The sequence below is a fragment of the Arthrobacter koreensis genome (assembly GCF_035792275.1).
GTDB lineage: Bacteria > Actinomycetota > Actinomycetes > Actinomycetales > Micrococcaceae > Arthrobacter_B > Arthrobacter_B koreensis_A.
Genome location: NZ_JAMWKK010000010.1, coordinates 55,836 through 110,795, shown reverse-complemented (window position 1 = coordinate 110,795; position 54,960 = coordinate 55,836). Strand labels below are relative to the sequence as shown.

Sequence of the window (54,960 nt, the reverse complement as noted above, 5' to 3'; positions counted from 1 at the left end):
AGATTCTCCCGGGCCCGCTCTTTTAGTCTCACTTCAGCAGCCGGGACATCCGCCGGTCTGCCAGCAGCTTGCCGCCGGTCTGGCAGGTAGGGCAGTACTGCAGCGACGAATCGGCGAAGGACACTTCGCGGACGGTATCGCCGCAGACCGGGCAGGGCTCGCCGGTGCGGGCGTGGACCCGCAGCGCCCGGCGCTTTGAATCCTTCAGCTCCGCGGCCGGACGGCCCGAAGCATTGTCGATCGCGGATTCAAGCACCGCGCGCATTGCCTCAAAGAGCCGTTCGGTTTCCTCCGGCTTGAGTTTGGACGCGTTCGCGAACGGGGACAGATGCGCGGCATGCAGGATCTCGTCGCTGTAGGCGTTGCCGATTCCGGCAATCACGGACTGGTCCCGCAGCAGGCCCTTGATCTGGCCCCGGTGTCCGGCGACCAGCGCTGCGAACGTCTCCGGATCGACGTCGAACGCTTCCGGTCCCAGCCGGGCAATGCCCGGAACCTCCGCCGGGTCCCGGACAAGGTAGACGGCCAGGGACTTCTTGGTGCCCGCTTCGGTGAGGTCGAATCCCGGCTCATCCCCGCCAGGTTCCGCCGGCGCGAACCGGACCCGCAGCGCCATCCGGCCCTTGCCGGGGCGCAGCTTTCCGGGTTTCAGGGCATCGGACCAGCGCAGCCACCCGGCCTTGGCCAGATGCATCACCAGATAGACTCCCCCGGCCGTAATGATCAGGAACTTGCCGCGGCGTTCGACGGCGGTCACGGGACCGGACTGGAGCGCGTCGAGGGGCACTTCAGCCGTCTTGAGGACGGCAAAGGAAAGAACCTCCACGTCGGAAATCTGCGCGGGCGGTCCGTCCTCCGGCAGCAGCTTGGTCCGCAGGAAATCGGCGAGTCCCTGCACTTCGGGCATCTCGGGCATGCCTACACCCTAGACGGTCTGCCAGAATGCAGAACAGACGCCAATTTCTCCTGCCCCGAAAGGCACCACATGATCGAGATCCTGAACGCAGCTGAAGTGGCGAAGGCCCGGGTTACCGGCCGGCTCGTCGCAGACATCCTGCAGGCCATGAAAAAGCGGGCAACCGTCGGCACCAACCTGCTGGAAATCGACCAGTGGACGGGCCGGATGATCAAAGATGCCGGTGCAGAGTCGTGCTACATCGACTACGCGCCGTCCTTCGGCCGCGGCCCCTTTGGGCACTACATCTGCACCGGTGTGAATGATGCCGTGCTCCACGGCCTTCCGCACGACTACGAGCTGCGGGACGGGGATCTGCTGAGCCTTGACTTGGCCGTGTCAAAGGACGGGATCGCCGCTGACTCGGCGATCAGCTTCATCGTCGGTGACAGCCGGCCGGCGGAAAGCGTCAAGCTGATCGATGCCACCGAACGGGCACTGGCAGCCGGCATTGCCGCAGCACGTCCGGGGGCGAAGATCGGTGACCTTTCCTACGCGATCGGTACGGTGCTTTCCGGCGCCGGGTACCCGGTGAACACTGAATTCGGCGGACATGGGATCGGCTCCACCATGCACCAGGACCCGCACGTTCCCAATACGGGGCGTCCGGGCCGCGGCTACGTGCTGCAGCCCGGGCTGATGCTCGCCCTGGAGCCGTGGGTGATGGCGGATACCGACCAGCTGGCCTTCGACGCCGACGGCTGGACGCTGCGCAGCGAAACCGGTGCCCTCAGCGCGCACAGTGAACACACCATCGTCATCACGGACAGCGGCGCGGAGATCCTCACCCTGCCCTCGGCGTCGTAACCCCTGGGCCCACCCACCGGATCCCACGCCGCACCGCTATCCGCCGAGAGGCCAGTTACGGCTCTTTTCAAGCACGAAACGAGCCGTAACTGGCCTCTCGACGGGTGTGGCGGGAGGGTGAGCGTCAGTCCCCGGCGTGGGCCTGCAGGAAGCTGTAGACCTCCGTCTCGTCCACGCCCGGGAACGCGCCCGGCGGCAGCGCCGCAAGCAGGTGCGAGTGGGCCCGGGCGCTCGGCCAGGCCATGCCCGACCATTCCGAGGCCAGCTCCGACGGCGGCGTGCGGCAGCAGTCCGGATCCGGGCAGCGGGACTTGGACCGCTCGGTGGTGTCCCGGCCGCGGAACCACTTCACGTGCGCGTATGGGACGCCGATGCTCAGCGAGAACAGGCCGCCGGAACTGCGTTCCGTCCGCGCGGTGCACCAGTACGTTCCGGCGGGGGTGTCGGTGTACTGGTTGTAGGCGCTGAACTTATCCGGCACCGAAAACACTTCACGCGAAGTCCAGTACCGGCAGATCGGCTGGCCTTCGATCGCGCCGGTGTGGTCGGCCGGGAACGTCACGCCGTCGTTCTCATAGGCCTTGTAGACAATGCCGCTTTCATGCACCTTCTGGAAGTGCGTGCGGATGCCCAGGTGCTCCGTGGCCAGGTTGGTGAAGCGGTGCGCCGCGGTTTCGTAGGAGACAGCGAAGGCGTCACGGATGTCCTCGACGGCGATTTCCTTGGCAGCCTTGGCCCGCTGCAGGAATTCGACGGTGGCCTTCTCCGGCAGCAGCAGCGCCGCCGCGAAGTAGTTGGTAGCCACGCGCTGGCTGAGGAACTCGCCGTAGCTGCGCGGAGTCTGGTGGTCCAGCACGTAGTGGCCCAGCGCCTGCAGCAGCACAGAACGCGGATCGTGCTCGGAACGCTGTGACTGGGTGAGGTAAATCCGCTTGTTCTTCAGGTCCGTTACGGATCGGGTGGAGTGCGGCAGGTCCGAAACGTGGTGCAGGCTAAAGCCCAGGTGCGCGGCAATGTCCGCGATGACGTGCTGGGACAGCGGGCCGTTGGTGTGCCCCACCGAGTCCAGCACCTTCTGGGCTGCCTGTTCGTACTCCGGGAAGTAGTTGTTCCGCTCGCGCATCATGGCGCGCAGTTCCCCGTTGGCACGGCGCGCTTCCTCCGGGGTGGCCACCTGCTCGTTCAGCCGGCGCTCCAGTTCACCCTGCAAACCCACCAGGGATTCGAGCACGTCCAGGGGCAAACGCGAAGAAATGCGAACCTTCGGCAGGCCCAGGGACTGGTAGAGCGGGCCGCGCTGGGCGCGTTCCAGCTCGATTTCAAGTGCCGCACGGCGGCTGGGCGGCTCGGAGCCGAGCAGCTGGTCGATGCTCACGTCCAGCGCCTTCGCCAGCGACTGCAGCAGCCCCAGTTTCGGCTCACGCTTGCCGTTTTCGATGAGTGAGAGCTGTGAGGCCACGGTCCCGACGGCGGCCCCCAGGTCATCGAGTGTCATGCCTTTGGCCTTGCGCAGGTGGCGTACCCGGCGGCCCAGGGAGATGACGTCGAGCGCGGAGTCTGCAGCGCCGTCGTCGTCCGATCTGCCGGCTGAAACGGGCCGGTTCCATGTTGCACTGGTCACAAATTCACAATAAGCGAAGAACTGCATTTCTTTCCATAGAAAACCTCTAGAAGGGGGGTTGTTTTTGCCCGAGTGTTGATTGCACAGCAAGGAAATGCCGGATTCACGCCAGACCGGCTCGCACCGCAACCAAGGAGATGTTGGGCAATGACGCAGGAACAGAGCGCGGGACAGACAGCACGCACCGCAGAGCAGCTCGCCCAGGAATGGGCCACCGATCCCCGCTGGGAAGGTATTGAGCGCGACTACACTGCCGAGGACGTCGTCAAGCTCCGTGGCCGCGTCCAGGAAGAGCACACGCTGGCACGCCGCGGCGCCGAGAAGCTGTGGGACCAGCTGCGCAACGCCGGCGACGAAGGCTACACCAATGCACTCGGCGCCCTGACCGGCAACCAGGCAGTGCAGCAGGTCAAGGCCGGCCTCAAGGCCATCTACCTCTCCGGCTGGCAGGTTGCGGCAGATGCCAACAACTCCGGCCACACCTACCCGGACCAGTCGCTCTACCCGGCCAACTCGGTTCCCACCGTTGTCCGCCGCATCAACAACGCCCTGCTCCGCGCAGACCAGATCGAGTTCGCCGAGGGCATCCAGTCCGTGGATGACTACCTGGTGCCGATCGTGGCCGACGCCGAAGCCGGTTTCGGCGGCCCGCTGAACGCTTACGAGCTGATGAAGTCCATGATCCAGGCCGGCGCCTCGGGCGTTCACTGGGAAGACCAGCTTGCCTCGGAGAAGAAGTGCGGCCACCTCGGCGGCAAGGTCCTGATCCCCACCAGCCAGCACATCCGCACCCTGAACGCTGCCCGCCTGGCAGCCGACGTCGCCGGCACGCCCACCGTGGTGATCGCCCGGACCGACGCCGAGGCCGCCACGCTCATCACGTCCGACGTCGATGAGCGGGACCAGGAATTCATCACCGGCGAGCGCACCCCGGAAGGCTTCTACAAGGTCCGCAACGGCATTGAACCCTGCATCGCCCGGGCCAAGGCCTACGCACCGTACTCCGACCTCATCTGGATGGAGACCGGTACCCCGGACCTGGAAATGGCCCGCAAGTTCTCCGAAGCTGTCCGCTCCGAGTTCCCGGACCAGATGCTGGCCTACAACTGCTCGCCGTCCTTCAACTGGAAGAAGCACCTGGACGATGACACCATCGCCAAGTTCCAGCGCGAACTCGGCGCCATGGGCTTCAAGTTCCAGTTCATCACCCTGGCCGGCTTCCACGCCCTGAACTACTCCATGTTCGACCTCGCCCACGGCTACGCCCGGTCCGGCATGAGTGCCTACGTGGAACTGCAGGAGCGGGAGTTCGGCGCCGAAGACCGCGGCTACACCGCCACCCGTCACCAGCGCGAAGTCGGCACCGGCTACTTCGACGCTATTGCCACCGCCCTGAACCCCGAGGGCAGCACCCTTGCACTGGCCGGTTCCACCGAGACCGCCCAGTTCCACTAACCAGCACCACCCCGTCTGACTCTCCCTTCCCGCCGAGAGGCCAGTTACGGCTCGTTTCAGCCCTGAAAACAGCCGCAACTGCCCTCTCGGCGGGGAGGGCGGGCGGGGAACCCAAACTTTTGAAACACGCCAAGGAGCACGCCATGAACGATCCCATCACCCTGAACGGTATTTCCCTCACCGCTTCGCCGGTCCGCCGGCAGGAGGAGATCCTCACCCCGCAGGCCCTGGACTTCGTCAAGGCGCTGCACCAGGCGACCCACACCCGCCGCCAGGAACTGCTGCAGCAGCGCCAGGCCCGCCGGCAGAAGATCTCCAACGGCGCTGACCCGTCGTTCCTGGCCGAGACCCGCCACATCCGTGAGGATAATTCATGGCGCGTGGCTCCCACCGCCCCCGGTCTGGAAGACCGCCGCGTGGAGATCACGGGCCCTGTAGACCGGAAGATGACCATCAACGCCCTGAACTCCGGTGCCAAGGTGTGGCTGGCGGACATGGAGGACTCCTCCACGCCCTCGTGGTCCAACGTGGTCAACGGCCAGCTGAACCTGCGCGACGCCCTGGACAACCGGCTGGGCTTCACCTCCCCCGAGGGCAAGGAATACAAGGTCAACGGCTCCCGCCTGACGGACCTGCCCACCATCGTGGTGCGTCCCCGCGGCTGGCACCTGCCGGAAAAGCACATGCTGGTGAACAACACCCCGATCGCCGGCGGAATCGTGGACTTTGGCCTCTACTTCTTCCACAACGCGCACCGGCTGATCGCTGAAGGCCGCGGCCCGTACTTCTACCTGCCGAAGATCGAGAACCACCTCGAGGCCCGCCTGTGGAATGACATCTTCATCCTGGCCCAGGACCTGCTCGGCATCCCGCAGGGCACCATCCGCGCCACCGTGCTGATCGAAACCATCACCGCAGCATTCGAGATGGAAGAGATCCTCTACGAGCTGCGGGACCACGCTGCCGGGCTGAACGCCGGCCGCTGGGACTACATCTTCTCGGTGATCAAGAACTTCCGCACCCGCGGCCCGCGCTTCATCCTGCCGGACCGTTCCATGGTGACCATGACCGCTCCGTTCATGCGTTCCTACACCGAGCAGCTGGTGCGGGCCTGCCACCGCCGCGGCGCCCACGCCATCGGCGGCATGGCAGCCTTCATCCCCAACCGCCGGGACAAGGCAACCAACGACGTCGCCATGGAGCGGGTGCGCGCGGACAAGACCCGCGAGGCGAACGACGGCTTCGACGGCTCCTGGGTGGCCCACCCGGACCTGGTGCCGGTGGCCATGGAGGTGTTCGACGGCGTACTCGGCGAGCGCCCCAACCAGCTGGACCGCTCCCGCGAGGACGTCATCCCGAATGACAAGGAACTGCTGAACATCGCGGCGACTCCGGGCGTGATCACCGAAGCCGGCATCCGCTCCAACATCGAGGTGGGCATCCGCTACATCGAGTCCTGGCTGCGGGGCAACGGTGCCGCTGCCATCAACAACCTGATGGAAGACGCCGCCACCGCGGAGATCTCCCGGTCCCAGGTGTGGCAGTGGATCCACTCCTCGGCCGTGACGGACGAGGGCGACGTGGTGACCCCGCACTGGGTCCAGGAACTGATGGAGGAGGAGTTCGGCAAGCTGGAACGCTTCGAGGGCGACCGCTTCGACGACGCCCTGGAGCTGTTCGAGGAAGTGGCCTGCGGCGAGCAGTTCCCCACCTTCCTGACCGTTCCGGCCTACGCCCGGTTCCTGCACGAATCCCGTGAACCGGCAGCTGCTGCCTAGTCTCTGTGCATAAAGCGGGGGCTGGACGCGAAAGCGTCCAGCCCCCGCTTTTGTGTGTGCGGCTGCACCTGTGGCAGGGGCCACGTCCCGACGCCGGTGCCTCGCGGGAGGCGTAGCATGGATGGGCCGCTGTTTGCGGCTCTCCCCCATTTCAAGGTGATCTCTGCATGTCTTCCTTCGGCCAGGCGCTGGCCCGCGGACTGAACGTCCGGCACATCCGCTTCATGGCACTCGGCTCCGCGATCGGCACCGGACTGTTCTACGGTTCCGCTGCAGCCATCCAGGCGGCCGGCCCGGCAGTCCTGCTCGCGTACATCATCGGCGGCGCAGCGGTCTTCCTGGTGATGCGGGCACTGGGTGAGATGGCTGTGCGCCATCCGGTCTCCGGTTCCTTCGGCCAGTACGCCAGCCGCTACCTCGGTCCGTTCGCCGGGTTCATCACCGGCTGGACGTTCGCCTTCGAGATGGCCATCGTGGCGATTGCCGACGTCACGGCCTTCGGCATCTACATGGGCTTCTGGTTCCCGGACGTGCCGCGCTGGATCTGGATCCTCGCCGTCGTGCTCCTGATCGCCGCATTGAACCTGATGCGAGTGAAGGTGTTCGGGGAGACCGAGTTCTGGCTCTCCATCATTAAGGTGGCAGCAATCATTGCCATGATTGCCGGCGGCGCCGCGATTATCGTGTTCGGCTTTGGCCTTGAGGATGCAGCAAATCCCGGCCTGGACACCCTGCTGGGCTCCGGCGGCTTCTTCGCCAACGGGTTCTGGGGTCTGCTGGCCTCCTTCGCCGTGGTGATGTTTGCCTTCGGCGGCATTGAAACCATCGGCATCACGGCCGGCGAAGCCGAGAACCCGAAGAAAGCCATCCCCGCCGCGGTGAACACCGTGCCGGTGCGCATCCTGCTCTTCTACGTGGGCGCCCTGGCAGTGCTCATGATGATCTTCCCGTGGGAGCAGATCGACGGTGAAACCAGCCCGTTCGTGCAGATCTTCGATTCCCTGGGCATCCCGGCCGCAGCGCATATCCTGAACGCCGTCGTCATAACGGCCGCGCTCTCCGCCATCAATTCAGACACGTTCGGCGCCGGCCGCATGATGTTCGCCCTCGCGCAGCAGGGCCACGCACCGGCAGGATTCGCCCGGATTTCCCGGCGCGGCGTGCCGTGGATGACCGTGGCCGTTATGGCCGGAGTCCTCCTGGTGGGCGTAGTGCTCAACGCGGTGCTGCCCGAGTCCCTGTTCCTGCTCATCGCATCGATCGCCACGTTCGCCACCGTGTGGGTGTGGCTGATGATCCTGCTCTCCCACATCGCGATGAAACGCGAGATCAAGCGCAAGGGCCTGGCGGCGTCGGAATTCGGTGTGCCGTTCTGGCCGCTGGCTTCCTACGCGGCGCTGGCCTTCATGGTCTTCATCGTCGTACTGCTGGGCATCATGCCGGACACCCGCGTCGCACTGATCGTGGGTGTGGTGTGGATCGGGTTCCTCTTTGTGGCCTACCGGATCTGGGTCCGCGGTGCGGGCCGGGAGCGCGCGGTGCTGGCGGATGAAACCGGCACCCTTGAAAGCACGACGGCGGACGCCGGCGTGCGCAGCTAGCCTTCGCCCCAGCACAGGCAGAACGGATGCCCGGCCGGATCCGCGTAGACCTGGAATCCGGTTGGCGCCGCGGTGTCCTCGGACGGCTGCAGCAGCTCGGCGCCCAGCGACAGCGCTTCGGCATGCGCGGAGGCCAGATCTTCGACGTGGAGGTCCAGGTGCATCTGCTGCGGCTGGCCGTCCGGCCACTGCGGGCGGATATGGTCCGGTGCCAGCTGAATGGCGAGGACCTTCTCCCCGTCCACCTGGATGCTGTGCCAGTCCTCGTCCTGTTCAACGGCCGTTCCCCCGAGCATCGACGCCCAGAAGGTGCTTTCAACATTGAGGTCCGGAGCATCGATGACGAGGGTCTGCCTGGAAATTTTCATGCTGGGATCATGCCACAGGAACCGGCGAGGCGGAACGGTCCACCGGCGCCCGGCGGGGAATAGAAATCCCCGCCGGGGTTGTTGCCCAGAATGTGTTGGTAGAAATCTGGTCCGATATCGGATGCCCCTGGTGTTTCATTGGCAAGCGGCGATTTGAAGCTGCGCTGTCCCGTTTCGAGCATGCCCCGGAGGTGGAGGTCCGCTGGCGCAGCTACCAGCTGGATCCGAGCCTGCCCGAACGGTTCGAAGGCTCCGAGGTGGAGTACCTCAGCAAGGTCAAAGGCATGGACCCGGCCCAGGTGTCCGGCATGCTGGAGCACGTCACGGCCCAGGCCGCGGGCGTCGGCCTGAATTACCGCTTCGATCAGCTGGTCGTGGCCAATACCTTCACCGCGCACCGCCTAATCCATCTGGCCCGTGACCTGGGCGGTGCCGAAACAGCAGCCGCCGTGAAGGAAGCACTTCTCGCAGCCCACTTCGAGCAGGGGCAGGACATTTCGAGCCACGACGTACTGGTGAAGATCGGTGCCGACGCCGGCCTGGAGCCGGAGACAGTGCGGGAAGCCCTCGCCGGCACCAAGTACACCGACTCAGTTAATGCAGATACTGCCGAAGCCCGCGCCCTGGGCCTGAGCGGTGTGCCGTTCTTCGTGCTGGACCGCAAGTATGGGATCTCCGGCGCGCAGCCCGAGGAGGTGTTCACCCAGGCACTGACACCGGCCTGGCAGGACGGCCAGCGTCCGCTCCAGCCGGTAGTGCCGGAAGGCGGAGCCTGCGCCGTTGACGGCAGCGGCTGCTAGCCGCCGGCCTCAGGTTCGGGTGCGTTGCTCTTCCACGGGCAGCTGATCGGCCCGGGTGCAGCGGCCTCTGCTTTCTCCACGGGAACCAGGTCGCTGTAGCCGGAGCCGATCACCACATCCACTGAGGCGTCATCCCGGTCGTCCTGGATGTACTGGGTGTCCGGGATCTGCTGCTGCAGCGTGAACGCACCCGATTCGCCGTCGGGCCCGGAGAGGATGATCGCCGTCATGCCTTCCCGGTTCACCGTACTGTTGCCCACCACACCGATGGCGAATCCGCGGGATTTCAGGGCCTCGGCCACTTCACCGGCGAGCCCGGGCTGGGCCGTGGTGTTGTACACGTTCACCGTCACCGTTTCCGGAGACTGGTAGAGGTACGGACCGGCGGGACAGCCTGCCTCCACGGCCGGACGTGCTTCCGGTCGGGGGAGATTAATCCAGCCTGCGCTGATGCCCTGCGCTACCACTGCTGCCAGGACCAGCAGCCCAGCCAGCACGCCCAGCACCACTCCGTGGAGCCGGCGTTTGCGTTTTGCGCGCAGCTCAGCCGCGGCGTCGTCGTCCTGGAAGACGGAACCAAGGTCCTGTTCCGTCACGATCCGGTGGCCGTGCCACTCGGTGGGGTCGCCGTCGGCTTCCCTGCGCTGCCCTCGAGGGGGCTCGTTAGTCATCGATCACCAGCACGCGCGCGTGCAGGATGGTCCGCTGGTGCAAAGCTGTCCTGACTGCCCGGTGCAGTCCGTCTTCCAGGTACATGGTGCCCCTCCATTGCACTACGTGCGGGAAAAGGTCTCCAAAGAAGGTTGAATCCTCAGCCAGGAGAGCGCCGAGATCCAGGGTGGCCTTGGTGGTCACCAGTTCGTCCAGCCGGACCTGCCGGGGAGGTACCGCTGCCCAGTCCTTGGGGGTTACGTATCCGTGGTCGGGGTAGGGGCGCACATCGCCAACAGCTTTGAAGATCACTAAACCAGACTAGAGAAGTTCGGCACCCAAGGAAACAGGACGCCCCGGCAGCAGCCGCAGGATTACGCCGATCCGGGCCTGTGTGCGGCGTCCGGGCAGGTCACGGGATACTAAAGGCATGACTTCTCCACGTTTTGGCCTCCTGCTCGACGTCGACGGCCCGGTCGCTTCGCCGCTGACCCGCACCGTCTCCCCCGCCGTCATCGGGCACCTGGTTTCCCTGGCCTCCGCGGGATGGCCGGTGGTCTTCAACACCGGACGCTCTGATGAGTTCATCCGCACCCAGGTCATGGAACCGATGATCGCCGCCGGACTCCCGACGGACGTGCCGGTCCACGCCGTCTGCGAAAAGGGCGGCGTCTGGTTCTCCTTCAATGGAACCGGTCCCGGCGAGGTGAGCGTGGATGCGGAACTGGCCCTGCCGGCGTCGTACGCCTCTGCCGTGCGGAACCTGGTGGCGGAGAAGTACACCGGACACATGTTCTTCGACGAGACCAAGCGTGCCATGGTGTCCGTGGAGCAGAACGTGGACGTCGCCAATGCCGATTACCTGGCCGAGCAGAAAGAGTTCGACGCCGATGCACTCGAACTGATGTCCCGGTTCGACATGGGTGTGTGCCGCCTGGACCACCATGCCCCGGACTCCGATGACTCGGTGGACTACCGGATTGACCCAACCATCATCTCCACGGACATTGAAGCCCTGGGTGTTGGCAAGGACCTCGGCGCCCGGCGCGCGCTGTCGCTGCTCGAAGGGGCCGGAACACCGGTGCCGCAGACGTGGCGGACGGTCGGTGACTCCCGGACCGACTACGCCATGGCCGACGAGCTGCACGCCCTGGGCTTCGAAGTCGCGCACGTCGACGTACGGCCCGCGGACGGTGTGCCGGAGAAGCCGTATCCCGTGCTGACGGCCGGGGAACGAATCCACGACGACGCCGGTGAAGCGTTCCTGCGCCGCTGGACCGAGATGGCGGCCGGGAAAGCCGCGGACGACTCGGCCGTGGTGTAGGCCGGCCACCGCGCTTTGTTACGCCGCACCCCACCAGCAACACCCTAAAACCGCAGGCCAGAGCCGAATGACGCTATGTTGCGTAACATTTGGTTCCTAGTTGACAGGCCCCGGTGCTACGTTTCCGGAATGAGCGAGAACCCCACATCGATTCCTGTCCTGGACCTCAGCACGGCCCGCAATGCGGACGGCACCTTCAACACCGAATTCATCGACAAGCTGCGTGAAGCCACCCACAAGATCGGGTTCTTCCAGCTCGTCGGCTACGGTGCAGGCGAGGAACGCGTCAAGGACCTCTTCGATGTCACCAAGCGCTTCTTCGACCTGCCGCTCGAAGACCGCCTGGAGCTTGACAACCGCAAGTCCCCGCACTTCCGCGGCTACACCCGCCTAGGCACCGAACTGACCCAGGGCCGCCCCGATGCCCGCGAGCAGGTGGACTTCGGCCCGGAGCGCGAGCCCGTCGCGGACTATCCCGCAGACCAGCCCTACTGGCTGGTGCAGGGTCCCAACCTTTTCCCGGACACCGTGCTGCCGGAACTGCGCAAGACCTCCATGGAGTGGGCCGAACTGATGAGCGAGGTCGGCGCCGAACTGCTTTCCGCGATCTCCGTTTCGCTGGAACTGCCGGAGGACCACTTCACCGAGCCGTTCGAGGGCACTCCGGCCTGGATGGCCAAGCTCATCCACTACGTGGGCGGCGTCGTGAAGGAAGCCGGCACCCAGGGTGTTGGCTCCCACGCCGACTACGGTTTCGTGACCCTGCTGCTGCAGGACGAGGTGGGCGGCCTGGAGGTCAAGCCGCACGAGTCCGACGAGTGGCTGCCGGTTGAACCGATCCCCGGCGCACTGGTTGTGAATCTGGGCGAGATGCTCGAAGTCGCGACCCAGGGCTACCTGTCCGCGACGATCCACCGTGTGCAGGCTCCGCCGCCCGGCGTCGACCGCTACGCAATTCCGTTCTTCTGGTCTCCCCGCCTGGATTCGGTCATTGACCCGGTGCAGCTGCCCCCGGCCCTGGCAGCCGAATCCCGCGGGATCTCCGATGATCCGCAGAACCCGATGCTGGCTTCCTACGGTGCCAACGTCCTGAAGGGCTGGCTCCGCGCCCACCCGCAGGTCGCTGCGATCCACCACCCGGAACTGGTTCCGGCGAAGAAGTAGCAAACGTACGACGGCGGCGGCCCGGGCAGGTGCTTACGGCACCTCCGGGCCGCCGGCGTTTAAGCTCCGGCGTTTAGGCCCGGGGCGGGCATGCCGCCCACCGTTCCTCTCCCCTGCCGAAACGGATAGGGTGAACGGACCGGCAGCGACGCCGGCCCTGAACAGGAGATCACGCATGGCGACAGTCCCGGGCCCGCTAGACCACACCTTCACCGCCCCGATTGGGGTGAAGGTCAAAGGTGACGTCTGGTCCTGTGTTGAAATGCCGGGATCCGCTGAGTTCTTCGGTACCGGAAAGACCGTGAAGGTGGCAGCCACCGTGGATGAGGAACCGATCCGCGGCGGCCTGATGCCCACAGGGCAGGGCGGTCACATGCTTTCGATCAGCGCCAAGCTGCGCAAAAAACTCGGCAAGGACATTGGGGACACCGTCACGGTCCGCCTCACCGAACGGCTCAGCTAGGCCTGCCGGCTGGAACTCTCCGGCTAGGAAATCCACTGCCCCCGGCGCAGGACGCGAACGGGGACCAGGGATTCATCCAGCACCAGAAGGTCCGCCGCAGCACCGGGAACCAGCGCCCCCAGTTCATTCCCGCGACCCAGCACTCCGGCCGGCACAGCGGCTGCGGAAGCAACCGCATCAGCCAGGTCCACCCCGGCGCCGACGGCGTTGCGCACCAGGTCTGCCATGGCGGCGGTGCCCCCGGCAATTGAACCGGTGGACACCAGGCGGGCTACCCCGTCCTGGACCAGTACCTCTGCCGGGCCCAGCCGGTACTGGCCGTCAGCCAGGCCTGCCGCTGCCATTGAATCGGTCACCAGCGCAATGTTCCCCGCTCCCAGCAGGTCGAACATGGCCGCCACGATATAGGGGTCCAGGTGCGTGTTGTCCGCGATCAGTTCAACTGCGGCATTGCCTGCCGCCGCGGCCCGCAGGCAGGAAGAGACCGCTCCGGGCGCCCGGTGGTGGATCGGATCCATCCCGTTGAACAGGTGGGTAACGGTGGGCCGGGCTCCGGCGTTTCCGGAGCCTGCGAGCAGCTGCCGCGCCCGTGCCAGGGAATCGTGCGCCTGCCCGGCAGTGCAGGCGGTGTGCCCCAGGGATGGGGTGACGCCGTTCGCGGCAAGCAGTTCCACCAGCGCGTCCGCCCCGGAAAGTTCCGGAGCATAGGTCATGGTGCGCAGGTGGCCCCGGCCGGCATGAATCAGTTCCTGCGCCAGTTCAAGGTCCGGTGCCAGCAGCCAGCGCGGGTCCTGTGCCCCGCAGCGGACCTCTGACAGGAACGGACCTTCCAGATGGATTCCGGCCACCAGTCCTTCCTCCGCCAGGCCGGCGAGCACGCCCAGCTGCCGCAGCAGGGATTCGGGCTCATCGGTGACCAGGCTGGCCATGACCGTGGTGCTCCCGGCGCGGTGCAGCCCGGAGACAGCCTTCCGGACCTCGGCGGCATCAGTCCGGGAAAAGTCGACGCCGTAGGCTCCGTGGCAGTGCAGGTCCACCAGTCCCGGAACCATCACCTGCCCTGCGGCCAGGTCCACGACGTCGTCATCCGGCGCCTGTGTCCACCCGCTTTGCGGACCGGCGTAGGCGACCACCGCGCCGTCGAGCACCACCGCTGCATCTGAAAGCAGCGTTCCGATGACTGCCGGACCCCGCAGCACCAGGCGGGGACGGTTGGCGGAGGGCGCCGGGACAGGATTCGTGGCTGTCATATGTGTGGTCCTTTGGCTAGAGGAGGGAGGCTGCTGCGGCGTCGGCCAGGACGGTGACCCTGCCGTGAAGCTGCAATACGGATGCGGGACTCTCCGGGCTCACGGGCCCCTGCAGCGCCGCGCGCAGGGCCGGGGCTTTGTCTTCTCCCCGGGCGATCAGCAGCAGCTGCCGGGCCTCACGGATGGTTCCCAGGCCCTGGGTCAGGCAGTGCGTGGGAACGCTGTCCAGCGAATCGAAGAACCGCTGGTTCGCGCGCCGGGTGTCCTCGGTGAGCCTTTCGACGCGGGTACGTGAATCCAGTGCTCCACCGGGTTCGTTGAAGGCCAGGTGGCCGTTGCGTCCGATGCCCAGGATCTGCAGGTCGATTCCGCCCGCAGCGGCGATCCGGCGTTCATAGTCGTCACAGGCAGCCTGCAGGTCCTCCCGGTGCGGGTCCGGGAGGTGCACCGTGCGCGGGTCGAGCCCGAGGGGTTCGATAATCTCCCGCCGCAGGACCTCCGCGTAGCTTTCCGGATGCCCCGGGGGCAGGCCAACATACTCATCCAGCGCGAACCAGGTTGCGCCGGTGAAGTCCCGGGCACTGGCGGCCAGCGCATCATAGAGCGGTGAAGGGGACGAACCGGTAGCGACGCCGATGACAGGGTGCCGGCGTGCGTCCAGTGCGGCGAGGACCAGTTCGGCCGCCGCCGGGCCGATGGCGTCCGGAGCCAGATTGCGTACCAGCGGAGCAGCGGGGCGGTTCATGGTCCCGGCCCTCACGCGTCACGCAGCTTCGCCAGCTGGGCACGGATACCGTCAAAGTGCCGGCGGAGCCGTTCCGATGCAAGTTCCTTGTCCCCCGCTTTGACGGCTTCCAGGATGCCGCGGTGCACGGCAGCGTTCTCCTCGAGGTTGACCAGCGGATCTCCGCCCAGTTCCAGGTGGATCTTGCGGTAGACCTGCCAGAAGACGGACATCAGGTTGGAGAGCAGCTCATTGCCCAGCGGTTCGAAGAGCTGGTAGTGGAACCGTTCATCAACTTCCGTGAAGGTGCTGCCGGCAGCGGCCGCGGCTTCCATTTCCTGGACCGTGGCCTCGATCTCGGCCAGGTGTTCGGGAGTCCAGAGGTCCATGGCCTCACCGATCAGGCCGGCCTCCAGTGCCTGCCGCACATCCACCAGCTGCAGCGCTTCCTTGCCCTCATGCCGAAGGGAGAGCCTGCCCCGGAAGGTGAGGCCGTCAGCCAAAGCGTCGAAATTCGCCGGCGCCACGAACATGCCGAAGCCGTGCCGGATCTCCACCACGCCCAGGGCCTGGAGCACCTTGAGCGCCTCGCGCAGGGTGTTGCGGCCGATGCCCAGTGCTGCCGCCAGCTCCGCTTCGGTGGGCAGCGCATCCCCGGCCTTGAGGTCGCGCTCCAGGATGAGCTCCATGATCTCCGCCTGCAGGGCCCGCGAACGGTTCTGGGCGCTGAACCGCGCCGGCGGCAGTGAAGCATGGGGCAGGCTCATAGGTCCTCCTGGGACTGCGGATAGATGGTTTACGGAATAAAACTTAGCCGATAGCACCACAGGTTATAGGATGTCCTATCTTTAGGACAGAGTTGCAAAAAGAGTGTCTCGTGGTCGCTTGACGTTCTTATGTGAGGAACCTTACAGTTCTCGGAACAAGCATCGGACATCCTACGTCCGATAAGTGACATGGATGGCGAGGCAACAGATGAACAATTCTCTTGAAACCAGCGGCCTGCTGAACGATTCAAGCCGCCGCAATTTCCTCAAGCTGGCTGGCGTCATGGGTGCCGCCGCCGCTTTCGCAGGCTCGATTTCCGCCTGCAGCCCCGGCGGAAGCCCCGCTCCGGCCGGCAGCGCTGCCGCAGCCGAGGGCACGGGCTCCATTGAAGCCGGTATCTCCTACCAGCTCTCCACCGGCTTTGACCCAATGATCTCCACCGGTGCAACACCGCAGGCAGCCAACCTGCACATCTTCGAGGGCCTCACCGAGCTGCACCCCGCCACGCGCGAACCGTACCTCGCGCTTGCTGCGGCAGAGCCCGTGAAGATTGATGACACCACCTGGGAAGTGAAGCTCCGCGACGGCGCGAAGTTCCACAACGGTGATCCGGTCACCACCGAAGACGTGGTGTTCTCCTACGAGCGGGTGCTGGACCCGGCCAACAAGTCCCTGTTCGCCGGCTTTATCCCCTTCATCGACTCGGTCAGCGCCAAGGACGATTCAACGGTCGAGTTCAAGCTCAAGTACCCCTTCCCCGGCTTTAGCCCGCGCATCTCGGTCATCAAGATCGTGCCGAAGGCCGTCGTCACCGCAGACCCCGCAGGCTTCGACCTGAAGCCCGTCGGCTCCGGCCCGTACAGCCTGGTGTCCGCCGTGAAGGAAGACCGGATCGTCTTCAAGAAGTTCGACGACTACAACGGCAAGTACCCGGCACGCGTTGCGGACATGACCTGGCTGCTGCTGGCAGACCCGGCCGCCCGCGTTGCCTCCGTCCCCTCCCGCGCCCAGGCCATCGAAGACGTTCCCTACCTGGACGTGGACCAGCTGGCCACCAAGGTGGACGTTGAATCCGTCCAGTCCTTCGGCCTGCTGTTCCTGATGTTCAACTGCGGGAAGTTTGCCGACAAGCGCGTCCGCCAGGCGCTGCACTACGCGATCGACACCGAAGCCGTCATCACCAAGGCGCTCCTTGGCAACGCCACGGCCGCCACGTCCTACTTCCAGAAGGGCCACCCCTCCTACAGCGAAGCAGCAGCCGTCTACGGCTATGACGCCGCAAAGGCCAAGTCGCTGCTGCAGGAAGCCGGAGTCCAGGACCTCACCATCACGCTGACCTCCACCGACACCGGCTGGGTCACCCGCGTGGTGCCGCTGATCAAGGAATACTGGGACGCCATCGGCGTCAGCACCACCCTCGAAATCCTGCAGTCAGCTGCCGTCTACGCCCCGGAAAAGGTGGGCGGCAAGAACTTCGATGTGCTCTGCGCCCCCGGCGATCCGTCGGTCTTCGGCAACGACGGCGACATCCTGCTCAGCTGGTTCTACCGCGGCGCCACCTGGATGGAGAACCGTGCCGGCTGGAACACCACCCCGGAATACGCGGACGTCCAGGCCAAGCTGGATGAAGCCGTGAAGCTCAGCGAAGACGAAGCCAAGGCCATCCACGCGAAGGTGGTGGACATCGTCTCCGAAGAAGCTCCGCTGTACCCGCTCTTCCACCGCAAGCTGCCCACTGCCTGGGATTCAAACGCACTGGACGGCTTCCAGCCGCTGCCCACCACCGGCGTCTCCTTCGTCGGCGTCGGGCGCAAGTAGCAGCACCCACTCGGCGGGGCGCCTCCCCGGGCGCCCCGCCTGCTTTATTCCCCCGCATTGGAGTTCTTGAGTGACAATGTTTATCCGCCTGCTTGGGCGCCGGCTTGCTGTCCTGCCGCTCATGCTGCTGGGCGTGACCGTGATGGTCTTCCTGGTCCTTTCCGTGATCCCCGCCGACCGCGCCACCGCCGTCCTGGGCGAGAACGCCAGTGAAGAGGCCAAGGAAGCCTGGCGTGAGGAACGCGGGCTGAACGACTCTCTGCTGATCCAGTTCTTCCGCTACCTCGGCGGTGTCCTCCGCCTGGACTTCGGCGTCACCAACCCGCCCGAAGAATCGGTAGCCAGCAAAATCGCCGCGGCCTTCCCGGTCACCCTGCAGCTGACCTTCCTGGGCATCCTGCTCGCCGTGGTGCTGGCGCTGACGCTCGGCATCACCGCCGCCCTGTACCGCGACCGCTGGCCGGACCAGGCCATCCGCATCTTCTCGATTGCGGCGATCGCCACCCCCTCTTTCTGGCTGGCTATTTTGCTGATCCAGTGGTTCGCCCTGCCCGAAGGTTCGATTTTCCCCACCGGCGGCCTGGACTGGGCGGAGCAGTACGGCTTCGTTGGCTGGCTCTACTCCATGGCCCTGCCCGCCCTTGCCCTTGGCATTCCGGTCTCTGCGTCCCTCATCCGCGTGGTGCGCACCTCCATGGTGGAGGAACTCGACCGCGACTATGTGCGGACCGCCATCGGCAACGGCGTCCCCTACCGGACCGTGGTGGCGCGGAACGTGCTGCGCAATGCGCTCGTCACCCCCGTCACCGTGCTGGGACTGCGCGTGGGCTACCTGCTCGGCGGCGCCGTCGTGATCGAAAAGATCTTCAGCCTCAACGGCATGGGAGACCTGATTGTGGTTGGCCTGACGACGTCGGACACCAACCTCGTTCAGGGCGCGGTCCTGACCATCGCCGTCACGTTTGTCCTGGTCAACATCGTCGTTGACCTGCTCTACCTGCTCATCAACCCCCGAATCCGGACGGTGTAACCATGCGCAACTCACTGGCCGAACGGCTCAGCAGCACCGGAGCCCGCTTCACCGCACTGACCCTCAGCTCCAAGCTCGCCCTGGGATTCCTGGCGTTCATTGTCCTGGTGGCAATCATTGGTCCGTTCTTCGCCCCCTTCGGCGAGAACGAGTCCAGTGCCCCCGTGCTCACTCCGGGCGGCGAACACCTCTTTGGCACGGACGGCTCCAGCTATGACGTGTTTTCCCGCATGCTCTACGGCGCCCGCGTTTCAATCGCGATCGGCCTCGGCGCCGTCGCCCTGGCCCTGATCTTCGGTTCGATCCTGGGCGCCATCGCGGCGACCTCCCGCAAGGCCGTCAGCGAGACGGTCATGCGCATCCTGGACATCCTGATGGCCTTCCCCGGCATCGCCCTGGCAGCTGCCCTGCTGTTCGCGCTGCGGGAGCACTCGCTGAACCTTTTCGGTTCCACCGTCCCCGTGCTGATCCTCGCGATCGCCATTGTCTACACCCCACAGCTGGCCCGGGTGGTCCGTGCCAACGTGCTGGCCCAGTACGGCGAAGACTACGTCCGCGCCGAACGCGTGATCGGCGCCGGCCGCACCTACATCCTGCTCAAGCACATTGCCCGCAACTGCGCCGCCCCCGTGCTGGTCTTCGCCACCGTAATGGTCGCCGACGCCATCATCCTGGAAGCGTCCCTGTCCTTCCTGGGTGCCGGCGTGCAGCAGCCCGCCGCCTCCTGGGGCAACGTCATGGCGGACGGGCGCAACGTGGTCTTCAGCGGCGCCTGGTGGCCGACCACCTTCGGCGGCATCACCATCCTGCTGACCGTCCTGGCCCTGAACATCCTGGCCGAGGGGCTGACCGATGCCATGGTCAACCCGCGGATCCGCACGCCGCGCAAGCAGCAGGCTCCCGCCGCCGTCAGCGCCGTGGCCACCGCTGCCCAGCCTTCCGCCCTGGATGCCGCCGGCACCTCGCTCACAGAGCACGACGGCGTTCCCGAGGAGGACCCCGCACAGTCCGTAGGTGCGAACGTACACAAACCCGGCTCGCTGGAAGCCCTGGCTGTGGAGCTGAACCGGCTTGCCGCCGTCGAGGCCTCCCGCACGGACCGGCTGCCGGCGGTCGCTGATGACGCCCCGGTCATCCTGGAAGTGAAGGACCTGTCCATCCGCTTCCCGGAGCGCTACGGCGACACCGCCATTGTGGACCGCGTCAGCTTCACCGTCCGCGAAGGCGAAACCATGGGCCTGGTGGGCGAATCCGGCTGCGGCAAGTCCATCACGTCCCTGGCGATCATGGGCCTGCTGCCCCGCACCGCGCAGCTGACCGGTTCCATCCGGTTCAACGGCAGGGAACTGCTCACCAACGATCCGAAGGAACGCGACCGGCTGTACAAGGGCCTGCGCGGCGAACAGATCGCCATGGTCTACCAGGACGCGCTCAGCTCGCTGAACCCGTCCATGCTGATCAAGGACCAGATGCTGCAGCTCACCCGCCGCGGCGGCCGCAAGAGCCCGCGCGAACTGCTGGAACTGGTGAAGCTGGATCCGGACCGCACGCTCAGGAGTTACCCGCATGAGCTCTCCGGCGGCCAGCGCCAGCGTGTGCTCATTGCCATGGCGCTCTCCCGCTCACCGAAGATCGTGGTGGCGGATGAACCGACGACGGCGCTGGACGTGACCGTGCAGAAGCAGGTTGTGGACCTGCTCAACGAACTGCGCGAGCAGCTCGGCTTCGCCATGGTGTTCGTCAGCCACGACCTGGCCCTGGTGGCCTCCCTGGCCCACCGCGTGACGGTGATGTACGCCGGACAGGTGGTCGAATCCGGCGACGTATCGGACCTGCTGCAGGACCCCCGGCACGAATACACCCGCGGCCTGCTCGGCGCGGTGCTCTCCATCGAGGCCGGCGCCGAACGCCTGCACCAGATCCAGGGCACGGTTCCCTCACCCCGCGACTTCGCTCCCGGCGACCGGTTCGCCGAGCGTTCCCTGCGGCCCGGCGCCGATCCGAACCAGGTCCTTGAATTCGTCCAAATCGGGGACAGCACGCATTACTGGGCCAGCCACGAAACCGCGCCCGCAGACCTCGTTGAATCCGGCACAAGCACAAGGCAGGAAGCATGAGCACGGAAACCAGCACCGCACCCGTCCTGGAACTGAAGGGCATCAAGGTCCACCACCGGGCACGCACCGGTTCCCTGTTCCGGCCGAACATCGTCAAGGCCGTGGACGGCGTGGACTTCACCGTCCGCCGCGGCGAAACCGTGGGCATCGTCGGCGAATCCGGCTGCGGCAAGTCGACGCTGGCCTCCGTACTGGTGGGCCTGCAGGAACCCACCGCCGGGGAAGTCCTGTTCAACGGGCAGAAGGTCAGCACGCGGACCTCCTCCTCGAAGAAGACCTTCGGCCGCGCCGTCGGCGTCGTGTTCCAGGACCCGGCCACCGCACTGAACCCGCGCATGACCATCCAGGACATCCTCACCGATCCGCTGCAGGTCCACGGCATCGGCACCCAGGCCTCACGCACGGCCCGGGTGAAGGAACTGCTTGGCCTGGTGGGGCTGCCGCAGTCGGCCGCGGAGGTCACCCCGCACCAGGTCTCCGGCGGGCAGCGCCAGCGTGTGGCCATCGCCCGGGCCCTGGCACTGGATCCGTCGATCATCGTGGCTGACGAGCCGACGTCGGCGCTGGATGTGTCGGTGCGTGCGCAGGTCCTGAACCTGCTCTCGGACCTGAAGCGGGAACTGAACCTGGGCATGGTCTTCATCTCCCATGACATCCAGACCGTCCGTTACGTCTCCGACCGGATCTGCGTCATGTACTACGGGCGGATCGTCGAAGAGGGACCGGCCGCGGCGGTCTTTGACCGGCCCACCAACGATTACACCAAGAGCCTGCTCGGAGCAGCGCCCAGCCTTTTGCACGTCTAGAACTAGAACCAAGCACTGGAGAACTACTTGTCACACGCATCCACCCCCAGCTTCCACGGCGTTATCCCGCCGGTCGTCACGCCCCGCACCGCGGACGGCGCCGTCGACACCGCGTCGCTGGAAAAGCTGACCAAATACCTGCTCGACGGCGGCGTCACCGGGCTGTTCATCCTCGGCTCCTCCGGTGAAGTCCCCTACCTGACCAACGCCGAACGGGACACCGTGATCCGCACCGTCGCCGGCGTCAACGCCGGAGAGGTGCCCATCATTGCCGGTGCCTGCGAGCAGACCACCGCCCGCACCATCGAAGAAGGACGCCGGCTGGTGGGCCTGGGCGCTGACGCCATCGTGGCGACGTCGCAGTTCTACGCCATCTCCGACATCGCCGAAACCGATACGCATTTCCGTTCCCTGCATGCTGCCCTGGACGTACCGCTGTTCGCGTACGACGTTCCGGTCCGCACCCACTTCAAGCTGCCGCTGCCGCTGCTGGTCCAGCTGGCGCAGGACGGCGTGCTCGCCGGCGTCAAGGACTCCTCCGGTGACGACGTGTCCTTCCGCCAGCTGCTGCTCGCTACCCGGGGACTTCCTGACTTCGCCGTCTTCACCGGGCACGAGGTAGTGGTGGACGGTGCCCTGCTGGGCGGCGCCGCCGGCGTCGTTCCCGGACTCGGCAACGTGGATCCCGCGGGCTACGCCGCCCTGTACGCGGCAGCCAAGGCAGGCAACTACGCCGAAGCCGCGCGGATCCAGGACCGGCTCGCCGGGCTCTTCGACATTGTCTACACGCCCACGCCCGGCCGGGTCTCCCCCGGCGCCGCGGGCCTGGGCGCATTCAAGACCGCACTGATGCTGCTGGGCGTCATTGACACCAACGTGATGTCCACGCCGATGACTGCCCTGAACGACGCCGAGACCGCTGCCATCCGCAGCATCCTCGAACGCAGCGGACTGCTCTGATCCCCATGCGGCATGTTCTCGGGATCGATCTGGGCGGCACCAAGACTGCCGGCGGGATTGTCGACGCCGGCGGGAACGTGGTGTTCTCCGCCGAGGCACCGACGCCGTCGCAGGCCGGTGCCGGCAAGGTCCTGCAGGCTGCCGCGGGCCTGGTCCGTTCCCTGCAGGCCGAGGCGGAGAGCCGCGGCCTGCAGGTGGACTCACTCGGCATCGGCTCGGCCGGCGTGATCGACTCAGCCCGCGGCGTCGTGCTCTCCGCAACGGACTCAATCCGCGGCTGGGCCGGAACGGCGCTGGCGGCGGAACTGACGGTGCGCACGGGCCTGCCCGCCACGGCACTGAACGACGTCCACGCGCACGCCCTCGGCGAAAGCTGGCTCGGCGCCGGCGCCGGGGTTCCCAGTGTCCTGTTCATGGGCATGGGTACCGGGGTGGGCGGCAGCTACGTGCTGGACGGCCAGCCGCTGGAAGGCGCTTCCTTCGCTGCCGGGCACACCGGCCACCTGGCCTCTCCGTTCGCCGTTGACGCCGGAGAGCCGCTGCCCTGCAGCTGCGGCGGAGCCGGGCACGTGGAGGCCGTCGCCTCCGGGCCGGGCATCTTCGCGCTCTACAGCCGGCTGGGCGGCAGCACTGCCACAGACACCCGCGGCGTCTACTCCCTGGCAGCCGGCGGAGATCCGGCAGCCGCCGAGGCGCTGCGCCGCGGCGCTGCCGCTGCCGGCTCCGCAATCGGCGGACTGGCCAACGTCCTTGATCCGCACATCGTGGTGGTGGGCGGCGGGCTGGCCTTCGCCGGTCCGCTCTGGTGGGAGGAAATGGAGGCCCAGGCACGCGCCGAGCTGCTCCCGCCGCTGGCCGGACTGAAAATCGTTCCCGCGCAGCTTGGTGCAACCGCCGCCATCCGCGGCGCCGCCCGCCGTGCCCTGACGCTGATCCCCGCTACCGAAGGCTCCCATGCTTAGTCTCGAAACCCTGCACTCATCCCTGATCGTCTCCTGCCAGGCCTACCCCGGCGAACCGATGCGGGATCCGCGCACCACTGCCCAGATGGCCCAGTCCGCGGTGATCGGCGGCGCGGCCGCTGTTCGGGTACAGGGGCTCGGTGACATCCAGGCCGTGCGTGCCGCCGTCGAAGTTCCGGTGATCGGGCTGTGGAAAGACGGGCACGACGGCGTTTTCATCACGCCTACACTGCATCATGCCCTGGCCTGTGCCAGCGCCGGTGCGCACATCGTGGCGCTGGACGGCACCCGCCGCGAACGTCCGGACGGGCTGTCCCTGGCGCAGACCGTCACCGGTGTCCATGATGGCTCCCCCGCGCTGGTCATGGCCGACTGCGGTTCAGCGGCCGACGCCGTGGCTGCGGCCGAGGCAGGCGCGGATATTCTTGGCACCACCCTCGCCGGGTACACCGGAGAGCGGCCAAAAACCGATGGACCGGATCTGGAGCTGATTGCTGAGATCGCTGCCCTGGATCTCGGGCTGCCCCTGATCGCCGAAGGCCGCATCCACACCCCCGCCCAGGGGCGCGCCGCACTGGACGCGGGAGCCTTCGCCGTCGTTGTGGGTACTGCCATTACGCATCCGGCGACCATCACCGGCTGGTTCGCGGACGCGCTGGCACCGTGACGACGTTCCGGGCCGTGAAGTCCTTCCGGGAGGTGGGGTCCTTCCGGGACCGCGTGGATCCGGAGCTGCTGCCGGGGCTCGCTTTTTCAGAGGAGCATCCGCCTCCGGTGTCCCTGGCCGAGCTGGCCGGCTTCCGAGCGGGTGCGGAAGCTCCCGACACCGCCGTCGTTCCCGGGGTGAAGGTTCAGGACTTTGTGACCGGCGGCGTGCCGCTCAGGGTTTTCACCCCGTCCGGCGACGGACCGCACCCGGCAATTTACTGGCTGCACGGAGGCGGGATGATCGCCGGCAGCGTGGAGCTGGACTCGGCGTACTGCGCTTCCCTGTGCGCGCGCACCGGTGCCGTGGTTGCCGCCGTCGATTACCGGCTGGCACCGGAGCATCCGTTCCCTGCGCCGCTGGATGACGCGCTGGCCGGACTGCAGTGGCTCTTTGCTTCGGCAGCGGACCTCGGCGTTGATCCGGAACGGGTGGCTGTCGCCGGGTCCAGTGCCGGCGGCGGACTGGCGGCCGGGCTCGCCCTGCTGAACCGGGACCAGGCAGGGCTGCCCCTGGCGTTCCTGTATTTGATGTACCCGATGCTGGATCCCACCCACAGCTCCGGATCCGCCCGGGAATTCAGTGGAATACCCACCTGGAACCGGGCCCACAGCAAGTTCGCCTGGGGCTGTTATCTGGGATCCGATGGTCCCGCTTCGCCGTATGCAGCGCCGGCGCTGGCTGAGGACCTGGCAGGATTGCCGCCGGCACTGCTCCAGACCGGTGAACTGGACCTGTTCCGCGACGAGGACATTTCCTTTGGAATGCGGCTGCTGCAGGCCGGCGTTCCCACGGAGCTGCATGTCTATCCCGGGGCCTATCACGGCTTCGAACTGAACTGTCCGGACTCGTCTGTGGGCGCCCGGTGCCTGCAGGACCGGGACCGCGCCCTCATCCGGGCGCTGCACGGTTCATCTGTTTCTGCTCTTACAACCCCTGCGGAAGGCACATACTCATGAGGCTTGAAGGCTGGCACATTGTCATCATCGTCGTCCTGGCGATTCTTCTTTTCGGCGCTCCGAAGCTGCCCGGGCTGGCGCGCAGCGTCGGCCAGTCGCTGCGGATCTTCAAGTCCGAGGTCCGGCAGCTCAAGGATGAGGACGCTCCGGCCAAACCGGCTACGGATCCGGTGACCGGTGCCGTGATTCCTCCGGTTCCCCCGGCGCCCGTCCCCGGGGCCTACTCCCCCACCCCCAACCATCGAGATAGCAGTTACGGCTCGTATGAGGCTCCAAAAGAGCCGTAACTGTCATCTCGATGGGCGGGAGTTCCTTCTTGGTTACTTCAGCCTGACGGCTTCACCGAGCACCCGGCCGGCAGCACTGGAAGCCCCGGTTATGTTCCAAGTTGTGTCGGGGACGAAGTACCCCCTCGCCACGTCTGCGGCAGTGACCGTGTAGCGCGGGGTAGCACAGGTGTATCCCGCCCCGGCCGGCAGGGACGAGTAGCGGCAGTTGCCCGTCCCCGGGGGCACGAACGGACTGAAGTTCCCGGCGGTTGGGGCCACCGCTGCCGTCGCCGGCCCGGTGTTGCTGACTGCGAACCGGTACGGAACCACCTCGCCCGCGGTATAGGGGTTGGCCGCAACGTCCCGTGAGGCGTCGGTGCGGCTGCCGGCGATGCTCACTCCGGCCAGGGAGCTGGCAGGAGCCTGGATACCGCTCCTGAGCGCCACCGGATACCCCAGGACTTTGTCCGTGCCCGAGGCTGCACCGGATATCGCCCAGGTGGTATCCGGGACGAAGTACCCCTGGGCTGCTTCCTCGGCGGATATGGTGTGCGCCGGGGTGGTGCAGACGTAGGAGGCCCCCGCAGCCAGGGAGAGATACCGGCAGTTGCCTGTTCCCGGAGCGGTGAACGGCGCGAAGTTCCCGGCCGTGGGGGTCACAGTAACCGCGCCGGTGTTGTTGTTCTTGACCGTAAAGCTGTAGCTGACACTTTGGCCGGCACTGTACGGGGTGGCCGCAAGGTCACGTGAGGTGTCAGTCCGGGTCCCCGCAATGCTTACCCCGGCGATGGTGGTGGTACTGGGAGCCGGGGGCGGCGTGCAGCTGTTCAGCCAACTGTCGCTGAACTTCGCGAACATGATGCCATTGCTGTAGCTCGATTCGTACAGCACGCCCACCTGACCGTCCTCCAGCCGGGTCACGGTCGAGTAGGCGGAGAATCCGGAACGGATGGTCCTCGGCACGCCCCAGGTGGCGCCGTCGTCGCAGGAAACCCGGGCGGACACGTTCTGCCTGCTGTCCGGATTATTCGCGTTGGTGAAGATCAGCTTCTTCGCGTCGGCGCTGCCCGCGGGTGCGTTCGGGAACAGCCGGGCGATTGCCGCGTTGTTAGCGGGATCAGTCAGTGCAGTGTCCAGCGTGACAGGCCCGTAGGAGGCGCCGCCGTCGTTGGAAATGGCCACCTTGCGCGCGTTGTCCGCCGCATTGTTGGAGCGCGAATTGAGCATGACCCGGCCGTCAGACAGTTCAACCGTCTTGTTTTCGTCCATCCGGGTGCCCACGTTCGCGCCTTTGACCCAGGTTGCCCCGTGGTCGTCGGAGTACACGCTGTAGGCCTGAATGGCATTGGTGCCGTCGGCCTGGCGAACGTCTCCGGCAAACTGCTGAATCAGCCTTCCCGCGTGGGGTCCATAACGCAGCTGAATGCCTTCTCCTGAGGTGGCGAACATGCTGCGCACGTCGCCGGGCTGCGGGTTGGTGGTGCTGGACCCCGGCTTCACGATGCTGGTGATGAGCCGTGGCGCACCCCAGGTCAGTCCGCCGTCGCTGGATTCGGCAACCTGCGCGCTGATGATGTTCCGGTTTGCGTCGTCGTTGCCGAAGGTGCTGCTGGCGAAGCCCGCGTTCTTTGAGTAAACGGAGAAAAGGAAGAGCTTCCCGGCCTCAGCATCGTAGACAAAGCTGGGGTCGCTGTAGCCGTACTTGCCCGCACCGTTGTTCGCGGAGTCCTGGAATCCGGCGAGGATGGTGCGTTGCGTGTCCCAAGTGGCTCCGCCGTCGGTGCTGCGGCGCATCACGATCGAATTGGGGTTGGGCGAGTCTGCGGCGTTGTTGGGGCGCCCGTCCCAGGCTGCGACAACGACTCCGTTGCCGAGGTAGCTCAAGGCCGGGATGCGGTACGCGGCGAAGGGGCTCACGAGTGTGGCTCCGAGGTTTTGCTCGCTGAAGGTTCCGGGCGGATCAGTGGGTGCCGCGGCTGCCGGTCCGGCAACCAGAACACCGGAAAGCGCGACGCCGACGGCGAGCGCGGCAGCGGCTAAACGGCTGCGCCTTCGAAGCAGGGTTGATCGGGACATTTCGGTCCTTTCGAGAGCCGGCAGTAAACCTGCCGGCGGCCGGGCCCGCTGCCGGACGGCCGCGGGACCAGTCCGCCACCGGATCTGCCCGGAATCAATCACGGCAAGAAATCCAACGTTGGACATCCTACGACTGTAGTGATGTGCCTCATAGTGAACAATGAGTCAGGTTCAAACTGGTGTGACCGGCGGGAAATTGGAGCGGACGCCTCGCTCCGGGCGGGGGTAGTTCGGGGCCGGGGCTCGGGGCACGTCGCCAGCGGGACCCGAGCGGCGCGAGCGCGGCGCAAGGTGGGCGGGGGCGCAAGGTGAGCGGGGGCGGGAACGGGCGGCGCGGCGGACAGAAGTGCAGCTCGGCCTAAAGCGGGGAGATGCCAGAGCCAGGACGCACACGGAATGGAACCTGGTCCCTTTGCAGCCTGCGTCCCAGGCCCAGCCCGCACACGCCCCAGGAATCCTTCGGGGAGCTGGCGTCGTTTAGAGGCACCCGGCTCCATCCTTTGGGGAGATAACGTCCCTTAGGCAAGCCCAAAGCAACGTTAGCTCCCCGAAGGATTTGGTAGCCGGACCCCAAGCAACGTTAGCTCCCCGAGGGATGAGCCGACCGAGCCCCATTCACCCCTGATCGAACTCCGGAGCCAGCGGGTGGAGCCTAAGTCAGCGGCGGCCCAGGAAGGCGACCAGGAAGTCCGATTCGACGTCGAACGGGCGCAGGTCCCAGGTGGAGAACTTCTGCTGAACCGTCAGGCCCACGGCTGAGGCATCTTCAAAGAACGTGCCGAAGTCGTATCCGCGCCCGGCACCGAAGCCGACGACGATCCGCCCGCCCGGCGCCAGATGGCCGGCCATGCGGGCCAGCGCATCCTGTGCGGTGCCGGGGGCGAGGAAAGCCATGACGTTTCCGGCGCTGACAATCAGGTCGAACGGCTCGGTAATGCCTTCGGCGGGGAGGTCCAGTTCGGTCAGGTCCATGGTGAACCAGGGAACGTCCGGGAAGTCCTTCTGCGCGGCGGCAATCAGTTCCGGATCAACGTCAACGCCGACGACGCTGTGTCCGCGCCGGGCGAGCTCGCCGCCGACGCGTCCGGGGCCGCAGCCGGCGTCGAGAATCCGGGCTCCGCGCGGAAGCATGGCATCCACGAGCCGGGCTTCCCCGTGCAGGTCTGCTCCCTCTTCCCGCATCTGCTCAAAGCGCTGGATGTACCAGGCTGAGTGCTCGGGGTTCTGGCGTTTCTTTACTTCCCACAGGGTCTCTTTGCGCACCCTCCCAGCCTACGCGGCTGGCAGCATGAGGACCGCCCCAGCCCGACCCGGCGGGATGTGCAGGGCCCGACCCCACCCCGGCCCAACGCGCATAGTTTCCCACCCTTCGTGACGCATGTTGCCGGAAGGGACCACCCCAGTCACATGGGTAACGAAGGATGGGATATGCAGCCGGCCCCTCCCACGGAGGTGGCGGCCCGGCTCAGACTGCGGATTCCGTCGAACCCGAACGCTTGGAATCCGCACGCCGCGGTTCCTCACGCCGTGTCCCCGCAGCCTGCGGTCCCCCGGTTGCGGGCAGGTGGGCCGAGGCGAGCAGCGCCAGCTTGCCGGCGTCGTCGGTCCCCTGCTCCGGGTGGAAGACCACCAGGGTGATCCCGTCCGCTCCGCCGACCTCCAGGCGTTCACGGTTCAGGGTCAGTTCGCCGACCTGCGGGTGGTTCAGCCGGATGGATCCACCCACCCTGCCCTTGACGTCATGCCTGGCCCAGAGCTGGACGAACCGGGGACTGGCCAGTGACAGCTCACCGGTGAGTTCGATGAACCGGGGATCGTCAATGTCCTTGCCCACCGCCTGCCGCAGGCTCCCCACCAGGCATTCGGTGACGTTTTCCCAATCCGGGTAGAGGTCCTGTTCGGCAGGGTCCAGGAACATGTCCCGCAGCTGGTTTCCGCCCACTGACAGCCGGGGAGACAGTGCGGTGGCCAGCGGATTGGCAGCCAGGATGTCGAAGTAACGTCCCTCAAGGAACGCCGGCTGGGTCATGGAGTTCAGCAGGTTGAGCGCGCTGGGCGGCGGCACTTCGGCCCGGGCCTTCCGCCGGCGCGGCCGCGGCGCCTCGCACACCAGTGCGGTGAGGTGCGCCAGGTGGTCCTGGTCCAGGCGCAGCACACGGGCCAGGGACTCCACCACCTGCAGGGAGGGGTTACGGTCGCGGCCGCGTTCCAGCCGCAGGTAATAATCGGCACTGATTCCGGCCAGCAGGGCCACTTCCTCGCGCCGCAGCCCGGGCACCCGCCGCACCCCGCCGTCGGGAATCCCTGCTTCCTGCGGAGTCACAAGCGCACGGCGGGCCCGCAGGTAGGCGCCCAGCGCGTTGGTGGTCTCAGTCATGGATTACAGTACGACGCCGCGGGGCATCTTGAGGGGGCCCTGTCACACCCCCGGCTGAAGGGGGCACTGGTTCGTCCCGGACCCGGCTCCTAGCGTCGAAGCAGGGCCCGATCCGGGGCCGCCCCGTCGAACCAGAGGATTCCCATGACCGTCACATTGATCACCGGCGCCAACCGCGGCATCGGCTTCGAAACTGCCCGCCAGCTGCTCGCCCTGGGCCACACCGTCTACATCGGCGCCCGGGATGCCGAACGCGGCGAAAAGGCAGCGGCAGAACTTGGAGCCCGCTTCGTGCAGCTGGACGTCACCGACGACGCTTCGGTCGGCCAGGCGCTGGAGACTATCGGCCGCACCGAGGGAGCCCTGGACGTGCTGATCAACAACGCCGGCGTGATGGCCACCGGCGTTCCGGACGGTCCGTCTGCGCTGCGCTCCTTCGATACCAACGCCGTCGGCATTGTCAGGGTTACCGAGGCCGCGCTGCCGTGGCTGCGCCGTTCGGCTAACCCGATGGTCGTGAACATCACCAGCAGCATGGGGTCCTTCTGGGCCGCCACCACCCCCGAGCGCCCGGAATTCCACATCACCAGCGGGCCGCTCTACGCCGCGTCCAAGTCCGCCGCGACCATGCTCACCGTGCAGTACGCCAAGGCCCATCCGGGCATCAAGTTCAACGCCCTGGAGCCGGGCTACACGGCCACGGACATGACCGCGGAAATGGAGGGCGGCCGCCCGGTTGAGGAAAGCGCCGCCGTCGTCGTGCGAATGGCCACACTGGACGTGGACGGACCCACCGGAACCTACAGCGATGAGAACGGCGTGCTGCCCTGGTAGCTAGACGCCGTTGATGCGGATCTGGTTGCCGGCCGGGTCGCGGAAGGCACAGTCGCGGATGCCGTAGGGCTGGTCGGTCGGCTCCTGGATTACTTCTGCGCCGGCCGCCTGCACCGCGTCGAACGCCGCATCCACATCCGGGGAGGAGAGGACCAGGGTGGCGAAGGTACCCTTGGCCATCATCTCGGCGATCATCCGCGTCTCTTCTTCCGTGACTGCGGGGTCTGCCGAGGGCGGATACAGCACCACGGAGACTTCCGGCTGGTCCGCCGGGCCTACGGTGATCCAGCGCATTCCCTCGTAACCGACGTCGTTCCTCACCTCGAAACCGAGGGCGTCACGGTAGAAGGCGAGGGACTCGTCGGGGTCCGTCTGGGGCAGGAAACTGTTGTGTATGTTCAGGTTCATGCCGGTAACGCTAGTTACCGGGATGCCGGCTGCGCTTCTCGATTCCTGACCGGTTTGGAGACGTTCTTCGCGATGCAGGACGGGATGCCTTTTGTAGCGTCCGCATGCTCGCGGCGGTAGGTGCTCGGCGGAACCCCGACCAGCTCGGTGAAGCGGGTGCTGAAAGTACCAAGAGAGGAACAGCCGACGGCGAAGCACACCTCGGTCACGGACAGGTCGCCGCGGCGCAGCAGGGCCATGGCTCGTTCGATCCGACGGGTCATCAAATAGGAATACGGTGCTTCACCGAAGGCCCGCCTGAATTCACGGCTCAGGTGGCCGGAGGACATATGCGCATCGCGTGCGAGCGCATCAACGTTCAGCGGCTGGGCGTACTCCCGGTCGATCCGGTCCCGCACGCGGCGGAGCACCGCCAGGTCCCGCAGCCTCTGGTCCTGGACTGTACTGCTGGGCATGGGGATACCGTAGCCCGGCGGCACAGGACCAGACTAGGGCGCTGCGCTACCTGCGTGATTCCGCCGTGCGAAGGCCCGAAGCACCCAGACCAGCGCGGCGTTCCCGGCCACCGTTCCTCCGGCTACGAGGACGGCTCCCACCGCCCACAGCCCGGAGTCGTCTGTGAGCGCCACGGTCAGAATCCAGGCGGCGGTGAACCCGACCGGGAGTGCCGCTGTTAGCAGGAAGGGACGAAGGACCCTCACCCCAAACCAGACGAGCACGATCCAGCTGAGGACGCACCCCGCCACCTGCCACACTGCGTACGGGCCGGTCTGTGACCCTGCCGCGTCTGTGCCGGCGGCGGTGTCCCAAGCGAACCAGCTCCACCACAAGCCGGCACCCAGCACCGTGAACGCGACCGCGGCACTGAGCTGGAGCATCCGGGCCATGCCGGGGCTCAGGGCGGGGCGGGCGTCTGCGGAGCCGGGGGCTGTGGAGTTCATGCCCTCCACCCTCCCATGAGGCCTGACCTGCGCAAAGGGCCAAGTGGGAGGCAGCTTGGCCTCCGTGAGCGCGAGTTGCGAGCCAGTTCTCCGGACAGTTCAGCCCGCCTGACTGCGCCCGGCCTCGGCCCGGCGCGCTCTGGCCCACTGGTACAGGCCAAACAGGCACAGGCCAACCATTGCCGCTGTTCCAAGTACGCGCCACCAGACGAGCGGTCCGCCCAGGGCTATCAGCACAGCCCAAAGCAGGAAGGAAAGGCTCAGCAGAGGATGCGGGACCCGGTCCGGGTTGGGCGGTTTTCGGGCTTTCCGCTCGCCAGCCATGACTATTCCCCCTGTAGGCGCAGTTGGGTGCAGTGCCGGGCCGGGTATGCCCCGGCTGGCGTTTGGGTAACCCTACGCTACTGCCTCAATTGCGCCCTGTGCCTGCGCAGGCCTGCGGGCCTAGCGTTGAGAACGAGCGCGGAAAAAGACCCCGCGTTCTTCGGCAAGTAAAGGAGCAGCCATGAAAGCAGCCCGCTACCACGACCGCGGCGATATCCGCGTGGATGAGCTCCCGGCGCCTGAGGTCACCCCGGGAACCGTGGGGATCGACGTCGCCTGGTGCGGTATCTGCGGCACCGACCTGCATGAGTACCTGGAAGGACCGATCTTTGCTCCTGCCCACGGGCAGAGGCACCCGATCTCCGGTGGAGGGCTCCCGGTCACGCTGGGACACGACTTCTCCGGACCTGTCTGTCGGTTACCACGCCGTAGAGCGGTCCGGAGCCAAAGCGGGGGACGTGGCATTGGTCGGTGGCGCGGGACCGATCGGCCTGCTCACCGCAGCGGTGCTCAAGGCGCAGGGGGTCACCGTTGCCATCTCCGAGCTCAGCCCGCTCCGGCGGGAGAAGGCACTGGAAGCCGGCGTCGCTGACTACGCCCTCGATCCGTCAGAGGTGGATGTCGCCGAAGAGGTACGGAAGCTGACGGACGGCAAGGGTGCAGATGTCGCCTTTGAATGCAGCAGCGTCCAGGCAGTGCTGGATACCCTCATGGACGCTCTGCGTCCCACCGGGGTGCTGGTGGTGGTGTCGATCTGGGGCAAGCGTTCGGACTTCGACATCCACAAACTGGTCATGAAGGAAATCGACATGCGGGGCACAATCGCCTACGTGAATTCCCATCCCGCCACGATTGCGCTCGTGGAGTCGGGAAAGATCGACCTTTCACCCTTCATCACGGGGAAAATCGGGCTCGAGGGACTGGTGGACGAGGGATTCGACACCCTAATCAACCGCAACGAGACTGCCGTGAAAATTCTGGTGTCCCCCTCCGGCGAGGGTCTCTAGCCCGTCACCTGCCTGGCCGGTGCGCGGACTGCGGGCCGCGCACCGGCTGCGCCCCGGTGTTCAGGCTCCGCGGTTATTCAGCGCCGTCCCACACCCGGATCAGGACCTTGCCGGTTACACCGCTTTCGACGGCGTCGTGCGCGGCAGCAGTCTCTTCCAACGGGAACCAGGTCAGCGGCAGGCCGGCAGTTTCACCGACCGGCAGGACGCCGTCGCGCAGTGCCTCGGTAATGTCCTTCACGGCTGCCTGGTGCGCGGCTTCGCCCTCGGTGTAGACCAGCACACCCTGCCAGCGGACGTTCTTCGCGAAGCTCGCGACAATGGGCGCGGTGAACTCCTCGCCGTTGTTGTTGGCGTAGTAGGCAATGCTGCCGTGGTTCGCGATCACTTCGACGTCGAGCGCGGCGTTCTGCGCCGGGGACACCTCCACGATCTGGTCGACGCCGTCGGGAGCAATCTCGCGGATCCGGTCGGCTTCGGCTGAATCGGGGTACCGCACAATGTGGTGCGCGCCGGCTGCTCGGGCCAGGTCTGCCTTGGCGTCGCTGCTGACCGTGGCGATCACGGTGGCGCCGGCCCAGGCGGCGAGCTGGATCGCGGCATGTCCCACGGCTCCTGCCCCGCCCTGCACCAGGACGATGCGTCCCTCCAGGGAACCCGGCGCCAGGCGAGCCGGGCCGAACTCATGAACGGTCAGGGCCCGGTGCGCGGTCATGGCGGGAACGCCCAGGCTGGCGGCGACGTCGAACCCTATGCCGTCAGGCAGCGGAACCGCTCGGTCGGCAGGAAGAACAGTGTATTCCTGGGCTGTTCCGGTGGGGCGGCCGTGCGCAGCGAGGAAGATCCACACCCGGTCCCCCACCGCGAGGTCTGAGACCCCCTCGCCGACGGCGTCGATGATGCCTGCACCGTCCTGGTTGGGCACCACCTCATCGAACGCAATACCGGCGCCGGCACGGGCCTTCCAGTCGGTCGGGTTCACCCCGGAAACGGTGACACGGACCCGGACTTCGCCGGGGCCGGGATCCGCGATGCTGCGCTCGGCAAGGGACAGGACTGAGGAATCTCCAGTGTCGGAGTAGACGATGGATTTCATGTGCAGGGACAAGGACACACCGGCCCGATCTATTCCCGGTCCGCGCAGATCCCCGGCTTCCGGCGCAGTTTTGCCGGAGCGCCCTGGTGTGAACTTCCCCGCTGAAGCAGGGGTAACGATCAGATTAACGGCAGTTGAACGGGTATCGTAGCGGTACTAGTCTTCTTCCAATGCCCGCCGGCGGGCATTTTGTCAAGAGTGTCCCGCCTAACGCGGCAGTCCCAGAAATAGCAGGAGTCCCCATGTCTGACCGGTTTCGTCACGTGACCCGCCGCGGCGGCGTCATCGTGGGGCATGTCCTGGTCTACCACCTGATCTGGGCCGGACTAACCATGACGGCCTCCGCGGCCGTCATCCATTACTACTGGGGCCGCATCTCTGTGGCCCAGCTGATGCTGAACCTGGTCTCGGTCGAAACGGACGGCGGCGGCGGCAGCATCGTCACCACCAGCATCCTGGCCATCGGCGTTGCGCCGATCCTGATCACTGCGGCAATCGTTGTGCTTCACCAACGCCGCCGGCGGAACCACAGGCTCCGCGCCTACACCCCGTCGCCGCGGGCAAAGTGGGTCATGCGCAGCATCGCCACTGGCCTGGTGGGCGCGGTCGTCGTCGGCGGAACCACGGCCTTCGCGACCAAGGTCAGCATGGCCGAATACATCGCGGCCGCCACGTCTCCCTACGACGTCGGCGACTACTACAAGCTTCCCGTCGTCACCGGAAGCGAGAACAAGCGCAACCTCGTAATGATTTACCTTGAGTCCGGGGAGCAGACCCTCGCGGACGACCAGCTTTTCGAGAAGGACGCGTTCCTGCCCCTCAAGGAAGCCACCCAGACAGCGGACGGCTGGCAGAGCGTTGAGAACTACCAGCAGTACAAGGGCGGCGGCTGGACCATGTCCGGCCTCGTCTCCACCCAGTGCGGCATCCCGCTGAAGGGATCCGCATTCGGCGGCAGCAGCTCCAGCGGCAACACCGGAACCGATGCCGTGGGAGACACCTACCTTGGCGGCGCCACCTGCCTGGGCGACGTCCTGGCAGAACAGGGCTACACCAGCGTGTTCCTCGGCGGAGCGAACTCCTCCTTCGCCGCCAAGGACGATTTCCTCACCACCCACGGCTACTCCGAAATCAAGGGACTGGCGGACTGGCGTGCCGCCGGCGAAGAGGAGAAGAGCTTCCGCAGCGACTGGGGCCTGAGCGATGAGCGCCTGATGGCGAACGCCCGGGACAAGGTCGACGAGCTGCACGCGCAGTACGAGGCCACCGGCAACCCGTTCAACCTGACCATGCTCACGCTGGACACCCACGAGCCGGTGCACATCTACGACTACTGCAACGTGGACACCGAGAACGTGGTCACCTCCGCGTTCGACTGCTCCATGACCCAGGTCGCCGCCTTCGTGAACCACCTGAAAGACCAGGGCTACCTGGAGGACACCGCCGTGGTGATCATGGGCGACCACCTCAAGCACATGAGCGCAGGCGACGCCTTCCACGAGCAGCTGGACCACCACCCGAACCGCACCATCTTCAACCGCATCTGGATCCCGGGCGGCAGCGACGAACAGCTGCGCGCCGGAGTGGACCAGCTGAGCATGTATCCCACGCTGCTGGAGGTGGCGGGGCTCACCGTGAAGGACCGCGAAGCGGGGCTTGGCGTTTCCGCCTTTGCACAGGAGCTTCCGCAGGATTCGGCGCAGGCCGCTGACCCGGACACGTATGCCGGGCTGCTGGAATCGCTGTCCCCGCACTTCTACGCGGAAGCCTGGGCCAGCCAGCCGCTGGCACGCTAGGGAACTGCGACGCCGGGACCTGGGACGGCGCCTCAGGCGCCGCGGGCGCGCACAGACAGGTGCCGGCCCGCCGTTTTTCCGGCACACTGGTGCGCGTGACCTCAAATCCCTGGGTGCTGCACGTGGATCTCGACCAGTTCATCGCGGCGGTCGAGGTGCTCCGGCGCCCGGAACTCGCAGGCCTGCCCGTCATCGTGGGCGGCCGGGGAGACCCCACCGAACGGGCCGTAGTGTCCACGGCCTCCTACGAGGCGCGGGCGTTCGGCGTCGGCTCCGGGATGCCGCTGCGCGTCGCCGCCCGGAAGGTGCCCGACGCCGTTTTCCTACCGGTCGACGCCGATGCCTACCTGGCTGCCTCGGACGCGGTGATGGCGGCGCTGCGCGCCCAGCCCGGCGCCGTCGTGCAGGTCCTTGGCTGGGACGAAGCGTTCGTCGGGATCGAAGCGGAGGACCCGGAAGCCTATGCACGCGGCCTGCAGGCCGCGGTCCTGGAGAAGACGCAGCTGCACTGCAGCGTAGGAATCGGGGACACCCTGATCCGCGCCAAGAACGCCACCGACTTCGGCAAGCCGGCCGGCACGTTCCGGCTCACGGCGGAGAACTGGCTGGACGTTATGGGCGCCAGGCCCACCAAGGAACTCTGGGGCGTGGGCAGCAGGATTTCCGCCCGGCTGGCCAAGCTGGGCATCAGCACCGTGGCGGAGCTGGCAGCGGCCGACCCGCAGGCCCTGGTGCCGGAGTTCGGTCCGAAAATGGGCCCCTGGTACGCCACCCTCGGCCGCGGCGACGGCTCCGCCGTCGTCGATGACACGCCCTGGGTCGCCCGCGGACACAGCCGGGAGACCACCTTCCAGACCAACCTGACCGACCCGGACCAGGTGCGCGACGCCGTCACGCGGCTGACTGCCGACGTCCTGGCGGATGTGGCGGCGGAGGGGCGGCCGGTGATCGGTCTGACGCTGAAGGTCCGTTACGCGCCTTTCACCACCAAGACCCATGCCCGCAGGATCCCGGAGACCTTCGACCGGGACGAGGTCCTGGCCCGGGCGCTGGATCTTGCCGGCGCCATTGAGGACGGACGTCCGATCCGGCTGCTGGGCCTGCGCGCGGAAATGACCATGCCCGACGACGCCCGGAAGGGACACACGCCCACGCGCGGCGGCTGGTGATCCAGAGGCAACCGGAAAGGGGTGGTACTCCCCGCCCGGACGGGTGCACGATGGGTCTACCGGCCGGGACTGACGTATCCCGGGTCCCGGATCCTCGAAGGAAGGTGCATCCTCATGGCAGATCTCGGCGGAATGGCAGACAAGGCGAAGGACGCCGCCCAGGACAACCCGGAGAAGGTTGACCAGGCCAAGGACAAGATCAAGGACGCCGTCGACGGAAATAAGGACGACGACCAGAACTGACACCCAAACATAAAGCCGGGCCGCCTGGAAACGGGCGGCCCGGCTTTGCTGTTATCAGCGGGAGTGGGGATGGTCCTCGTCTGGGCTCTCCCGCCCGCTGCTCCAGGCCTGCGCGTAGAAACCCAGCACCGCCTCCTCCCGAGGGGAAAACCCCATTCGGTTGCACAGGAGCATGCTTTCCGCCAGGACCATTTGCTGCGCACTGCGGCTGATGCGTTTCTTGTCCGCCCGGAACAGGTACATGTCGACGGCCCGCGCCCATCGTTTCCGCCAGACGTCGACCGAAGGCTCGGCCTGAAGGACCGCCATCTTCCGGTGAGCCCCGGTGAGACGCTGGCCGGTCTGGTCCCGCATCGTCCTCCGTGCCTGTTCGGCACGCGCACCGAAGGACGAGCTGCAGGTGTTCAGGTGAGTGTTCCAGTAGTAGTCCCAGCTGACCGTCCTGCGGTCGGCCCAGCGGGCGGAGCGCGGACCCCACATCATGCTGTGGGCCGCGTCAAAGAGCAGCAGCGCCGCGAGCGATTCCCGGGTTTTCCGAGCGGGAAAGCGGTTCACCGACCAGATCGCCAGGTCAGATGCCAGTTCGGAAACTTCCGCCACCAGCTGCATCCCCTCCATGCCGCCGTACTGCGCGAATACAGCCTCCATCGCTGCGGGTATGGGCCGCCCCGGCTTGGGCGGATAGACCAGGCTTTGCAGCTCGGTGAGCGTGACGGCGCCCAGCTGCGCTCCGCGTTCCTCCGCCAGCGCGTGAGCGAATTTCCATACCCTGTCCACAGCCCCGGCGTGCGCGCGCAGATGGAACCTCACCTGCGGTTTCTCTGAATCGAAGTTGCGGGCGAACCCAAACCGGTAGCTTCCCCAGGCACGCGCCTGCGCGCTTAGCGGTGCAACCATGTGGCGGACAACGTCATCGCAGGACCCTTTCCGCTCCGCTTCGATTGTTAGCGTCCACCACAGAATTTCTCCATGGGTGGTCCCGGATGGCCCTTGGGGCGATTTCGGTATCTCGTGGTGGCTCATGGTCCCTCGCCTGAGCGGACCGAGTCCAGTTCGCGGAGGAGCGTTTCGGGATCGGCAACGTCAAAGAAGCCAACCTGGGAGGATCCCGCCATGAAAAAGTCCAGGCCTGTGTTCTGGTAGGCGTTCGGCCTCTTCCCCTGTCCAAAGAGGATGGTTGCGTGCCTGCCGTCCCGGGAGCGCTTGACCTGCGTCGGAGTGCCGTTCAGGGGGATGTCCTGGGAAGACCTCGTCCCCTTGGCGACTATCGCCCGGGAATCAGTGAGGCCGTAGACGGTGCTGCGCTTGTCCCGCCGCTTGAAAAGAAAGCGTCCAAAAACGAAGTAAAGTCCCACGAGCACAAACACGGCCCCGAACACCATAAAGAAGATTGGGGCACCGAGGTTGACGGCCATCGTCAGCCAGAAGACCGCGAAACCGCACCAGAGAATGCTGAAGGGGATCATAAACATATCCACCGGTGCGAAATTCACTGCGGGATCGGGGCGCCCCGTCCAGCGAAGCCGTTCCCCGGAACGAAGCAGTGGTTCGAGTCGCTGCCAGTCATCATTCATGGGCGGAGTGTTGCATCTGGAACTCAAACGGGCAACGGGTGGTATCAGCCCTGTTTTGTGCCGTTTCCACCGATGGTCAGATAGCGGTTCCGCTCTTCAATCAGTTTCCGCAGATATCCAGCGAGCACCAGCTTTTCAGCCGCGCGCCCCAGGACACCGAAAGGCGCCTGGAACTCTATGCGGTCAACCATCACGGTTCCGGCCGTATCTTCGCTGAATTCGTGAATATGCCGAAACCTGCGGAAAGGTCCTTTCACCTGTTCATCGACGAAGCATCGGGGTATGTCCATTTCGGTGATCCTGCTGGTCATGCGGAGTGGAAGCCCGAAGTGCCAGGCCCGCCAGGTCACTTCCTCGCCGAGGGAGATGAGGCCTGACGTTATTCCCGCGACTGCTTCCTCTCGAGAAGCAGCCATTGAGGCTTTGTGGGCATCGATGCTGCGTGAACGGTCGAAGAGCTCGCGCAGCGGAAGGGCGGTGTGAGTAGTGCATTCGAAGCGGACGGTCATGTCGCAGCCAGCTGCCCTCCGCGCACCTGGGGGAGTTCCTCGAACGCCGGCTGCGCGAACCAATAGCCCTGGAACAGCCGGATGCCGGCCTCCTGCAGCACCAGGAATTCCTCTTCGCTTTCGATGCCCTCCGCCAGCACCGTAATCTCCAGTTCCCCGGCAATCGCGAGAATGCCGTCGACGACTGCCCGGCGGGCCGGACTGGTATCGATTCCCCGGATGAGCTTCATATCGATCTTGATCAGGTCCGGCTGGAAATCTGCCAGCAGGCCGAGGCCTGCGTAACCGGCACCGAAATCATCGAGGGCCGTGGTGAACCCGTGCCTGCGGTACTCCGTGATGATGTTGGTGAGATGGCCGGTGTCCCGCACTTCCTCGTTCTCGGTGAACTCAAACATGATCGAGGACATCGGGAATCGGAACTCCCGCGCGGCGCGCAGTGTTGCCCGCAGGCACGCGGCGGGTTCGTACACCGCCTTGGGCAGGAAGTTGATGGACAGCTTCAGCTCCTCCCCCGCGGGAAAAAGCCGGGAGGCCAGTTCAATGGCTTTGGTGCGGCAGTCCTGGTCGAAGCGGTAGAGCTGTTCCGGCGAGACCTTGGACAGGACCTCGTAGGCGCCCTCGCCGTTTGTCCCGCGGACCAGCGCTTCATAACCCCAGACCCGGCGTTCAACGGCGTCGTAAATTGGCTGGAACGCCATGCTGAAATCGAAATCGAGCTGGGCAGCCGTGCTGCAGCCATCACATGGCATGGGTCCCCCGTTTGTCGTTGTTTCCCGAATGCTACCGTCCGGCCCCGCACATGCCCCGGAGCCAGTCGTTCGCCGCTCCGAGCGGATCCCCCGTGGCGGCGGCGCGCCGCTCGGCTCCCGCCCCCTGCCCGGAGTCCGGAATGCGTGCCTTGGAGCCTCCCGGCGGCTAGGGTGTGGGACGACTGTCCACACACTCGGGGGAACCATGAAAAAAGCCGTTTCTGTCTCTGCCCTGGCACTGCTGCTCCTGACCGGTTGCACGGCGGCGGCCGAAGCCAAGCCCGAAGGTTCCGTCCCGCCGTCGCCCGCCGGTCCGGCCGCAGCGCCCGCCACGTCCGCCGCGCCACAGTCCCCGGCTCAGGAGACAGAGGAACAGTCCTGCACCACGCTGATGGGCGACGGCGGCTCCGGCCCGCTGTACAAAAGCATCCAGCTGGTGCGCATCAGCGACGGCACCTTCAGCTTCCAGCCCTCCTCGCCGGAGAACACAGAGAAGCTGCACAAGACGGTGCTGGCAGCCGCAGACACCGCACCGGAGGACATCGGTGTGCTGCTGACGGCGCTCTCAGCCGGAACGGAAAACGCCCTGCAGGTCGCCGGCGGCAAAGGATCCCAGCCCGTGAATTTCGATCCCTTCGGCTGGAGCGATGCAGCCGGCCAGCTGCTCACCCGCTGCGCGCCGTATGAAGCCGCGTCCGCAGGTGTTCCGGCGGCTCCGGACCTCGGATCCCCGGAAGCCGTCGGAGCCAGGTTCCCGGGGTACCCGCTGGTGGTGGACGCCGCGTCCGTCGATTACCGCGCGGGCGCCTGGCTGGAAGACAAGCTTGCGGATGGGCGCGTCGTGGCACTGGCACCGGGGCTGTACGCTCCGCATGACCCGAATGTGACTGATCTGGGCGCCTACTACGCCTCGTCCGACGGCGTCTCCGGGGACACGGCAATGAAACAGACAGTCTTCCCCGGTTCAGGTGCTGCCGGTGCGTTTGCCGGAATAACCGCCGGGTCACAGGAACCGTAACGGTCTGACGAAGGAGGCTCTGTGGATCCACGGAATCACCCGACGGTACGCCGCGGTACAAGCTGGTGGCGGTATCAATCAGTGATCGGATCAGTCGTCCTGCTGGGCCTGGCCGTGCTGTTGCTGCGGGAACCGGCGCTGATGAACGTCCTGGGTGCGCTGGCCTGCGCCCTCGCCACCGGCCTGCTCATCTATTTCAGCGAAAAACAGATCAAGGCCCTGCGCCGTGAGTACCGGTACGAGGACGAGGACACGCCGCACAGCTAGCCGGACCCGCGGTTCACCGGCTTCCATGATTGCCATAGCCCGGTGCCGGTGCCATATTGGGGCGCATGGGATGGGGACGGCGGATAGTGTGCGCGACGGCGGCCGCAGCAGCCGTATTGGCATTGCGCCGCGCATCGCTGAGGTGGGGTGCCTCCGAGGACGAACTGCGCATGGCCCTGCCCGGCGATGAGCTGGTTCCAGTGCCTGACCTCGCAGCAACCCGCGCCATCACCGTGGCTGCACCTCCGGCCGCCGTCTGGCCCTGGCTCACGCAGCTGGGCCAGAACCGCGGCGGTTTCTACAGCTACGACTGGCTCGAGAACCTCATGGGTCTGGGCATCCACAGCGCGAATGTGATCCGGCCCGAGCTGCAGGTTCACGCAGTCGGGGACGCAGTGAACCTTGCGCCCGGCGGCGGGCTTTCGGTGGTTCGGCTGGATCCGGACAGTGCGCTGGTCCTTGGCGGCGGCGCCGGGCCCGGCGGGGTTGTCTCCGGTCCCGACGACGGCGGTGCCCCCTTCGATTTCACCTGGTCTTTCGTGCTGCTGCCCCAGGCGGGCGGTTCAACACGACTCGTGGTCCGCGAGCGCTACGCCTACCGCACGGTCTGGGCGGGCGTCATGGTCGAACCCGTGGAAATGGCCAGTTTCCTCATGACGGAACGGATGCTGCGCGGCATCCGGGACCGGGCGGAGCGAAACCACAGGGAGCGAAACCACAGGGAGCGGAATCAGGCGGAGCGGACCTAAAGCACCGTCGTCAGCACGCCGCCGTCGACCCGTACCGCTGCACCGTTCGTTGCGGAGGCCCGCGGGCTCGCCAGGAATACCGTCATGGCGGCAATCTCGGCGGGTTCAATGAACCGTTCCAGGAGCGTGGTCTGGTTCGCCGCAATGATCGCGGCCTTCATCTCCCCGGCAGCCAGCCCGGTCTGGGCGGCGAGTGATTCGACAGTCCCGGCAACGCCGTCAGAATACGTGGGCCCGCCCAGGACCGAGTTCACCGTGACGCCGGTGCCCCGGGTGAGTTTCGCCAGTCCGTTTCCAACCGCCATCATCGCGGCCTTGGAGGCGCCGTAGTGGATCATGTCCGCCGGAACACTGACGCCGGATTCGCTGCTGATAAACACAATCCGCCCCCAACCCCGTTCCAGCATCCCCGGCATCAGCCGGCGGGCAAGCTGCACTCCGCTGAGGGTGTTGACCTCGAAATACCGCCGCCATTCATCGGCGGGAATCTCCGTGAACGGCTGAAGGCCGAACAGGCCCACGTTGCTGACCAGGATGTCGACGTCGGGCAGTTCCGTGCACAGCCGTTCAACCTGGTCCGGGTCGGAGAAATCCGCCGCAATGCCGTCCACGGCTGCGCCCGGCACTTCCCGGCGAAGCGTTTCGACGGCGGCTGCGAGTTTCCCGGTTTCGCGGCCGTTGAGTGTCACCTGAACGCCTTCCCCGGCCAGAGCCTTGGCGATCGCGTAGCCGATTCCCTGTGTGGAGCCGCTGATGAACGCGGTTTTCGCGGTGAGCTGCAAATCCATGGTGTTCCTTTCCTGCCGCCTGCGCGGCTGTTCCTGGAACGAGGTTCCCACTGCTGGATCAGCGCCCGATCAGCCGGGTGCACGCGAACTAGAATCAGCGGGTGAGCAAGCTACGACTCCGCGTCCTCGGTCCGGTCAGCGCGGAGATCGGCGGCAGCCCGCTCCGGCTGTCCAAGGCGCGGCAGCGTGAGGTCCTGGCGATCCTGACCGCTGCACGGGGACGGGCCGTGCCCGCGGACGGACTGATCGAAGATTTGTGGGACGACGCCCCGGCCGGCGCACTCGGTGCCGTGCGCACCTTCGTCGGTGAACTCCGCCGCATCCTGGAACCCGCCCGGCCGGCCCGGACTCCCCCTGCGATCCTCGTGACCGTCCCCGGCGGTTACGCGCTCAGGCTCGGGACGGACGACGTCGACCTGTGGCGGGCGGAGCAGGCGGTCCAGTCCGCTGCGGGGCTGGGTCCGGCTGCCCGGGAGGCACAGCTGGCAGCAGCGCTTGGGGAATGGCGCGGAACCGCATTCGAGGAGTTCGGCGCACGGCCCTGGGCCAGGGCAGAACGGGCCAGGGTCGCTGAGCTGCGTGCGTCGACGGTGGAGCAGCTGGCGCAAACCCGGCTGGAACTCGGCCGCCCGAAAGACGTCTTTGGCCTGCTGGATGCACACGTGGCTGAGTACCCGTGGCGGGAGGAAGGCTGGCGGCTGCTCGCACTTGCCCTGTACCGCGGCGCTCGGCAGGCCGATGCCCTGGCTTTGCTGTCCAAGGCCCGTTCGACTTTGCGCCACGATCTCGGCCTGGATCCGGGGCAGCCACTGGCAGATCTGGAGCAGCGCATCCTGCGCCATGATCCGTCCCTGAGTCCGGATGACGACGGCGGGACACTCCTGCGGCGCACCGCCACCGCGGCTGCCCAGGCCGGTCAGCGCACCCAGCTGGAAAGCGTGGCTCGGCTGCTGCCCGTGCTTGCGGTGTCAGGGTCCGTCCAGCTGGCAGCCGAGCAGCGCACAGCAGTCATCGCGGCCACGGAGCAGTTCGGAGATCCGGAACTGGCGGCACGGGTCATCGGCGGGTTCGAGGTGCCCGGAAGCTGGACCCGCTCAGATGATCCAGCCCAGGCTGCAGCCGTGGTCCACGCTGCCCTGCGTACGCTCGCTGCACTTCCGTCCGAAACCTCGGCCCGGGTCCGTGCCAGGCTGCTGGCCACTGCTGCCATGGAATCGCGCGGCACCGCGGACCGCCTGGCCGAAGCCGCCGAGGCCGAGCGGACCGCACGGCAGCTGAACGATCCGGCGCTGCTGTGTTTCGCGCTCAGCGCCCGGTACCAGCAGAGCTTTAAGACGGCGGGGCTGGCCGCGGCACGCGAAGCGCTGGGTTCTGAGATCACCGCCGTCGCGGTGGAGGCTGAGCTGCCGACCTTCGAGATCCAGGGACGCCTGATCCAGATGCAGGCACTCTGCGCACTCGGCCGCATTGAGGCGGCGTCGCTGGAAGCCAGCCGGATCGATGCCCTCGCTGTCCGGTTCGACCGGGCGCTGGCCATGGTGTTCACGGCCTGGTTCCGGTACACCTTCCTGCAGCGTCCCATGCCGCCGGACGGCGCGGAGATGCCCGGTTTCCGGGCGGGCCTGCCGGCTCTGGCCGAGCTCACCGGTGCTGTCCGGAAAGGTTCGGACCTGCCCGACGGGAACTTCGGACCGTACGAGCCGTGGGCGCGGCCACTGCTGCTGGTACGGGCCGGGCGCATGGAGGAAGCACGATCGGCGCTTGGGTGCCTTCCTGATCCTCCCAGCGATCTGATGCTCGAAGTGTCCTGGTTCCTCGCCGGTCTTGCCGCGCTTGAAACCGGTCACCGGGAGGCAGGCCTGCGTGCATACCGTGCCCTGCTGCCGGCGGCGGCTGAACGTGCCGCCGGCAGCGGAGCCGTGGATTCGGGCCCGGTCCGGCCGCTGCTCGATGCCCTCTGGGAGCTCGCAGAGCCGGACACAGCTCACCCGTTGTAGGGGACCTCGACGTCGATCACCCAGGTGACGCCGAAGCGGTCAGTGAGCATGCCAAAGCCCGGGCTCCACGCGGACGCGGCAAGCGGTTCGATGATGTCGCCGCCGTCGGCCAGTCCGTCCCAGAGCTTTGTGACTTCCTCCAGGCTCTGTCCGCGCAGGGACTGGAAGAAGGTACGGTCCGTGACGGTGGTGCCGTTCTCGCGGCGGGTGCTCCCAGCGGTTCCGGCGATGTCGGTGCTGTCCTGGCCGGGGATGTCGTAGGCCATCAGCCGGAAACCGTCAGCGCTCTCGACCTGCCCGAACACGATCTTCTCCGCTCCGGGAGCCTCCTTCGGCATGCCAAAGTCTCCGTAGGTTGCTGACGTCAGGGTGCCTCCGAAGACCTGCTGGTAGAACTCCAGGGCCTGCCCGGCGGAGCCGCGGAAGTTCAGGTGGGTAGTGGTGGTGATGCTCATGGGATCTGTTCCTTTGGTTCGCTGTCAGGGCCGCTGCTGCGGCCATGACAACAGCCTTAACCTGGTAGCGGACAGGATGTGTCCTCTTCTTCGGCCATACTCAATTCATGCCCGGAACTTCATCACGGATGCTTGCCCTGCTCTCGCTGCTGCAGTCCCGCCGGGACTGGCCCGGCCAGGTCCTGGCCGAGCGCCTGAAGGTGACATCGCGGACCGTCCGCCGCGACGTCGACCGGCTCCGCGAGCTGGGCTACTCGATCACGGCCGCCAAGGGGCCCGACGGCGGTTACCGGCTGGCTGCCGGTTCGGAACTCCCGCCGCTGCTGTTCGACGATGAGCAGGCCGTGGCCATCGCCGTCGCGCTCCAAAGCGCGCCGTCCAGCGGGGTTGACCTGGACGAGGCCGCGGCGCGGGCGCTGACAACGGTAAAGCAGGTGATGCCGTCCCGGCTGCGGCACCGGGTGGAAGGAATTCAGTTCACCGACGCCGGCACTCCTGCCCGTGTGGACCCGGCAGTTCTCGAAGCGGTCAGCACCGCCACCCGCGAGCACCGGATTCTCCGGTTCGAGTACGGCGGGGACTGGTCGGTTCCGCCCAGGCGGGTGGAACCGCATGCTGTGGTCGCCCGCCGGGGCCGCTGGTATCTGGTCGCCTGGGACCTGGATAAAGCGGATTGGCGGATCTACCGGCTGGATCGGATGACACCGAAGTCCCCGGCGGGTGCAGCCTTTACACCGCGGCCGGTTCCGACCGGCGGCGCCGGATCCTACCTAGCCTCGCGTTTGAAGGGATCGGACGACGGCAACGCGTGGCCCTGCTACGGCGAACTGCTGATCGAACTCCCCGCCGCAGCGATTGCGCCGTGGCTCGGGGACGGTGAGCTTGAACAGGTCTCGGAGACGAGCTGCCGGGTGCGGGCCGGGTCATGGTCCTGGGCGGGGCTGGCTTCCTGGGCCCTGCGTTTCGATGCACCGTTCACAGTTCTGGGGCCGGATGGGTTCATCGACTCGCTGTCCGGGTTTGCCGGACGGATCGAGGCCGCCCGACCCGATTAGCAGGGAAGTGCGCCGGGCCGGTCAGCGCTCCGCGTCGGCGTGCTGGGGCGGCCAAACCACCGTGAACCGTTCGAAAACGATCTCGTCTTCCTCACCCGCGGAGCGCCTGCGCCGTTGCACGCTATCCAGTGCGAACCGATCCGGGGCACCGCATCTCCCCGGGCCAGGAAGTCAGCGACGAGTTCCGACGTCGCGCGTTTCCGTCCGCTCAGCACGAGGCTTAGGAGTTCGTCTGCCAGCCGCTGCGTGTCCCCGAAATGTTCGACCGTGTATTCCGGGGACGCTGCTACTGCTTCCGGGTGCGCGGCACTGTAGGCCTGCCACATTCGGATCGCTGCCTCTTGGTCAATCGTGCTTACCGGATCAGATTCCACCAGCCCATGATGTCGGGCTTGGACTCGTGCTCCGCAGCGGAAACCCGCGTTACGGATAGGGTGAGCCGATGGATGCAGACGCAGATGTACTGCTGGCAGGGCCGCGTGGGCGCCGGCTGTGCCTTGAGCTGGCCATGGAGCTGGACCCGCTGATCAGGTCCGCGGTGTTTCCCCTTGCCTACAGCCTGGATCCGGGCGCGGGAACAAGCCGGGCGGTATTGCTGCTCGCCTCTGGCGAGGACGACGGCGCGCTTCCGGAGCCGTCACTTGCGGACCTCCTCACCGGGCTGAACTCCCTCGACGTAACGCGGACAGGGGCCGACCTCATTGACAGTGCACTGGTTCGGGCGGTCAACACGTCGCAGCCCTGGCAGGAGCCGGACGGAGAGGACGTCCTTGCGGCCCTGCCGGAGGTCAAAGCCGCGTTCGCTCCCCTGGCCCGGCACATCATGACGATACCCTCCGCCCAGTGGTGGGATCAGAACCGGACAACCAGGCAGTGGACCATCGACTGGCGGCCGGCAGACGATCCCGCGCCTCTGCCCCGGGATGCGGCACAAACTCTGTCTGCCTGGGCCCGTTCCGCGCGTGCCGAAGAAGCCCGAGCTGAGAAGGACCGTCCCCGGGATCCCACCGCCAATTGGTCGGGAACGTGGTGGTCCTTCCCGCAGGGAACCCTGCAGACAGTTGCCCGAATACCCCTGGGCTTGGACCTCATTGAAGACTCCTTCGGCGAGGAATCCGCGACGGTCATCCCGGTGCGCGGCGCCGGGCAAACCTACGAGATTCGCAGCGGAAGCGACTGGGTATCCCTGTGCCGTGATTACCCGATGACGGTCACGGCTTCCCGGCGGCATGACTGGTTCCACTGCACCGGACGGAACGGTGCCTGGGTGATCCCTGACTGGGAGAAAGCCTCGGAGCGGTGGGACGCCGTTCATGTTTCAGCCCTGGCATATTTGAGCAGCGCCAATCGGGCACTAACCGTCGACGGCGATACGTCCACGGTCCTTGCGGGCTGGAATCCGGACACGACTATCTGGCTGACCGACGCCGCCCGCGAATGGGAAGGCCCACGGCAGTATTGGCGCCGTCCCGGTCTCGGAGTAACGTGGACCAGAACCTTGGATTGAGCCGGTTGTTGCGGGGCATGCACCGCTGTTATTCCGGCCTGTTCAAGCCGCTCTTGGCCGTCTAAGGTCTGATTAGCTAATCAACGGGGGATAAAAGCACATGGGGAAACGAGTTGCGGGCGCCGCGGCGGCGCTGCTGCTAGGCGCACTGCTCGCAGGCTGCGGACCGACGGACGCGGAAGTCAACGAGGCGCAGGCCGTCGCGGACGCAAAAGCCAGTCCAGCACCGGCCCCGTGGGAGCCCCGTCCATGTCTCGGCGGTGAGATCCTGCAGTCGGACCCCAGCGGAACCATGCAGACCATCAAGCCGGATTGCATGGACCAGGCTCTGCTCGAAGCTACGCAGGAGTTCCCGGAGCCGCTGCCGCCGGGCGTTGAATGGAAGTTCGAGTCCAGGGATTACTCGAACCCGGAGGAGAACCCGTCACTGGAAATGCCCGTCATCGAGGACGGTGTCCAGGACGTTACAGTCGCCGAAACCTGGTTGTGCACATGGATGGGTTCCTATCTGCAGGCCGTGGACGCCAATGACGCCAACGGGCAGGAGAACGCTATGGAGTATTTGTCGAAATACGTGAAACTGCCAGCAATCCAGGCACACCACGCCAATCCGCGGGACTTTGAGGCCCACGTGATCACACCGGCGAAGGCCGGCAATCCCACCACGATGCGTGAGTTTCATGCCGGCTGCTCCACCTACCTCAACTAGCGTGGACAAGATGCTGCTGGATGTGCGGCTATGGAACGCAGGTCCAGCATCCGGATGAACGGGGCATCATGAAACTCCTGCTTACCTCAGGCGGCGTGACAAACCCCAGCATTGAATCCGCGCTGGTCAGCCTGCTCGGCAAGCCCATCGCCGAGTCCCACGCCCTGGTGGTACCGACGGCGCAGTGGGGCCACCCGGCGTGCGGTCCGGCGTCGGTGGGCAGACTGGTTGCCGCCGGTCCGTGCTCCCCTCATCTGACAGGACTGGGCTGGGCGTCGCTCGGTGTCCTCGAGCTCACCGCCCTGCCATCCATCGGCGTCGAGCGCTGGGCCCCCTGGGTCCGGGAGACTGATGTGCTGCTGGTCGACGGCGGCGACGCCACCTACCTGAACCATTGGATGCACGCGTCCGGACTTGCCGACCTGCTACCCTCCCTGCCCCATACCGTGTGGGTTGGAGTCAGCGCGGGAAGCATGGTCCTGACGCCGCGCATCGGGGATTACTTCGTGGAGTGGCCGGCCGCGGCGGACGACCGCACCCTGGGCGTGGTGGACTTTTCGATCTTCCCGCACCTGTTCGCTTTTCCGGCCAATACCTTGGCCGACGCCGAACGGTGGGCCGCTGGTCTGGGCGTTCCGTCGTACGCAATCGACGAAGAGACGGCTATCCAGGTGCTCGATGGCACCGTCGCAGTCGTTTCCGAGGGGCGGTGGAAAAAGTTTGACGGCGGATAGGACGCGGTGCCCTTTCCCGGGATCAGGGCACCGCCACAATTTCTCGAAGCGCTGTGACGACCTGCTGGACTGCAGTCCGATGGAGCGCTTCCGGCCGGCAGAGCAGGTCCACGTGCCTGGCGAGCGGCAGGTCGCGGATCGGCTTGAGAACCAAACCGCTCCCCTCCGGCGGGAACGCAGTGTGCCGCGGCATCAGTGCCACGACGGAACCGGCGGCAACGATTTCCGTGGCGATAAAGAATTCATTGATTCGATGCCTGATATTCAGGGGCTGTCCCGTGTGAACGGCGATGGCCTGCAGAGCCGGCATCAGCGGGAAGCCGTCCTGGACTGACACCCATTCTTCGCCCGCCAGGTCGTCCACGCTGATGCTGGTTTCCCGGGCGAGGCGGTGCCGCTCGGACATCGCGACGTCCAGCGGCTCCCGGATCAGCGGAAGAACGCTGATCGAACCCGGCCAGGGTTTGCTGTGCTCAAGGCGGTGCGCAATCACCAGGTCATAGTCGGCAGCGAGCGCGGGGAAGGCATCCTGCCCCACATCCCGGTCGGAGCAGAGCAGCCGCGGGTTCCCCTCACCGGCCATCGCCTGAAGCAGCGGACGGAACCAGGTGAGGCCCGCACTGTTGAACGCGGCAATGCTCACCGTCGCACTGGGGTCCTGGAGGTACCGGCTCACGGCCTGCTCCGCGGAACTCATGGCGACGCTGATGTCCACGGCGGCCCGGGCCAGGGCCCGCCCCGCTTCCGTCAGGACGAGGTTCCGTCCCCGTCGCTCGGTCAGCGGAACCTCCACACGGCGCTGCAGTGCGGTCAGTTGCTGGGAGACCGCCGACGCCGAGATATGGGAGGCGCGGGCGACGGCGGCCAGGCTTCCCCGGTCGCCAAGCTCCCGCAGCAGCCGCAGCTGATGAAGATCCATAAGGACAGGCTAAACTGTTACTTCAGGATTTGGCCTCTGGTCTTACGAATACATCATCATCAGACTCATGGAGTGCCCTCCCCGATACTGACTCCAGCCCCGCCCGAGCCCCGCGAACGACGCCGCCGGGTTGCCGCGCTTCTCACCGCACGCAGAGTGGACCTGCTGCTTCTCCTCGTCGCAATGGTCTGGGGCAGCAGCTATCTCGCGGCGAAAACACTCACCGGAACGGTCGGCGTGACCGTCATCCTGTCCTTGCGGTTCCTCGTCACCGCCCTGGCACTGGCAGTGATCTGGCTGATTTGGCACCGGCGCCGGACGACCCGCCGTGAGGCCGCGACCGGCGTCGTTCTGGGCTTTACCCAGGCAGCGGTGCTGATTCTGGAAACCCACGGCATCGCGGGCACGAGTGCTACGAACGCCGGGCTGATCATCAGCCTGGTCGTGGTGTTCACTCCCGTGACCGAGAGCATTGCCTTCCGGGTGAAGCTCCCGCGTACGGTTTTCGTTGCCGGCGTGATCGCCGTCGTGGGTGTCTGCCTGCTCGTTTCAGCAGATGGCTTTGCGGCACCCGGGCCGGGGGACCTGCTCGTGCTTGCGGCCGCGGCGGTGCGTGCCATTCATGTCACAGCCGTCTCCGCGCTCACGAGGGGACGCGGGTTCAGTGCACTCAATCTGACGCTGGTCCAAAGCATGGTCTGCGCCCTGCTCTACACCGCCGCCGATTTCCGGGGTGCGCTCCGCGCGGTGCAGGGCTTCGGCCCGGGTGAATGGCTGGGTGTGCTCTATCTGGGCCTGGTGTGCAGTGTCTTCGCGTTCCTCGTCCAGACCTGGGCCATCCAGCAGACGTCGGGGTCCCGGGCGAGTCTGCTGATGGGGACCGAACCCATCTGGGCTGTCCTTATCGGAATCACCATCGGGCAGGAACCGCTTGCCCTGCTGGGCTTCGCCGGGGCGGCTCTCATCATTGGCGGCACGTACCTCGGGGCGAGGGCTGAATCCCGGCACCGGCTGGCCCTCGCACCGCCCCGGACCGCGGCCGTAGACTCCTGAGATGACCACTCCGGACGGGCAGCCCCGACTAAGAATCCGCCTGTTTCCGGACTACGCCGGAACCGTGCTCTGGCTGGATGAGCCCATCTCATATGAGCTGTCCGGGCTGAGCCCGGAACTCGTCCATTCGCTGCAGGCATGGGAAGAGTCCTACTACAGGTCACTCACCCCGGACTTCGAATGGGTGTCCGACGGCGCTGCCCGGGACTTCACCGCTGAAGGCAACCGACTGGCGCAGCGCCTGGCTGACGAACTCGGCGACGGGTACGAAGTTTCTTTCAAGTCCTATGAGGACGGCGTTCCCCGCCGCATCTTCCGCTCGTCCGGCGCGGCGCCCAATACTGGGGCGGTAGCCGCGTTCAACAAGTTGAGCACCGTGCGGCCGTTTGAAGCGGGGCGGTCAAATTCAGTGCTGCGTCCGACGGGGAACGACGCCGGATGGTCTGCCTGGGCTCCGTTGTCGGACGCATCTTTCCCGCCACCGCCGGTCGACGGTAAGTGAGCGGTCAGCGAAGGGTGTGCCCCGCCGCTACCAGCAATTCGCAGGCCTGGCTATATTTCGGGGACGGGACCATCAGGACGTCTCCATCGAAGGTTGAGGTGACAAACACCGGGCAGCCGGCGGCGGAGAGCGGCGCGACCAGCGACGCCACCACCCCCGTTAGCCCGAAAGGCATCGGTCCCGAAGCATAGAGAGCCTTCCACGGTCCGTCGACGTCCATGCCTTCCGGAGCAAGTGGGGCAGGACAGACGATCGAGAGCTCCTGCGGAGTGCGGGTCACGGACACGAAACCACCCGTATCCGCCAGTGACAGCAGGTCAGCGGGCACACGCGATGACGCGGCAAGCCGGGCAATGATGTAGTCGCCGGGAAGGCTGTGGAGTACCACGGAGGGATTGGGCATAGCCGGTCCTGATTCGCTCTGTGCGGAAGGCCGCCGGTTGAGGCGGCCGCGCGGATCGCACGCCTTCATCTTGCCAGGGCAGACCATTTGCCGGCGCCGGCAGGGCCGCTCCTCCCAGTTCACGCCCGATGACCAATGGGCCTGTCCCGGAGTTGAAACCTGGGATGAGCGGTGCACAAAGTATCCAGACTGTGTCACCTTGGCATTGTCTGTCCGCACATCCCTTCCCCCGAAGGAGCGACCAACATGCCAAACTCCAATCCACAGCTCGTCGTCGGCGTTGTCAGCGGTACGGCCGCCGCAGTGGTTGAGGCCGCCGCGGGACTCGCTGAGCACATTGGCGCTGAACTGGTCTGCGCCAATGTGGACGCCTCCAGCGAAAAGGTTGAGGAAAAGCCGGACGGGACAGTAGTCTCCAGGCCCATCGACCCGGACGTGCCATTCGAGGAGAACGAGGAGTTCGACCCCGGTCTGCGCGCAGAGATCGCTGCAGTCCTGGACTCGTTGCAGGTGCACTGGTCGGTGCGAGCCCTGGCCGGAGGCCCGGCACAGGAACTGGCCGGGCTGGCCGAGCGGCTGGACGCAGCGCTGATCGTTGTCGGCACCCGGGAATCAGGGTTTCGCGGTTCAGTCGAGGAGTTCCTCAACGGTTCGGTGGACATTCGGCTTGCGCACCGCCAGCACCGTCCGGTGGTCATGATCCCGCTGCACCCGGTCCTTGATGACGCCGACCTCCCCTGGAAGAGAGCCCAGTAAGGACACGATGGTGCTCTGACGACTAGGGTTATGATCGTAAGGTTACTTATGGTTAAACCTAGAGGAGGCATTGTGGCTGACACGAATGCGAATGATCCCCAGAGCGAACCCTCGAATCCGATCGAGAACGCAGCTGACAACCTCATGCAGAATCTCGGCGAACAGGTCCCGGACGGCAGCGGCAGCCAGGACAAATCAGATCCCCGCACCAAGGTCCACTCGAACCTCGCGGAGGGGCTGAACGCCGACGACGAGAATTTCAAGGCGGAGCACAAGGACCGGTAGCCCCGGTTTACCGCGGTTTGAACGTCAGGATCCCGCGCAGGTCAGCAGCCGAATGAGGATCACGACGGCGAATGCCCTGATCACCGCATTGCTCCATTGGCCGAGGTTCGTTCGGGAAGTTCTCTTGCGCTGAAGCGGCAGAGGACTTCCAATGGCCCAATGACAAAAGATGCGGACAAAGCCGCCGCAAAACCGCAGACCGGGCTGAAGCGGGCAATCGGCACGCCGCTGCTCTACGCGTTCATTGTGGGAGACACCCTCGGTGCCGGCATCTATACCCTGGTGGGCACCATGGCCTCCGACGTCGGCGGCGCTATCTGGCTGCCTCTGCTGATTGCGCTGGTCGTCGCGATGCTCACTGCCGCGACCTATGCGGAACTGATTACCAAATATCCGCACGCCGGCGGAGCCGCGCGCTACGTCGACCGGGCCTTCGGCATCCCCTACCTGTCCTTTATCATCGGCTTCCTGATGATGGCCTCCGGCATCACCACCGCCGCCGCCCTGGCGAACGCATTCGCCGGTGACTACCTGACCGCGATCATCGACGTGCCCGCAGCTCCGGCCGCGGTCGCGTTCATCATCCTGCTGACCCTGATCAACCTGCGCGGCGTCCGTGAGTCCCTTACCGCGAACCTGGTTGCATCCGTCATCGAGGTCAGCGGTCTGGTCATCGTCATTTTCGTCGCCGGCGTCGTCCTCACCTCCGGCAACGGCGAGCCGTCCCGGCTCCTTGAATTCGCTCCGGACGTGCCGCCGCTCGAGGGAGCCTTTGCCGCATCCATCGTCGCGTTCTTCTCGTTCCTTGGCTTCGAGGCTGCGGCGAACATGGCTGAGGAAGTGCGGAAGCCGTCCAAGTCCTACCCTCGTGCACTGTTCGGAGCCATAGGCACCGCCGGCTTCGTCTATCTGCTGATTGCCCTCGGGGCAGTGATCGTGCTGCCTCCGGCGGAGCTGGCCGAGTCCAGCGGACCGCTGCTCGACGTCGTTGCGGCCAGCGGCGTCGGCGTCCCGCCCTGGCTGTTCAGCCTCATCGCTCTGGTCGCGATTTCCAACGGAGCGCTGCTGTTTATGGTGATGGCCAGCCGGGTCGGCTACGGACTGGCAGAGGCCGAGCTGCTCCCCCGGGCCTTTAGCCGTGTGCTGCCGGCCCGCCGCACACCCTGGGTTTCAATTGTGGTCATTGCCGGCCTGACCATCATTCTGGCCCTGACCGGAAGTGTCGCCTCATTGGCCGAAACCACCGTACTGCTCCTGCTGCTGGTGTTCCTTTCCGCCAACGTCAGCGTTCTTGTCCTCAA

The 54,960-nt window shown here is 66.2% G+C and carries 57 protein-coding genes and 1 pseudogene (1 of these 58 cut by a window edge); 35 read left to right on the top strand and 23 right to left on the bottom strand.

All coding sequences use genetic code 11. The features are described from left to right. Nucleotides 1-28: 28 nt before the first annotated feature. Complete coding sequence (locus NGB94_RS11370; protein ID WP_325790752.1) at nucleotides 29-916, bottom strand: Fpg/Nei family DNA glycosylase; 888 nt, start codon at nucleotides 914-916, stop codon at nucleotides 29-31. A gap of 69 nt (nucleotides 917-985) precedes the next feature. Here NGB94_RS11370 and map point away from each other — a divergent pair, with 69 nt between their 5' ends. Continuing rightward, on the top strand, nucleotides 986-1,762 hold the full coding sequence (gene map, locus NGB94_RS11365; protein ID WP_325790751.1) for a type I methionyl aminopeptidase: 777 nt from the start codon (nucleotides 986-988) through the stop codon (nucleotides 1,760-1,762). A gap of 124 nt (nucleotides 1,763-1,886) precedes the next feature. On the opposite strand, the gene NGB94_RS11360 is transcribed toward map, so the two are convergent. Continuing rightward, nucleotides 1,887-3,410 (bottom strand): helix-turn-helix domain-containing protein, encoded by a 1,524-nt coding sequence (locus NGB94_RS11360; protein ID WP_325790750.1) that lies wholly within the window; start codon nucleotides 3,408-3,410, stop codon nucleotides 1,887-1,889. Between the two features lie 120 nt (nucleotides 3,411-3,530). On the opposite strand from NGB94_RS11360, the gene aceA reads away from it, so the two are divergent. From aceA to NGB94_RS11345, 3 genes are all read left to right on the top strand, one after another. After that, nucleotides 3,531-4,838: an isocitrate lyase gene (gene aceA / locus NGB94_RS11355; RefSeq protein ID WP_325790749.1), complete on the top strand. Its 1,308-nt coding sequence runs from the start codon at nucleotides 3,531-3,533 to the stop codon at nucleotides 4,836-4,838. Nucleotides 4,839-4,981: 143 nt separating this feature from the next. Beyond that, entirely contained in the window at nucleotides 4,982-6,616 is a 1,635-nt protein-coding gene (gene aceB, locus NGB94_RS11350) for a malate synthase A (protein ID WP_325790748.1), read from the top strand. A 167-nt stretch (nucleotides 6,617-6,783) separates the two neighbouring features. Further along, the gene (locus NGB94_RS11345; RefSeq protein ID WP_325790747.1) at nucleotides 6,784-8,217 is read left to right on the top strand and encodes an amino acid permease; all 1,434 of its coding nucleotides are present in this window, start codon (nucleotides 6,784-6,786) and stop codon (nucleotides 8,215-8,217) included. On the opposite strand, the gene NGB94_RS11340 is transcribed toward NGB94_RS11345, so the two are convergent. Continuing rightward, nucleotides 8,214-8,585: a VOC family protein gene (locus NGB94_RS11340; RefSeq protein ID WP_325790746.1), complete on the bottom strand. Its 372-nt coding sequence runs from the start codon at nucleotides 8,583-8,585 to the stop codon at nucleotides 8,214-8,216. The genes NGB94_RS11345 and NGB94_RS11340 overlap by 4 nt on opposite strands. Nucleotides 8,586-8,677: 92 nt before the next feature. Between NGB94_RS11340 and NGB94_RS11335 the strand changes: the two genes are divergently transcribed. Beyond that, complete coding sequence (locus NGB94_RS11335; protein ID WP_325790745.1) at nucleotides 8,678-9,385, top strand: DsbA family oxidoreductase; 708 nt, start codon at nucleotides 8,678-8,680, stop codon at nucleotides 9,383-9,385. On the opposite strand, the gene NGB94_RS11330 is transcribed toward NGB94_RS11335, so the two are convergent. Together NGB94_RS11330 and NGB94_RS11325 are read right to left on the bottom strand one after the other, a co-directional pair. After that, entirely contained in the window at nucleotides 9,382-10,056 is a 675-nt protein-coding gene (locus NGB94_RS11330; protein WP_325790744.1) for a LytR C-terminal domain-containing protein, read from the bottom strand. The two genes, NGB94_RS11335 and NGB94_RS11330, sit on opposite strands and share 4 nt — an antisense overlap. Then, nucleotides 10,049-10,348, bottom strand: coding sequence for a type II toxin-antitoxin system VapB family antitoxin (locus NGB94_RS11325; RefSeq protein WP_066299736.1), 300 nt, complete (start codon nucleotides 10,346-10,348; stop codon nucleotides 10,049-10,051). The genes NGB94_RS11330 and NGB94_RS11325 overlap by 8 nt, the downstream gene beginning before the upstream one ends. 118 nt (nucleotides 10,349-10,466) lie before the next feature. Here NGB94_RS11325 and NGB94_RS11320 point away from each other — a divergent pair, with 118 nt between their 5' ends. The 3 genes from NGB94_RS11320 to NGB94_RS11310 all read left to right on the top strand — a co-directional run bounded on the left by NGB94_RS11320 (nucleotide 10,467) and on the right by NGB94_RS11310 (nucleotide 12,987). After that, nucleotides 10,467-11,360, top strand: a complete 894-nt coding sequence (locus NGB94_RS11320; protein ID WP_325790743.1) for a hypothetical protein — start codon at nucleotides 10,467-10,469, stop codon at nucleotides 11,358-11,360. Between the two features lie 129 nt (nucleotides 11,361-11,489). Beyond that, entirely contained in the window at nucleotides 11,490-12,524 is a 1,035-nt protein-coding gene (locus NGB94_RS11315) for an isopenicillin N synthase family dioxygenase (protein ID WP_325790742.1), read from the top strand. A gap of 175 nt (nucleotides 12,525-12,699) precedes the next feature. Next, nucleotides 12,700-12,987, top strand: coding sequence for a DUF1905 domain-containing protein (locus tag NGB94_RS11310; RefSeq protein ID WP_091608401.1), 288 nt, complete (start codon nucleotides 12,700-12,702; stop codon nucleotides 12,985-12,987). A 23-nt stretch (nucleotides 12,988-13,010) separates the two neighbouring features. Here the strand turns inward: NGB94_RS11310 and NGB94_RS11305 are convergent, their stop codons facing one another. From NGB94_RS11305 to NGB94_RS11295, 3 genes are read right to left on the bottom strand one after another with little or no spacing between them, the layout of a single operon-like run. Further along, nucleotides 13,011-14,237 (bottom strand): N-acetylglucosamine-6-phosphate deacetylase, encoded by a 1,227-nt coding sequence (locus NGB94_RS11305; protein ID WP_325790741.1) that lies wholly within the window; start codon nucleotides 14,235-14,237, stop codon nucleotides 13,011-13,013. A gap of 16 nt (nucleotides 14,238-14,253) precedes the next feature. Continuing rightward, nucleotides 14,254-14,982 (bottom strand): glucosamine-6-phosphate deaminase, encoded by a 729-nt coding sequence (locus tag NGB94_RS11300; protein ID WP_325790740.1) that lies wholly within the window; start codon nucleotides 14,980-14,982, stop codon nucleotides 14,254-14,256. A gap of 11 nt (nucleotides 14,983-14,993) precedes the next feature. Then, entirely contained in the window at nucleotides 14,994-15,728 is a 735-nt protein-coding gene (locus tag NGB94_RS11295) for a FadR/GntR family transcriptional regulator (protein WP_325790739.1), read from the bottom strand. 208 nt (nucleotides 15,729-15,936) lie between these two features. Here NGB94_RS11295 and NGB94_RS11290 point away from each other — a divergent pair, with 208 nt between their 5' ends. From NGB94_RS11290 to tatA, 9 genes are all read left to right on the top strand, one after another. Then, nucleotides 15,937-17,547 (top strand): ABC transporter substrate-binding protein, encoded by a 1,611-nt coding sequence (locus tag NGB94_RS11290; RefSeq protein ID WP_325790738.1) that lies wholly within the window; start codon nucleotides 15,937-15,939, stop codon nucleotides 17,545-17,547. Between the two features lie 70 nt (nucleotides 17,548-17,617). Then, entirely contained in the window at nucleotides 17,618-18,577 is a 960-nt protein-coding gene (locus NGB94_RS11285) for an ABC transporter permease (protein ID WP_325790737.1), read from the top strand. Nucleotides 18,578-18,579: 2 nt separating this feature from the next. Next, the gene (locus NGB94_RS11280) at nucleotides 18,580-20,694 is read left to right on the top strand and encodes a dipeptide/oligopeptide/nickel ABC transporter permease/ATP-binding protein (RefSeq protein WP_325790736.1); all 2,115 of its coding nucleotides are present in this window, start codon (nucleotides 18,580-18,582) and stop codon (nucleotides 20,692-20,694) included. Continuing rightward, on the top strand, nucleotides 20,691-21,500 hold the full coding sequence (locus tag NGB94_RS11275) for an ATP-binding cassette domain-containing protein (protein ID WP_325790735.1): 810 nt from the start codon (nucleotides 20,691-20,693) through the stop codon (nucleotides 21,498-21,500). The genes NGB94_RS11280 and NGB94_RS11275 overlap by 4 nt, the downstream gene beginning before the upstream one ends. 27 nt (nucleotides 21,501-21,527) lie before the next feature. Beyond that, nucleotides 21,528-22,460 carry a dihydrodipicolinate synthase family protein gene (locus NGB94_RS11270; RefSeq protein ID WP_325790734.1) on the top strand — a complete coding sequence of 311 codons (933 nt, stop codon included), beginning with the start codon at nucleotides 21,528-21,530 and terminating at the stop codon, nucleotides 22,458-22,460. Nucleotides 22,461-22,465: 5 nt separating this feature from the next. Next, entirely contained in the window at nucleotides 22,466-23,422 is a 957-nt protein-coding gene (locus tag NGB94_RS11265) for an ROK family protein (protein WP_325790732.1), read from the top strand. Then, entirely contained in the window at nucleotides 23,415-24,089 is a 675-nt protein-coding gene (locus NGB94_RS11260) for an N-acetylmannosamine-6-phosphate 2-epimerase (protein ID WP_325790731.1), read from the top strand. The genes NGB94_RS11265 and NGB94_RS11260 overlap by 8 nt, the downstream gene beginning before the upstream one ends. Next, nucleotides 24,086-25,087 (top strand): alpha/beta hydrolase, encoded by a 1,002-nt coding sequence (locus tag NGB94_RS11255; protein ID WP_325790730.1) that lies wholly within the window; start codon nucleotides 24,086-24,088, stop codon nucleotides 25,085-25,087. The genes NGB94_RS11260 and NGB94_RS11255 overlap by 4 nt, the downstream gene beginning before the upstream one ends. Then, on the top strand, nucleotides 25,084-25,374 hold the full coding sequence (gene tatA / locus NGB94_RS11250) for a Sec-independent protein translocase subunit TatA (RefSeq protein WP_325790729.1): 291 nt from the start codon (nucleotides 25,084-25,086) through the stop codon (nucleotides 25,372-25,374). The genes NGB94_RS11255 and tatA overlap by 4 nt, the downstream gene beginning before the upstream one ends. Nucleotides 25,375-25,407: 33 nt before the next feature. On the opposite strand, the gene NGB94_RS11245 is transcribed toward tatA, so the two are convergent. The 3 genes from NGB94_RS11245 to NGB94_RS11235 all read right to left on the bottom strand — a co-directional run bounded on the left by NGB94_RS11245 (nucleotide 25,408) and on the right by NGB94_RS11235 (nucleotide 29,809). Then, nucleotides 25,408-27,432, bottom strand: coding sequence for a sialidase family protein (locus NGB94_RS11245; protein ID WP_325790728.1), 2,025 nt, complete (start codon nucleotides 27,430-27,432; stop codon nucleotides 25,408-25,410). A 657-nt stretch (nucleotides 27,433-28,089) separates the two neighbouring features. Then, nucleotides 28,090-28,695, bottom strand: coding sequence for a class I SAM-dependent methyltransferase (locus tag NGB94_RS11240; protein WP_325790727.1), 606 nt, complete (start codon nucleotides 28,693-28,695; stop codon nucleotides 28,090-28,092). A gap of 202 nt (nucleotides 28,696-28,897) precedes the next feature. Further along, nucleotides 28,898-29,809: a helix-turn-helix transcriptional regulator gene (locus NGB94_RS11235; protein WP_325790726.1), complete on the bottom strand. Its 912-nt coding sequence runs from the start codon at nucleotides 29,807-29,809 to the stop codon at nucleotides 28,898-28,900. A 144-nt stretch (nucleotides 29,810-29,953) separates the two neighbouring features. On the opposite strand from NGB94_RS11235, the gene NGB94_RS11230 reads away from it, so the two are divergent. Further along, nucleotides 29,954-30,643 (top strand): SDR family NAD(P)-dependent oxidoreductase, encoded by a 690-nt coding sequence (locus tag NGB94_RS11230; protein WP_325790725.1) that lies wholly within the window; start codon nucleotides 29,954-29,956, stop codon nucleotides 30,641-30,643. Here the strand turns inward: NGB94_RS11230 and NGB94_RS11225 are convergent, their stop codons facing one another. From NGB94_RS11225 to NGB94_RS11215, 3 genes are read right to left on the bottom strand one after another with little or no spacing between them, the layout of a single operon-like run. Beyond that, entirely contained in the window at nucleotides 30,644-31,051 is a 408-nt protein-coding gene (locus NGB94_RS11225) for a VOC family protein (protein ID WP_325790724.1), read from the bottom strand. A 14-nt stretch (nucleotides 31,052-31,065) separates the two neighbouring features. After that, nucleotides 31,066-31,506, bottom strand: a complete 441-nt coding sequence (locus tag NGB94_RS11220; RefSeq protein ID WP_325790723.1) for an AraC family transcriptional regulator — start codon at nucleotides 31,504-31,506, stop codon at nucleotides 31,066-31,068. Nucleotides 31,507-31,539: 33 nt separating this feature from the next. Continuing rightward, nucleotides 31,540-31,992, bottom strand: coding sequence for a hypothetical protein (locus tag NGB94_RS11215; RefSeq protein WP_325790722.1), 453 nt, complete (start codon nucleotides 31,990-31,992; stop codon nucleotides 31,540-31,542). Between the two features lie 505 nt (nucleotides 31,993-32,497). Between NGB94_RS11215 and NGB94_RS11210 the strand changes: the two are divergent. Continuing rightward, nucleotides 32,498-33,323, top strand: a pseudogene (locus tag NGB94_RS11210) (zinc-binding dehydrogenase). A gap of 73 nt (nucleotides 33,324-33,396) precedes the next feature. On the opposite strand, the gene NGB94_RS11205 reads toward NGB94_RS11210, so the two are convergent. Beyond that, a complete protein-coding gene (locus NGB94_RS11205; protein WP_325790721.1) occupies nucleotides 33,397-34,419 on the bottom strand; it encodes an NADPH:quinone reductase in 1,023 nt (340 codons plus the stop codon). A 242-nt stretch (nucleotides 34,420-34,661) separates the two neighbouring features. Here NGB94_RS11205 and NGB94_RS11200 point away from each other — a divergent pair, with 242 nt between their 5' ends. The 3 genes from NGB94_RS11200 to NGB94_RS11190 all read left to right on the top strand — a co-directional run bounded on the left by NGB94_RS11200 (nucleotide 34,662) and on the right by NGB94_RS11190 (nucleotide 37,627). Next, nucleotides 34,662-36,215, top strand: coding sequence for an LTA synthase family protein (locus NGB94_RS11200; protein ID WP_325790720.1), 1,554 nt, complete (start codon nucleotides 34,662-34,664; stop codon nucleotides 36,213-36,215). 113 nt (nucleotides 36,216-36,328) lie between these two features. Then, a complete protein-coding gene (locus tag NGB94_RS11195; protein WP_325790783.1) occupies nucleotides 36,329-37,384 on the top strand; it encodes a DNA polymerase IV in 1,056 nt (351 codons plus the stop codon). A 114-nt stretch (nucleotides 37,385-37,498) separates the two neighbouring features. Beyond that, the gene (locus NGB94_RS11190) at nucleotides 37,499-37,627 is read left to right on the top strand and encodes a hypothetical protein (protein ID WP_325790719.1); all 129 of its coding nucleotides are present in this window, start codon (nucleotides 37,499-37,501) and stop codon (nucleotides 37,625-37,627) included. A gap of 54 nt (nucleotides 37,628-37,681) precedes the next feature. On the opposite strand, the gene NGB94_RS11185 is transcribed toward NGB94_RS11190, so the two are convergent. From NGB94_RS11185 to NGB94_RS11170, 4 genes are read right to left on the bottom strand one after another with little or no spacing between them, the layout of a single operon-like run. Further along, entirely contained in the window at nucleotides 37,682-38,650 is a 969-nt protein-coding gene (locus tag NGB94_RS11185; protein WP_325790718.1) for a lantibiotic dehydratase C-terminal domain-containing protein, read from the bottom strand. Then, the gene (locus NGB94_RS11180) at nucleotides 38,647-39,201 is read right to left on the bottom strand and encodes a hypothetical protein (protein ID WP_325790717.1); all 555 of its coding nucleotides are present in this window, start codon (nucleotides 39,199-39,201) and stop codon (nucleotides 38,647-38,649) included. Before NGB94_RS11180 ends, NGB94_RS11185 begins: the two co-directional genes overlap by 4 nt. A 44-nt stretch (nucleotides 39,202-39,245) precedes the next feature. After that, nucleotides 39,246-39,710, bottom strand: coding sequence for an SRPBCC family protein (locus tag NGB94_RS11175; RefSeq protein ID WP_325790716.1), 465 nt, complete (start codon nucleotides 39,708-39,710; stop codon nucleotides 39,246-39,248). Beyond that, complete coding sequence (locus tag NGB94_RS11170; protein ID WP_325790715.1) at nucleotides 39,707-40,462, bottom strand: EAL domain-containing protein; 756 nt, start codon at nucleotides 40,460-40,462, stop codon at nucleotides 39,707-39,709. The genes NGB94_RS11175 and NGB94_RS11170 overlap by 4 nt, the downstream gene beginning before the upstream one ends. A 205-nt stretch (nucleotides 40,463-40,667) precedes the next feature. On the opposite strand from NGB94_RS11170, the gene NGB94_RS11165 reads away from it, so the two are divergent. From NGB94_RS11165 to NGB94_RS11155, 3 genes are all read left to right on the top strand, one after another. Then, nucleotides 40,668-41,480, top strand: coding sequence for a hypothetical protein (locus tag NGB94_RS11165; protein ID WP_325790714.1), 813 nt, complete (start codon nucleotides 40,668-40,670; stop codon nucleotides 41,478-41,480). A gap of 21 nt (nucleotides 41,481-41,501) precedes the next feature. Continuing rightward, entirely contained in the window at nucleotides 41,502-41,747 is a 246-nt protein-coding gene (locus NGB94_RS11160; protein ID WP_325790713.1) for a hypothetical protein, read from the top strand. 116 nt (nucleotides 41,748-41,863) lie between these two features. After that, nucleotides 41,864-42,496: an SRPBCC family protein gene (locus tag NGB94_RS11155; protein ID WP_325790712.1), complete on the top strand. Its 633-nt coding sequence runs from the start codon at nucleotides 41,864-41,866 to the stop codon at nucleotides 42,494-42,496. Here the strand turns inward: NGB94_RS11155 and NGB94_RS11150 are convergent. Next, nucleotides 42,493-43,284, bottom strand: coding sequence for an SDR family oxidoreductase (locus NGB94_RS11150; protein ID WP_325790711.1), 792 nt, complete (start codon nucleotides 43,282-43,284; stop codon nucleotides 42,493-42,495). The two genes, NGB94_RS11155 and NGB94_RS11150, sit on opposite strands and share 4 nt — an antisense overlap. A 101-nt stretch (nucleotides 43,285-43,385) precedes the next feature. Here NGB94_RS11150 and NGB94_RS11145 point away from each other — a divergent pair, with 101 nt between their 5' ends. After that, nucleotides 43,386-45,281 (top strand): AfsR/SARP family transcriptional regulator, encoded by a 1,896-nt coding sequence (locus NGB94_RS11145; RefSeq protein ID WP_325790710.1) that lies wholly within the window; start codon nucleotides 43,386-43,388, stop codon nucleotides 45,279-45,281. Here NGB94_RS11145 and NGB94_RS11140 read toward each other — a convergent pair. After that, the gene (locus tag NGB94_RS11140) at nucleotides 45,269-45,736 is read right to left on the bottom strand and encodes a VOC family protein (protein WP_325790709.1); all 468 of its coding nucleotides are present in this window, start codon (nucleotides 45,734-45,736) and stop codon (nucleotides 45,269-45,271) included. The genes NGB94_RS11145 and NGB94_RS11140 overlap by 13 nt on opposite strands. Nucleotides 45,737-45,843: 107 nt before the next feature. Here NGB94_RS11140 and NGB94_RS11135 point away from each other — a divergent pair, with 107 nt between their 5' ends. The 4 genes from NGB94_RS11135 (at nucleotide 45,844) to NGB94_RS11115 (ending at nucleotide 49,741) form a co-directional block, all read left to right on the top strand. Beyond that, entirely contained in the window at nucleotides 45,844-46,791 is a 948-nt protein-coding gene (locus tag NGB94_RS11135) for a helix-turn-helix transcriptional regulator (RefSeq protein ID WP_325790708.1), read from the top strand. A 442-nt stretch (nucleotides 46,792-47,233) separates the two neighbouring features. Next, complete coding sequence (locus tag NGB94_RS11125; protein WP_325790707.1) at nucleotides 47,234-48,298, top strand: hypothetical protein; 1,065 nt, start codon at nucleotides 47,234-47,236, stop codon at nucleotides 48,296-48,298. Between the two features lie 100 nt (nucleotides 48,299-48,398). Next, nucleotides 48,399-49,007 (top strand): hypothetical protein, encoded by a 609-nt coding sequence (locus NGB94_RS11120; RefSeq protein WP_325790706.1) that lies wholly within the window; start codon nucleotides 48,399-48,401, stop codon nucleotides 49,005-49,007. Between the two features lie 68 nt (nucleotides 49,008-49,075). Then, the gene (locus tag NGB94_RS11115) at nucleotides 49,076-49,741 is read left to right on the top strand and encodes a Type 1 glutamine amidotransferase-like domain-containing protein (protein ID WP_325790705.1); all 666 of its coding nucleotides are present in this window, start codon (nucleotides 49,076-49,078) and stop codon (nucleotides 49,739-49,741) included. 22 nt (nucleotides 49,742-49,763) lie between these two features. On the opposite strand, the gene NGB94_RS11110 is transcribed toward NGB94_RS11115, so the two are convergent. Further along, nucleotides 49,764-50,660, bottom strand: coding sequence for a LysR family transcriptional regulator (locus NGB94_RS11110; protein WP_325790704.1), 897 nt, complete (start codon nucleotides 50,658-50,660; stop codon nucleotides 49,764-49,766). 72 nt (nucleotides 50,661-50,732) lie between these two features. Between NGB94_RS11110 and NGB94_RS11105 the strand changes: the two genes are divergently transcribed. Both NGB94_RS11105 and NGB94_RS11100 read left to right on the top strand, forming a co-directional pair. Further along, a complete protein-coding gene (locus tag NGB94_RS11105; RefSeq protein ID WP_325790703.1) occupies nucleotides 50,733-51,713 on the top strand; it encodes a DMT family transporter in 981 nt (326 codons plus the stop codon). Between the two features lies 1 nt (nucleotide 51,714). Further along, complete coding sequence (locus NGB94_RS11100; RefSeq protein ID WP_325790702.1) at nucleotides 51,715-52,215, top strand: hypothetical protein; 501 nt, start codon at nucleotides 51,715-51,717, stop codon at nucleotides 52,213-52,215. Between the two features lie 4 nt (nucleotides 52,216-52,219). Here NGB94_RS11100 and NGB94_RS11095 read toward each other — a convergent pair whose 3' ends face one another. After that, the gene (locus tag NGB94_RS11095) at nucleotides 52,220-52,618 is read right to left on the bottom strand and encodes an ACT domain-containing protein (RefSeq protein WP_325790700.1); all 399 of its coding nucleotides are present in this window, start codon (nucleotides 52,616-52,618) and stop codon (nucleotides 52,220-52,222) included. Nucleotides 52,619-52,864: 246 nt separating this feature from the next. Here NGB94_RS11095 and NGB94_RS11090 point away from each other — a divergent pair, with 246 nt between their 5' ends. From NGB94_RS11090 to NGB94_RS11080, 3 genes are all read left to right on the top strand, one after another. After that, on the top strand, nucleotides 52,865-53,374 hold the full coding sequence (locus NGB94_RS11090) for a universal stress protein (protein WP_325790699.1): 510 nt from the start codon (nucleotides 52,865-52,867) through the stop codon (nucleotides 53,372-53,374). A 72-nt stretch (nucleotides 53,375-53,446) separates the two neighbouring features. After that, nucleotides 53,447-53,659, top strand: a complete 213-nt coding sequence (locus NGB94_RS11085) for a hypothetical protein (RefSeq protein ID WP_325790698.1) — start codon at nucleotides 53,447-53,449, stop codon at nucleotides 53,657-53,659. A gap of 159 nt (nucleotides 53,660-53,818) precedes the next feature. Then, nucleotides 53,819-54,960, top strand: the 5' portion of a protein-coding gene (locus NGB94_RS11080; RefSeq protein WP_325790697.1) for an APC family permease. Its footprint extends 214 nt past the window's final position; only the first 1,142 of its 1,356 coding nucleotides appear in the window; the start codon lies at nucleotides 53,819-53,821; its stop codon lies beyond the right edge, outside the window.

Bases quoted from the DNA above. Each gene is read 5' to 3' on its own strand.
- NGB94_RS11170 (WP_325790715.1), bottom strand. From the start codon at position 40,462: ATGCCATGTGATGGCTGCAGCACGGCTGCCCAGCTCGATTTCGATTTC.
- NGB94_RS11295 (WP_325790739.1), bottom strand. From the start codon at position 15,728: ATGAGCCTGCCCCATGCTTCACTGCCGCCGGCGCGGTTCAGCGCCCAG.
- NGB94_RS11265 (WP_325790732.1), top strand. From the start codon at position 22,466: ATGCGGCATGTTCTCGGGATCGATCTGGGCGGCACCAAGACTGCCGGC.
- NGB94_RS11140 (WP_325790709.1), bottom strand. From the start codon at position 45,736: ATGAGCATCACCACCACTACCCACCTGAACTTCCGCGGCTCCGCCGGG.
- NGB94_RS11220 (WP_325790723.1), bottom strand. From the start codon at position 31,506: ATGCCCAGCAGTACAGTCCAGGACCAGAGGCTGCGGGACCTGGCGGTG.
- NGB94_RS11345 (WP_325790747.1), top strand. From the start codon at position 6,784: ATGTCTTCCTTCGGCCAGGCGCTGGCCCGCGGACTGAACGTCCGGCAC.
- NGB94_RS11290 (WP_325790738.1), top strand. From the start codon at position 15,937: ATGAACAATTCTCTTGAAACCAGCGGCCTGCTGAACGATTCAAGCCGC.
- NGB94_RS11300 (WP_325790740.1), bottom strand. From the start codon at position 14,982: ATGAACCGCCCCGCTGCTCCGCTGGTACGCAATCTGGCTCCGGACGCC.
- aceA (WP_325790749.1), top strand. From the start codon at position 3,531: ATGACGCAGGAACAGAGCGCGGGACAGACAGCACGCACCGCAGAGCAG.
- NGB94_RS11205 (WP_325790721.1), bottom strand. From the start codon at position 34,419: ATGAAATCCATCGTCTACTCCGACACTGGAGATTCCTCAGTCCTGTCC.
- NGB94_RS11360 (WP_325790750.1), bottom strand. From the start codon at position 3,410: ATGCAGTTCTTCGCTTATTGTGAATTTGTGACCAGTGCAACATGGAAC.
- NGB94_RS11315 (WP_325790742.1), top strand. From the start codon at position 11,490: ATGAGCGAGAACCCCACATCGATTCCTGTCCTGGACCTCAGCACGGCC.
- NGB94_RS11100 (WP_325790702.1), top strand. From the start codon at position 51,715: ATGACCACTCCGGACGGGCAGCCCCGACTAAGAATCCGCCTGTTTCCG.
- NGB94_RS11230 (WP_325790725.1), top strand. From the start codon at position 29,954: ATGACCGTCACATTGATCACCGGCGCCAACCGCGGCATCGGCTTCGAA.
- NGB94_RS11225 (WP_325790724.1), bottom strand. From the start codon at position 31,051: ATGAACCTGAACATACACAACAGTTTCCTGCCCCAGACGGACCCCGAC.
- NGB94_RS11180 (WP_325790717.1), bottom strand. From the start codon at position 39,201: ATGAATGATGACTGGCAGCGACTCGAACCACTGCTTCGTTCCGGGGAA.
- NGB94_RS11115 (WP_325790705.1), top strand. From the start codon at position 49,076: ATGAAACTCCTGCTTACCTCAGGCGGCGTGACAAACCCCAGCATTGAA.
- NGB94_RS11245 (WP_325790728.1), bottom strand. From the start codon at position 27,432: ATGTCCCGATCAACCCTGCTTCGAAGGCGCAGCCGTTTAGCCGCTGCC.
- map (WP_325790751.1), top strand. From the start codon at position 986: ATGATCGAGATCCTGAACGCAGCTGAAGTGGCGAAGGCCCGGGTTACC.
- NGB94_RS11095 (WP_325790700.1), bottom strand. From the start codon at position 52,618: ATGCCCAATCCCTCCGTGGTACTCCACAGCCTTCCCGGCGACTACATC.
- NGB94_RS11090 (WP_325790699.1), top strand. From the start codon at position 52,865: ATGCCAAACTCCAATCCACAGCTCGTCGTCGGCGTTGTCAGCGGTACG.
- NGB94_RS11190 (WP_325790719.1), top strand. From the start codon at position 37,499: ATGGCAGATCTCGGCGGAATGGCAGACAAGGCGAAGGACGCCGCCCAG.
- NGB94_RS11150 (WP_325790711.1), bottom strand. From the start codon at position 43,284: ATGGATTTGCAGCTCACCGCGAAAACCGCGTTCATCAGCGGCTCCACA.
- NGB94_RS11110 (WP_325790704.1), bottom strand. From the start codon at position 50,660: ATGGATCTTCATCAGCTGCGGCTGCTGCGGGAGCTTGGCGACCGGGGA.
- NGB94_RS11200 (WP_325790720.1), top strand. From the start codon at position 34,662: ATGTCTGACCGGTTTCGTCACGTGACCCGCCGCGGCGGCGTCATCGTG.
- NGB94_RS11120 (WP_325790706.1), top strand. From the start codon at position 48,399: ATGGGGAAACGAGTTGCGGGCGCCGCGGCGGCGCTGCTGCTAGGCGCA.
- NGB94_RS11185 (WP_325790718.1), bottom strand. From the start codon at position 38,650: ATGAGCCACCACGAGATACCGAAATCGCCCCAAGGGCCATCCGGGACC.
- NGB94_RS11280 (WP_325790736.1), top strand. From the start codon at position 18,580: ATGCGCAACTCACTGGCCGAACGGCTCAGCAGCACCGGAGCCCGCTTC.
- NGB94_RS11215 (WP_325790722.1), bottom strand. From the start codon at position 31,992: ATGAACTCCACAGCCCCCGGCTCCGCAGACGCCCGCCCCGCCCTGAGC.
- NGB94_RS11260 (WP_325790731.1), top strand. From the start codon at position 23,415: ATGCTTAGTCTCGAAACCCTGCACTCATCCCTGATCGTCTCCTGCCAG.
- NGB94_RS11370 (WP_325790752.1), bottom strand. From the start codon at position 916: ATGCCCGAGATGCCCGAAGTGCAGGGACTCGCCGATTTCCTGCGGACC.
- NGB94_RS11305 (WP_325790741.1), bottom strand. From the start codon at position 14,237: ATGACAGCCACGAATCCTGTCCCGGCGCCCTCCGCCAACCGTCCCCGC.
- NGB94_RS11125 (WP_325790707.1), top strand. From the start codon at position 47,234: ATGGATGCAGACGCAGATGTACTGCTGGCAGGGCCGCGTGGGCGCCGG.
- NGB94_RS11310 (WP_091608401.1), top strand. From the start codon at position 12,700: ATGGCGACAGTCCCGGGCCCGCTAGACCACACCTTCACCGCCCCGATT.
- NGB94_RS11165 (WP_325790714.1), top strand. From the start codon at position 40,668: ATGAAAAAAGCCGTTTCTGTCTCTGCCCTGGCACTGCTGCTCCTGACC.
- tatA (WP_325790729.1), top strand. From the start codon at position 25,084: ATGAGGCTTGAAGGCTGGCACATTGTCATCATCGTCGTCCTGGCGATT.
- NGB94_RS11320 (WP_325790743.1), top strand. From the start codon at position 10,467: ATGACTTCTCCACGTTTTGGCCTCCTGCTCGACGTCGACGGCCCGGTC.
- NGB94_RS11340 (WP_325790746.1), bottom strand. From the start codon at position 8,585: ATGAAAATTTCCAGGCAGACCCTCGTCATCGATGCTCCGGACCTCAAT.
- NGB94_RS11175 (WP_325790716.1), bottom strand. From the start codon at position 39,710: ATGACCGTCCGCTTCGAATGCACTACTCACACCGCCCTTCCGCTGCGC.
- NGB94_RS11330 (WP_325790744.1), bottom strand. From the start codon at position 10,056: ATGACTAACGAGCCCCCTCGAGGGCAGCGCAGGGAAGCCGACGGCGAC.
- aceB (WP_325790748.1), top strand. From the start codon at position 4,982: ATGAACGATCCCATCACCCTGAACGGTATTTCCCTCACCGCTTCGCCG.
- NGB94_RS11235 (WP_325790726.1), bottom strand. From the start codon at position 29,809: ATGACTGAGACCACCAACGCGCTGGGCGCCTACCTGCGGGCCCGCCGT.
- NGB94_RS11135 (WP_325790708.1), top strand. From the start codon at position 45,844: ATGCCCGGAACTTCATCACGGATGCTTGCCCTGCTCTCGCTGCTGCAG.
- NGB94_RS11275 (WP_325790735.1), top strand. From the start codon at position 20,691: ATGAGCACGGAAACCAGCACCGCACCCGTCCTGGAACTGAAGGGCATC.